50 protein-coding genes (1 of these 50 running past the window's edge) are annotated in these 56,799 nt (G+C 60.7%); 20 read left to right on the top strand and 30 right to left on the bottom strand.

Translation table 11 applies throughout. The features are described 5' to 3' along the window. Positions 1-21, bottom strand: partial view of a CAP domain-containing protein gene (locus HMPREF2875_RS10440; protein WP_070672934.1) — the 5' portion only. 534 nt of this gene lie to the left of the window's left edge; 21 of the gene's 555 nt are visible here — the first part of the coding sequence; the start codon lies at positions 19-21; its stop codon lies beyond the left edge, outside the window. 445 nt (positions 22-466) lie between these two features. Between HMPREF2875_RS10440 and mmuM the strand changes: the two genes are divergently transcribed. Genes mmuM through HMPREF2875_RS10425 form a run of 3 tightly spaced genes read left to right on the top strand, consistent with a single transcriptional unit; the run spans position 467 to position 2,315 of the window. Then, a complete protein-coding gene (mmuM, locus tag HMPREF2875_RS10435) occupies positions 467-1,345 on the top strand; it encodes a homocysteine S-methyltransferase (protein WP_070672931.1) in 879 nt (292 codons plus the stop codon). A 44-nt stretch (positions 1,346-1,389) separates the two neighbouring features. After that, on the top strand, positions 1,390-1,776 hold the full coding sequence (locus HMPREF2875_RS10430; RefSeq protein WP_070672929.1) for a hypothetical protein: 387 nt from the start codon (positions 1,390-1,392) through the stop codon (positions 1,774-1,776). Positions 1,777-1,823: 47 nt separating this feature from the next. Continuing rightward, complete coding sequence (locus HMPREF2875_RS10425; protein WP_070672927.1) at positions 1,824-2,315, top strand: gluconokinase; 492 nt, start codon at positions 1,824-1,826, stop codon at positions 2,313-2,315. A 425-nt stretch (positions 2,316-2,740) separates the two neighbouring features. Here the strand turns inward: HMPREF2875_RS10425 and HMPREF2875_RS10420 are convergent, their stop codons facing one another. The 6 genes from HMPREF2875_RS10420 to HMPREF2875_RS10395 all read right to left on the bottom strand — a co-directional run bounded on the left by HMPREF2875_RS10420 (position 2,741) and on the right by HMPREF2875_RS10395 (position 10,714). Next, positions 2,741-4,135: a GntP family permease gene (locus HMPREF2875_RS10420; RefSeq protein ID WP_070672925.1), complete on the bottom strand. Its 1,395-nt coding sequence runs from the start codon at positions 4,133-4,135 to the stop codon at positions 2,741-2,743. Positions 4,136-4,228: 93 nt separating this feature from the next. Further along, positions 4,229-5,386, bottom strand: a complete 1,158-nt coding sequence (locus tag HMPREF2875_RS10415; protein WP_070672923.1) for an alpha/beta hydrolase — start codon at positions 5,384-5,386, stop codon at positions 4,229-4,231. 246 nt (positions 5,387-5,632) lie between these two features. After that, entirely contained in the window at positions 5,633-7,015 is a 1,383-nt protein-coding gene (locus HMPREF2875_RS10410) for a hypothetical protein (RefSeq protein WP_070672922.1), read from the bottom strand. A 409-nt stretch (positions 7,016-7,424) separates the two neighbouring features. Further along, complete coding sequence (locus HMPREF2875_RS10405) at positions 7,425-8,033, bottom strand: cation efflux transmembrane domain-containing protein (protein ID WP_070672920.1); 609 nt, start codon at positions 8,031-8,033, stop codon at positions 7,425-7,427. Positions 8,034-8,083: 50 nt separating this feature from the next. After that, positions 8,084-9,439: an MFS transporter gene (locus HMPREF2875_RS10400; protein WP_070672919.1), complete on the bottom strand. Its 1,356-nt coding sequence runs from the start codon at positions 9,437-9,439 to the stop codon at positions 8,084-8,086. A gap of 144 nt (positions 9,440-9,583) precedes the next feature. Beyond that, the gene (locus HMPREF2875_RS10395; protein ID WP_070672917.1) at positions 9,584-10,714 is read right to left on the bottom strand and encodes a PucR family transcriptional regulator; all 1,131 of its coding nucleotides are present in this window, start codon (positions 10,712-10,714) and stop codon (positions 9,584-9,586) included. A 99-nt stretch (positions 10,715-10,813) separates the two neighbouring features. Between HMPREF2875_RS10395 and HMPREF2875_RS10390 the strand changes: the two genes are divergently transcribed. Further along, entirely contained in the window at positions 10,814-12,403 is a 1,590-nt protein-coding gene (locus HMPREF2875_RS10390; RefSeq protein ID WP_070672915.1) for an amidohydrolase, read from the top strand. A 10-nt stretch (positions 12,404-12,413) separates the two neighbouring features. Further along, positions 12,414-13,649, top strand: coding sequence for a M20 family metallo-hydrolase (locus tag HMPREF2875_RS10385; RefSeq protein WP_070672913.1), 1,236 nt, complete (start codon positions 12,414-12,416; stop codon positions 13,647-13,649). 25 nt (positions 13,650-13,674) lie between these two features. On the opposite strand, the gene HMPREF2875_RS10380 is transcribed toward HMPREF2875_RS10385, so the two are convergent. Beyond that, complete coding sequence (locus HMPREF2875_RS10380; protein WP_070672911.1) at positions 13,675-14,121, bottom strand: MarR family winged helix-turn-helix transcriptional regulator; 447 nt, start codon at positions 14,119-14,121, stop codon at positions 13,675-13,677. Positions 14,122-14,498: 377 nt separating this feature from the next. Here HMPREF2875_RS10380 and HMPREF2875_RS10375 point away from each other — a divergent pair, with 377 nt between their 5' ends. Beyond that, on the top strand, positions 14,499-15,239 hold the full coding sequence (locus HMPREF2875_RS10375; RefSeq protein WP_070672909.1) for a hypothetical protein: 741 nt from the start codon (positions 14,499-14,501) through the stop codon (positions 15,237-15,239). Positions 15,240-15,851: 612 nt separating this feature from the next. Here HMPREF2875_RS10375 and HMPREF2875_RS10370 read toward each other — a convergent pair. The 3 genes from HMPREF2875_RS10370 to HMPREF2875_RS10360 are packed head-to-tail and all read right to left on the bottom strand — an operon-like array spanning position 15,852 to position 18,060. Further along, the gene (locus HMPREF2875_RS10370) at positions 15,852-16,652 is read right to left on the bottom strand and encodes an enoyl-CoA hydratase-related protein (protein WP_070672907.1); all 801 of its coding nucleotides are present in this window, start codon (positions 16,650-16,652) and stop codon (positions 15,852-15,854) included. 3 nt (positions 16,653-16,655) lie between these two features. Next, positions 16,656-17,756 carry an NAD(P)H-dependent flavin oxidoreductase gene (locus HMPREF2875_RS10365; RefSeq protein WP_371327570.1) on the bottom strand — a complete coding sequence of 367 codons (1,101 nt, stop codon included), beginning with the start codon at positions 17,754-17,756 and terminating at the stop codon, positions 16,656-16,658. Then, a complete protein-coding gene (locus HMPREF2875_RS10360; protein ID WP_070672903.1) occupies positions 17,650-18,060 on the bottom strand; it encodes an acyl-CoA thioesterase in 411 nt (136 codons plus the stop codon). Before HMPREF2875_RS10360 ends, HMPREF2875_RS10365 begins: the two co-directional genes overlap by 107 nt. An 82-nt stretch (positions 18,061-18,142) precedes the next feature. On the opposite strand from HMPREF2875_RS10360, the gene HMPREF2875_RS10355 reads away from it, so the two are divergent. Further along, positions 18,143-19,327, top strand: a complete 1,185-nt coding sequence (locus HMPREF2875_RS10355; RefSeq protein WP_070672901.1) for an acyl-CoA dehydrogenase family protein — start codon at positions 18,143-18,145, stop codon at positions 19,325-19,327. Between the two features lie 235 nt (positions 19,328-19,562). On the opposite strand, the gene HMPREF2875_RS10350 is transcribed toward HMPREF2875_RS10355, so the two are convergent. The 7 genes from HMPREF2875_RS10350 to gabT (HMPREF2875_RS10320) all read right to left on the bottom strand — a co-directional run bounded on the left by HMPREF2875_RS10350 (position 19,563) and on the right by gabT (HMPREF2875_RS10320) (position 29,396). Next, the gene (locus HMPREF2875_RS10350) at positions 19,563-21,077 is read right to left on the bottom strand and encodes a hypothetical protein (protein ID WP_070672899.1); all 1,515 of its coding nucleotides are present in this window, start codon (positions 21,075-21,077) and stop codon (positions 19,563-19,565) included. A 73-nt stretch (positions 21,078-21,150) separates the two neighbouring features. Continuing rightward, a complete protein-coding gene (locus tag HMPREF2875_RS10345) occupies positions 21,151-22,269 on the bottom strand; it encodes an alcohol dehydrogenase catalytic domain-containing protein (RefSeq protein WP_070672898.1) in 1,119 nt (372 codons plus the stop codon). Between the two features lie 117 nt (positions 22,270-22,386). Next, positions 22,387-24,105, bottom strand: a complete 1,719-nt coding sequence (locus tag HMPREF2875_RS10340) for a helix-turn-helix domain-containing protein (RefSeq protein ID WP_070672896.1) — start codon at positions 24,103-24,105, stop codon at positions 22,387-22,389. An 18-nt stretch (positions 24,106-24,123) separates the two neighbouring features. Beyond that, positions 24,124-25,455 (bottom strand): YkvI family membrane protein, encoded by a 1,332-nt coding sequence (locus HMPREF2875_RS10335; protein ID WP_070672894.1) that lies wholly within the window; start codon positions 25,453-25,455, stop codon positions 24,124-24,126. Between the two features lie 99 nt (positions 25,456-25,554). After that, a complete protein-coding gene (locus HMPREF2875_RS10330) occupies positions 25,555-26,535 on the bottom strand; it encodes an alpha/beta hydrolase (protein ID WP_070672893.1) in 981 nt (326 codons plus the stop codon). 14 nt (positions 26,536-26,549) lie between these two features. After that, on the bottom strand, positions 26,550-27,998 hold the full coding sequence (locus HMPREF2875_RS10325) for a flavin-containing monooxygenase (RefSeq protein WP_070672891.1): 1,449 nt from the start codon (positions 27,996-27,998) through the stop codon (positions 26,550-26,552). A gap of 72 nt (positions 27,999-28,070) precedes the next feature. Continuing rightward, positions 28,071-29,396 carry a 4-aminobutyrate--2-oxoglutarate transaminase gene (gene gabT, locus HMPREF2875_RS10320; RefSeq protein WP_070672889.1) on the bottom strand — a complete coding sequence of 442 codons (1,326 nt, stop codon included), beginning with the start codon at positions 29,394-29,396 and terminating at the stop codon, positions 28,071-28,073. Positions 29,397-29,629: 233 nt separating this feature from the next. Here gabT (HMPREF2875_RS10320) and HMPREF2875_RS10315 point away from each other — a divergent pair, with 233 nt between their 5' ends. Further along, positions 29,630-31,042, top strand: coding sequence for a helix-turn-helix domain-containing protein (locus HMPREF2875_RS10315; RefSeq protein ID WP_246817093.1), 1,413 nt, complete (start codon positions 29,630-29,632; stop codon positions 31,040-31,042). A 4-nt stretch (positions 31,043-31,046) separates the two neighbouring features. On the opposite strand, the gene HMPREF2875_RS10310 is transcribed toward HMPREF2875_RS10315, so the two are convergent. Then, positions 31,047-32,492, bottom strand: a complete 1,446-nt coding sequence (locus HMPREF2875_RS10310; protein WP_070672887.1) for a PucR family transcriptional regulator — start codon at positions 32,490-32,492, stop codon at positions 31,047-31,049. Positions 32,493-32,609: 117 nt separating this feature from the next. Between HMPREF2875_RS10310 and gabT (HMPREF2875_RS10305) the strand changes: the two genes are divergently transcribed. Both gabT (HMPREF2875_RS10305) and HMPREF2875_RS10300 read left to right on the top strand, forming a co-directional pair. Beyond that, positions 32,610-33,938, top strand: coding sequence for a 4-aminobutyrate--2-oxoglutarate transaminase (gabT, locus tag HMPREF2875_RS10305; RefSeq protein WP_070672883.1), 1,329 nt, complete (start codon positions 32,610-32,612; stop codon positions 33,936-33,938). 66 nt (positions 33,939-34,004) lie between these two features. Next, positions 34,005-35,234 (top strand): aromatic amino acid transport family protein, encoded by a 1,230-nt coding sequence (locus HMPREF2875_RS10300; protein WP_070672882.1) that lies wholly within the window; start codon positions 34,005-34,007, stop codon positions 35,232-35,234. A gap of 211 nt (positions 35,235-35,445) precedes the next feature. Here the strand turns inward: HMPREF2875_RS10300 and HMPREF2875_RS10295 are convergent, their stop codons facing one another. From HMPREF2875_RS10295 to HMPREF2875_RS10275, 5 genes are all read right to left on the bottom strand, one after another. Next, positions 35,446-36,219, bottom strand: coding sequence for a nuclear transport factor 2 family protein (locus HMPREF2875_RS10295; RefSeq protein ID WP_070672880.1), 774 nt, complete (start codon positions 36,217-36,219; stop codon positions 35,446-35,448). A gap of 10 nt (positions 36,220-36,229) precedes the next feature. After that, complete coding sequence (locus tag HMPREF2875_RS10290; RefSeq protein WP_070672877.1) at positions 36,230-37,606, bottom strand: NAD-dependent succinate-semialdehyde dehydrogenase; 1,377 nt, start codon at positions 37,604-37,606, stop codon at positions 36,230-36,232. Positions 37,607-37,754: 148 nt separating this feature from the next. Beyond that, entirely contained in the window at positions 37,755-38,795 is a 1,041-nt protein-coding gene (locus tag HMPREF2875_RS10285; RefSeq protein ID WP_070672875.1) for a histidinol-phosphate transaminase, read from the bottom strand. A 12-nt stretch (positions 38,796-38,807) separates the two neighbouring features. After that, positions 38,808-40,145 (bottom strand): aromatic amino acid transport family protein, encoded by a 1,338-nt coding sequence (locus HMPREF2875_RS10280; RefSeq protein WP_070672873.1) that lies wholly within the window; start codon positions 40,143-40,145, stop codon positions 38,808-38,810. A gap of 12 nt (positions 40,146-40,157) precedes the next feature. After that, positions 40,158-41,804 (bottom strand): thiamine pyrophosphate-dependent enzyme, encoded by a 1,647-nt coding sequence (locus tag HMPREF2875_RS10275; RefSeq protein ID WP_070672872.1) that lies wholly within the window; start codon positions 41,802-41,804, stop codon positions 40,158-40,160. A gap of 130 nt (positions 41,805-41,934) precedes the next feature. Here HMPREF2875_RS10275 and HMPREF2875_RS10270 point away from each other — a divergent pair, with 130 nt between their 5' ends. Both HMPREF2875_RS10270 and HMPREF2875_RS10265 read left to right on the top strand, forming a co-directional pair. Then, a complete protein-coding gene (locus HMPREF2875_RS10270; RefSeq protein WP_246817092.1) occupies positions 41,935-42,816 on the top strand; it encodes a LysR family transcriptional regulator in 882 nt (293 codons plus the stop codon). 178 nt (positions 42,817-42,994) lie between these two features. Then, on the top strand, positions 42,995-43,927 hold the full coding sequence (locus HMPREF2875_RS10265; RefSeq protein WP_070672956.1) for a type IV toxin-antitoxin system AbiEi family antitoxin domain-containing protein: 933 nt from the start codon (positions 42,995-42,997) through the stop codon (positions 43,925-43,927). A 101-nt stretch (positions 43,928-44,028) separates the two neighbouring features. Here the strand turns inward: HMPREF2875_RS10265 and HMPREF2875_RS14175 are convergent, their stop codons facing one another. Genes HMPREF2875_RS14175 through HMPREF2875_RS10250 form a run of 4 tightly spaced genes read right to left on the bottom strand, consistent with a single transcriptional unit; the run spans position 44,029 to position 47,159 of the window. Next, positions 44,029-44,154, bottom strand: a complete 126-nt coding sequence (locus HMPREF2875_RS14175) for a hypothetical protein (RefSeq protein ID WP_371327569.1) — start codon at positions 44,152-44,154, stop codon at positions 44,029-44,031. A gap of 5 nt (positions 44,155-44,159) precedes the next feature. Further along, entirely contained in the window at positions 44,160-44,750 is a 591-nt protein-coding gene (locus HMPREF2875_RS10260; RefSeq protein WP_371327568.1) for a sulfite exporter TauE/SafE family protein, read from the bottom strand. 24 nt (positions 44,751-44,774) lie between these two features. After that, entirely contained in the window at positions 44,775-45,461 is a 687-nt protein-coding gene (locus tag HMPREF2875_RS10255) for a TIGR03089 family protein (protein ID WP_070672870.1), read from the bottom strand. Positions 45,462-45,506: 45 nt separating this feature from the next. After that, positions 45,507-47,159: an LCP family protein gene (locus tag HMPREF2875_RS10250; RefSeq protein WP_083311911.1), complete on the bottom strand. Its 1,653-nt coding sequence runs from the start codon at positions 47,157-47,159 to the stop codon at positions 45,507-45,509. 53 nt (positions 47,160-47,212) lie between these two features. Here HMPREF2875_RS10250 and HMPREF2875_RS10245 point away from each other — a divergent pair, with 53 nt between their 5' ends. The 3 genes from HMPREF2875_RS10245 (at position 47,213) to HMPREF2875_RS10235 (ending at position 50,029) form a co-directional block, all read left to right on the top strand. Then, complete coding sequence (locus tag HMPREF2875_RS10245; RefSeq protein WP_070672952.1) at positions 47,213-48,124, top strand: glycosyltransferase family 2 protein; 912 nt, start codon at positions 47,213-47,215, stop codon at positions 48,122-48,124. A gap of 54 nt (positions 48,125-48,178) precedes the next feature. Further along, positions 48,179-49,273, top strand: a complete 1,095-nt coding sequence (locus HMPREF2875_RS10240) for a mannose-1-phosphate guanylyltransferase (RefSeq protein ID WP_070672867.1) — start codon at positions 48,179-48,181, stop codon at positions 49,271-49,273. A 507-nt stretch (positions 49,274-49,780) separates the two neighbouring features. Continuing rightward, complete coding sequence (locus tag HMPREF2875_RS10235; RefSeq protein ID WP_005528147.1) at positions 49,781-50,029, top strand: WhiB family transcriptional regulator; 249 nt, start codon at positions 49,781-49,783, stop codon at positions 50,027-50,029. Between the two features lie 84 nt (positions 50,030-50,113). Here HMPREF2875_RS10235 and HMPREF2875_RS10230 read toward each other — a convergent pair whose 3' ends face one another. Continuing rightward, a complete protein-coding gene (locus tag HMPREF2875_RS10230; protein WP_070672865.1) occupies positions 50,114-50,584 on the bottom strand; it encodes a metallopeptidase family protein in 471 nt (156 codons plus the stop codon). Positions 50,585-50,677: 93 nt separating this feature from the next. Between HMPREF2875_RS10230 and HMPREF2875_RS10225 the strand changes: the two genes are divergently transcribed. Continuing rightward, a complete protein-coding gene (locus HMPREF2875_RS10225) occupies positions 50,678-51,121 on the top strand; it encodes a DUF3499 domain-containing protein (RefSeq protein WP_083311910.1) in 444 nt (147 codons plus the stop codon). Positions 51,122-51,209: 88 nt separating this feature from the next. After that, positions 51,210-52,577 (top strand): phosphomannomutase/phosphoglucomutase, encoded by a 1,368-nt coding sequence (locus HMPREF2875_RS10220; RefSeq protein ID WP_070672861.1) that lies wholly within the window; start codon positions 51,210-51,212, stop codon positions 52,575-52,577. A 185-nt stretch (positions 52,578-52,762) separates the two neighbouring features. Here HMPREF2875_RS10220 and HMPREF2875_RS10215 read toward each other — a convergent pair whose 3' ends face one another. Further along, complete coding sequence (locus HMPREF2875_RS10215; RefSeq protein WP_070672859.1) at positions 52,763-54,115, bottom strand: FAD-dependent oxidoreductase; 1,353 nt, start codon at positions 54,113-54,115, stop codon at positions 52,763-52,765. Between the two features lie 231 nt (positions 54,116-54,346). On the opposite strand from HMPREF2875_RS10215, the gene HMPREF2875_RS10210 reads away from it, so the two are divergent. The 3 genes from HMPREF2875_RS10210 to HMPREF2875_RS10200 all read left to right on the top strand — a co-directional run. Next, positions 54,347-56,017: a nitrite/sulfite reductase gene (locus HMPREF2875_RS10210; RefSeq protein WP_070672857.1), complete on the top strand. Its 1,671-nt coding sequence runs from the start codon at positions 54,347-54,349 to the stop codon at positions 56,015-56,017. After that, the gene (locus HMPREF2875_RS10205) at positions 56,014-56,265 is read left to right on the top strand and encodes a hypothetical protein (RefSeq protein WP_070672856.1); all 252 of its coding nucleotides are present in this window, start codon (positions 56,014-56,016) and stop codon (positions 56,263-56,265) included. Before HMPREF2875_RS10210 ends, HMPREF2875_RS10205 begins: the two co-directional genes overlap by 4 nt. Before the next feature lie 22 nt (positions 56,266-56,287). Next, on the top strand, positions 56,288-56,799 hold a 512-nt coding region (locus HMPREF2875_RS10200; RefSeq protein ID WP_070672853.1), incomplete at its 3' end, for a sirohydrochlorin chelatase.

Here is a 56,799-nt window from a genome sequence, read left to right as displayed (position 1 = left end):
TCTAAGCTGAAGGCGGAACATTGTGGTTCCCCTTTCTATGTCGGGCCTTATCGGCGGTGTGAATCCCGCATGGCGTGCGGTTGTTTTCGCCTAAGATTAAAGCTCGTTGCGCCCTGGAAATCCTAACTGACCAGTGGCTTTAAGGATTTCACTTAGGTTTGCGACGCTTCTCGCCCCAGTTCTAAGGTTCTTTTGGCTTTCGGGCTCTTTTTGCCTGAACTTGCATAGTTTGGGCCGAATACTACGTCGATCGGGGGTGACGATTGGGGGTGGTCGCTCAGGGTCACATTCTCACATCCTGGGGTTTTGGTTGATGACGGGTCGACTATGTCCAAAACCTTGGGTGTTTCTATGGAAATTTATGGATTCTTCCTGGGAATGGATAATTTGCACTTATGTGTCGTGGATTGAGAAGAAGGGGCTGAGCTAGACCGCTGGGTAAGGCTGGCTGTTAGGCTCGGGCGGCATGGGACTTTTTGATGCGCCGCTGCTTTTCGACGGTGGCCTCGGAACCCTTCTTGAAGCCCAGGGACACGACATTTCGGGCCCGCTGTGGTCAGCACGAGTGCTGCGTGAAAACCCCGCGCTTATTGAATCTGCTCATGCTGAGTTCCTCGCTGCTGGCGCCCAAGTGGCCACCACGGCTTCTTATCAAGTCACTTTCGATGTTCTAGGCGAGGAGGCGGAGACGCTTCTGCGTCGCAGTGTTGGGGTGGCTCGTGGGGTCGTCGATAAGCGCAGTGCCCAGCCTGGCTTGCTGGTCGCCGCATCCATTGGCCCCTATGGTGCGGGTCCGGAGAGAGGTACTGATTATGACGGGGCCTATGGCCTTACCCGCGGTGAGCTGCAGTGCTGGCATGCTCGCAGGGTAGCGGTGCTCGCGGATACAGACGCGGATTTCCTCCTTGCGGAAACCATCCCCAACGTTGATGAGGTCGCAGCACTACTGGAACTCCTCTCGGATCAACCCAAGCCCTTTGCGCTGAGCATTACCGGTGCCATTGCTGCTGACCCGGCGAAGCTATCGCGCGTTATCGAACTGGCCAATCACGCACCGCGGTTGGGTGCTATAGGTGTGAACTGCGTGAGTCCTTCGCAGGCGCTCGCAGTGGTGAAGACGCTTCGTGCAGGCACTGATAAGCCGCTGCTGGCTTGTCCTAACAGCGGTGAGTCTTGGGATTATGGCGCCCACGAATGGCGGCCGGCTCCTGCCGAGACGATGAGCCTGCCCGAGGCTGCTGTGAAACTACGCGCGGCTGGGGTTAGCCTGCTGGGTGGTTGTTGCCGCGTGGATCCTGCTGGGATTCGGCGAATACGCGAAGCTCTCTCTGTAGACAGCAAATAGCAAACACTGAGACAATCCCTCTGCTGTGGGGATACAGTATTCCTATGAAAAAGTTTCGATTTCTTGCCGCAAGCGCTGTACTGCTCGTTGCGTCTTTCTCCGTGCCCGCCGCCAACGCTGAGCTGACCCAGACTGAGCGGGACCAATTCCGCACTGATCCCGTCGGGGCGATTGCCTGGCAGGCTATCAAGGGTTCCTCGGAATACGTGCGCGCCGATGGCAACACCATGATGGCTGCGTCCTTCTTCTCCATGACGAGGCCGGGGCAGGACATCGGCCTGCCCGCGCTGCAGAACTGCGCTGAGCGCGTCGGTTCTTCCGCACCGGAAGGCGGCGTGCGCTACGTGGCGGCCGCACTGTGTGCAACCTTTGAACCCAACGCCCGTGGCGAAGTACAGCGCGGCGAGTTTGGCTACGCCCCGCTGCGCTAAGCGCGCAGCGTGCATTGGGTAGCGCGTGGGATGCTTAAGGAGGATTGATGCGCAAGCACGTCGTAATCATGGGAGTCTCGAGCTGCGGCAAGTCCACGGTCGGGGAGTTGCTGGCACAGCGCACCGGCCTGCCCTTTCGGGATGGGGACGATATGCACCCAGCGGCGAATATCGAGAAGATGGCCTCGGGGCAGGCGCTTAACGACGCCGACCGGCAACCCTGGCTCGAATCCATCGGACGCTTCCTTGCGGAGCACGAGGAGGGAGCCATTGTCGGTTGCTCCGCGCTTAAGCATTCTTACCGCGAGATCATTCGTGCTGCAGCGCCGGACACAGTTTTTGTGCATTTGCACGGCTCTTATGAGTTACTCAAGGAGCGCATGAGCCAGCGCGTTGGTCACTTCATGCCGGTGTCCCTGCTTGATTCGCAGTTCGAGACGCTGGAGGACTTGCACCCAGAAGAAGCAGGGCTAATGCTGGATGTCAGCGCTGCGCCGGAGGAGCTGGCCGCCGAGGCGGCGCAGTACCTCCAGAGCTAGCTGTAGCTACAAGACTTTCCCGCTTGGTGTTGAGGCATCGCGGAGCCACCCTTCGCGCTCACACAACTCCACCCCGCCCTTCACGCTCACCGTGAGCGTCAGGAGGCTGCCCCACGGGTTGCCCGGTGAGCGCGAAGGTAGGTGTCCGCCAGGGGACCTGCTCTGTTCTGACTTGAGCCGCATTAGTGCCGAAAACAACTACCCAGACGCTCAACCCGCAGACTGCATTGTCAAGGGTGGCTGCGTCTTCAGCACTTGATAGTGAGTTAAGTCGGGCTCGTGCTACGTGCCTGCACCCTTCGCGCTCACCGTGAGCGTTAGGAGGCTGCCCCACGGGTTGCCGGTGAGCGCGAAGGGAGGTCAGTACGGATTGTCGGTGAGCGCGAAGGGAGGTGGTCGCGCTCATTGCAACGAGCTAAAAAGGGCTACAGCAAAGCGGCGGCGCCGTAGAAGATAAGGACAATGCCGAAGCCGATGGAGGAAATCAGCGCTTGGTTTACCGTCCAGGTCCGCAGAGTGGTCGATACGTCCATGCCCATGAGCCGGCCGACGAGCCAAAAGCCCGAGTCATTGACGTGGCTGCCAAAGACGGAGCCGGCCGCGGTGGCAAGCGTGATGAGGACTAGCTGAATTTCGTTGAAACCGCCAGCCTCAACGGCAGGCACCATCAGTGCGGCGGCCGTGGTGAGAGCAACGGTGGCTGAACCTTGCGCCAGGCGCAGGGCTACAGCGATGAGGTAGCAGGCCAGGATGACCGGGATGCCGAGCCCGGACATGGAATCCGCCAGCGCATCACCGATACCGCTGGTGCGCAGCACACCGCCGAACATGCCGCCGGCACCGGTGATGAGGATGACGGAACAAATGGGGCCGAGGGAAGACTCCACAGTCTTTTCAATTGCGCTCTTGCCTTCGCCGCGACGCAGCCCCAGTATGACCATCGCCGCCAGAGTGGTAATCAACAGAGCGATTGGGGTCTGGCCCAAGAAGATGAAGAAGCGTACCCACGTAGCAGAAGGATCGACAACACCAGCTGTGCCCAGTGTGGTCAACCCGGTATTGCCAAAGATAAGCACCATCGGGATAAGCAGAACACTGATAACCGAGGCCGCAGAGGCCGGGCGATCCGGCAGCTCGGCATCGCTAACGAGTGCACCGGTTACGGCTTCTTCAAGACGGAACGGGTACTTCTTTCCCAGGTGGAGTCCGAAGCGGTAGCCGGAGAGATACCACGTGGGCAGCGCAACGAGGAGACCGAAGATGAGGATCAGGCCGATGTCCGCGCTGAAGAACTCACCGGCTGCCACGGGGCCCGGGTGCGGTGGCACGAAGACATGCATGACGGAAAAGGCGCCGGCGGCGGGGATGCCGTAGGCCAGGACTGGGCCGTCTAGGCGCCTGGCGACGGCAAAGATGACCGGCAGCATCACCATGAGCCCTGCATCGAAGAAGATGGGGAAGCCCATGATGAGGGAGGCTACGCCTAGCGCTAGGGGTGCTTTGTTTTCGCCGAAGAGTTTCACGAGGGCGTCGGCAAGCGTTTTGGCGCCGCCGGAAGTCTCCGCCAAGCGCCCGATCATGGCGCCTAAGCCGACCAGCAAAGCCACCGAACCCAAGGTCGAGCCGAAGCCACTTGTCATGGTCGGAACCACGCCGTCCAGCGGGATGCCAGCGGCGAGGGCAGTCAGTGCAGAGACAGTGACAAGGGTGACGAAGGCGTGCACCTTGAAGTGGATGACGAGGATGAGGATGACGGCGATGGCCGCCACCGCAATCCCTAACAGTGGTCCGGTGCCCAGTGTGGGCTCCCAAGTATCCATAACATTCATAACCACTGACTTTACTGCGGCAGTGTGTGGCGATCTAGACGTTTCCTCGGTGTGGAATTTCACGTGAGGGGTGGGGTGAAGGCGTTATTCCACCCCGAGTGCTGGGCCTACCGTGGCCCAAGTGATGGATAGCTCACGGCGGAACAGGCCCCACGTGTGCCGTCCCGCCGGAAGCTCGTAGTAGTCAAGGTCAACGCCAGCGGCGGTGGCACGCCTGGCATAAAAGGCACTGCACCAATAGTCCAAGCGCTCGTTGAGGCCCAACGCGGGTAGGGGTGAGTCTTCAATGTCGACGTCAAAGTCTGCTGGGGCACCGCGAGAGACGATGACAAAGGTCTTCCGTCCCTTTTGTTGATCAAGGTTGAGAACCGGTGAGTGCTGTGCCCACGCCGGATCCCATGGCGCGCCGAAGGAGTGTGCTGGGTCCGTGCCGTAGTACGCCGCGCTGACCCACGCGAATCCCTGCGCGAGTACACCTGTGGTCGAGGGACAACCGGAATAGGAACCAGCTACTGTGAACCGCTGATCAAATGTGGCCAGTTCTAGTGCGGGGCCGCCAGAGTTGCTCAGGCCCGCGATGCCGTCGCGGCCGGTGCCATGAAATTCAGCGTCAATGAGTTGAGGGAGCTCCTTGGTGAGGTAGGTGGCCCACTTGTATCTGCCGTGAGTGTCGTGGGGCTGTGCCCAGTCGGACATCATCGAGCCATAAGCACCGCGTGGGGAAACGACATTCACCTGCTTGTCGCGGAAGAACTCGGAGGCACCGCCGCCATCCCACCACGTTGCCTCCGCACCGCCGCCCGCGCCACCGAGCAGGTAATAGGTCGGGCGAGGTTGCGTATTCTCCACTCCCCCCGGCGGGAGAATGATGTCGTTGGTGATGACGCGGTCCATCGCAGGCGAATAGGCCTTGAGCTCCCACACATTGTCTTGGATGTGCCTCAGCTCGCGCAGCTGTGCTGGTGCTGTGGTCGCTGGCGGGTGAGTGGCTTCCGGTGGCACGACGGGAAGCTTTAGTTGCTGAAGCACGTGGCCCCAAGTGGCGAAGACGTTTTCGCTGAAGAGTACTGGTGCCAAAGGACCCAGCGCGATGGGATCGAATTCAGAGGCGTACTGATCAGGGTTTGCGAGAGCGCTGCTCATCGCCTGTGGCGCCTGCGCCTGTGCCGGGGGCACGTGGGTAGGGGAGAAGATCAGCCCCACCGAGAGAAGGCCCGCGAGTGCGGAACGAGAGAAATGCATTTGTTCACAATAGCCAACTAGGGGTGCGCAGCGTAAATAGCCCGTGTGCTGCCGTCCTTTGGCGCGAAGGTTGTGTGGTGTTAATAAATGAGGAATGGTTCGCTGCAGAGGGGGTAATAGAGGAGTATTAGACAGAAAGAAACCCCGACCTTGTCGGTCGGGGTTTACTCACTCTCTCATTACCGGACTAAGCGCCGGCGGGCTGCACTCTCTCTGCTGCAAGGGGGCGGCGAAGAGGGGGCTGTTTTAGAACAGACCCTCAGCCTTCTTACCGGTGTCCTTCACGGTGATCTCGCGGGAGTCAACGTTCTGGTCGTTGTCGGTGGAGTTGTCGCCCTTCAGACGGGAAACCTGGGTGACCTCGATGTAGTTCTTGATGCGGCCTTCCTTGGTGTTGCCGTCGCCGAAGTCCAGGTTGGCAACGCGAGCGGACTCGCCAGCGTTAATCGGGTTAGCCAGGGTGACCTCGAAGGAGCGGGTGGAGGTCTTCTCGTCGAAGCCCAGGTCACGGATGTGAGCACCGTTGGAGGAACGCGGGGTGATGAGGCGGTCAACGCCCTTCGGGCCCTCAGCGGTCTTCACGTCAACGCGGTACTGAACAGCCGGGTAGTCGCCGTAGTAGCGCTCGGTACCAACGTTCTCCAGGCGGAGAGCAACGGTGCCAGCGAAACCAGCGTGCTTTGCACCGGAGGTGGACAGAACCGGCTTGAGGTCGAGCTTCTGGTCAGCCTTGGTAGCCTCGCCCTTGTCAACCTTGTCCTGCAGCTTCTTGTCGGCTTCTTCTTCCTTCTTGCCTTCAGCCTCGGATACGGCGCGCTCCTCCGGAGCAACCTCGTTGTCCTTCAGAACCTCAGCGTCAGCCTCTGGGGACTTCTCCTCCTCAACAACCTTCGGGTCGTTGACGTCGGTGGTGTTCTGAGCGTTCTTGTTCGGAGCGTAGGAGTCAGCGATGTCGTCGTAGAGCTTGACGCGAACTTCGTTCTTCATCGGCTGCATAGCGGACCAGAAGGTCGGGGTGGACCAGGTGCCGTTCGGCTTGCAGTACTGCTGGGTACCGGTCATGTTCAGAACGCGGAAGCCGTAGGTAGCCTCACCGGTGTGGTTCGGCGGAACGTCGTACGGGCCGATGGACTGGCCAGCTTCCCAAGACAGGGAGTAGGAAGCGGAAGCGCCGAGCTTGGTGGCAATCTGGTGGGAGACACCGAAGGAGCCCTCAGCACCCTTGCCAGAGCCCTTGCCGCCCAAGTTCATGGAGGTGGTCTCGGTGCGGTCACCGTTGACGGACAGGGTGATGGACTGGGACTTGGACAGGTTCTGCTGCAGCGGAATGTCCTTCTTGGTCTGGTTGGTGGTGGAGATGGTGCCAGCCGGCATGAAGTTGTCGGTCACCTTGTAGACCACGGTGCGGTGGTCCTCCCACGGGTTACATACCGGACGCGGGTTGAGGACGTTGGCCTTCATGTGGTCGGAACCGTGAGAAGTGTGAACGATGGGGAGCTTGGCGTTGACAGCCGGGGTCTCCGGGTAGGACTCGGTGTGGGTTGCTGCGGATGCAGCCGGTGCGATGAGGGCGGTGCCTGCAATCGCGAGGCCGGCCACGAGGCCAGCGGTACGACGACGCATGGTCATGATTGTTCTCCTGGATGAAAATGTTTGGGGCAATGTGGTGACGCACTGTGGTTGCGCTGTGCTGCGCTGTATTGCTCAGTGTGTGACGAGAAGCCACTTTAAGGGGGGCTTTCAGGATCCCGCATCCTGAGGATTGTTAATATTTTTGGGCTGCAAAGCAAATATCGATAGGGTGACACGCAGGTGAACAATTGGCTAAGAAAATTGCGTTTACCTTGGTCTTGTCATCTAGACCGTATTCTGGGGAAACGTCTTCTTGACCGTTTGGACATCAACTAAAGTTTAACCCAATCAGGGGGTAAAAAAGGTTCAAAGAGAGCGGCTGGGAAGTTACTTTTCATGCCGCAAGGTGCAAGCAAAATTGCAGTTTTGACACTCTCTGCTTAAAACATGCTGAAGTTAACGTCGTCTAGTCCTCTTCGATTTCTGGATCCTCAGCGCGCGCTTGCTCAAAAACCTCAGCTGCTGCGCGCAGGTTGATAGCGCCAATGAGAATTCCCACCACGATGTCCGGCCAGGGGCTTACCCACACCATCATGAGAAGACCCGCGCCGATAATGAGGATGTTGGCGGCCACGTCATTGCGGGCCGCTAGCCATGCGCCGCGCGTCAGAGCGCCTCCATGGCGTAGCTGAATGAGTAGTACCGCGCACACGAGGTTGATGACCATGGCTGCGATGGCGGTGCCCGACAGGGCAAGCGGCTCGGGCACGGCACCGTTGACAATTTTCCATATCGCCATGCCAAACGACGCCAACGCAGGAATCAGAATCAGCCCTGCAAGGCCGTAGCTCGCTTTTCGACGCCCCTCCGCCGACCACCTCAGTGCCGCGAGCACCAGCGCGTTAATGAGGAAGTCTTCGAGGAAATCAGCTGCGTCAGCAAACAGCGACGCCGAGCCGATGATGCAGGCAATGATGAACTCGCCAAAGAAACCAATGAGGTTTAGTGCTGCAACCCACGCGACGATGCGGCGGGCGCGCTGATCCAAGGTGGACGATGAGAGCTCTTGAGACACAACTCTCGAGCCTACTGGGGCGGGCCTCGTCGCCCCGCATCGGGCTTGTCTTAGGCCTTGATGACGACATCATCGTGGCGACGGTACTTCTCACCAACGAAACCTCCGAATGCAGTGATTAGTGCTACTGCTGCAAGGATGATGACGCCGGGAATCGAGCTCGGGGTTTCGTTAGATGCATTCATGGCTGTGGCCAGGAAGGGGAGAAGTCCCGAGATGGCAGAGGCGATATTCGCGGAGATGGCCACGCCGGAGTAACGAACATTGGCCGGGAAAACCTCGGAAAGAAGGACACCTGATACTGAATACGTAATCGTGACGAGGGAAAGCCCCAGGCATACCGCGAGGGTGAGAAGGATCACGTTGCCGGAATCGATCATTGCCCACAGCGGCCACGCCATGAGGGCTGTGGCGAGGCCGCCGAATCCGATGACTCGGCCAGGGCCAATCTTTTCGCCGAGGCGGCCGAAGATGAGGTTGACGAAGATCTGGCAGACCGCAGCGAGAAGCGTTGCATTGACGACAGTTTGACGCTCAAAATCGAGGGCCGTTGTGGCATATGACAAGACGTAGGTGCTCATGACAAAGAAGCCGCCGATTCCCAGGAAAGCCGCTGCAGAGGCTAGGCACAGCTGGGGGAAATGCTCGGTGAAAAGTTCCTTGAGGGAACCCTTCTGGGCGTCTTCATCGGCTTCTGCTTCTTCCTCAAGAGCCTTGTACACTGGGGATTCTTCAGCTTTGCTACGAATCCACAGTGCAATGCCAAGAAATGGGAAAGCTATGAGGAAGGGAATCCTCCATCCCCAAGCGCTGACGGCATCGTCGTTGAGCATGAGGACGAGGGCGAAAGCGCCGGAGGATATCAGGGTGCCGGCAGGTGAACCGATCTGAACAAAAGCGGCATAACGGCCACGCTTTTCGGCTGGCGCATGTTCGATGGCCATGGTGGTGGCACCGCCCCATTCACCGCCGACGGCGATTCCTTGAAGTAGGCGCAGGGTGACGAGCGCTATGGGCGCCCAGATTCCGATTGAACCGTAGGTTGGAAGAAGGCCGATAACTCCGGTTGCCATACCAATAACTACGATGGAGATGATGAGCGCTGGTCGGCGGCCCATCCTGTCACCAATCTGGCCGAAAATGATCGCGCCGAGTGGCCGGGCAAGAAAGCCAACACCAAATGTGGCAAGGGAGGCAAGGGTTGCCCCGGTTCCTGACATGCCGGAGAAGAAAAGCTCGTTAAATACGAGGGCTGCGGCGGTGCCGAAAAGGAAGAAGTCGTACCACTCCAGTGCGGTTCCAACGAATGCGGAACTGGCGATCCGGAAGACATCTTTGGATTCAACGTGAATTTCCTCGGCACTGGGCGGTGCTGAGGATGCTAGGGGTTGCTGAGTCGTGGTCATGGCGAATGGCTCCTTTTGTGAGTTGGATGACCGTTCGCACTGATATTAGATCTGCGTCACCTCTATGCAATGGGTTGAGGGGAATTTCTGTGCAGGAACCCAGGTTTTGGAAGTAGACAATGTGCTCCTGCATAGTCCTTGTACTTATGGTGCGCCGCGAAAGAGGCAGAGAAGCACCAGCGCCGCGCCTTTGGGTTGGGTGACGTCCAAGCCGGTGGCTGTGGTGACGTGGTGGAGGCGGTTGATGACCGTGTTGCGGTGGCAGTGGAGGGCTTCAGCGGTGTCTTTGATGGAGCCGGTGTCGAGGTAGGTCGTGAGGGTGTCGTAGACCGGAGGGTTGGTACTGCGCAGTGCCGCGATGGCTTCCGTGGCCTGGGCGATGGGACTGGCTTCGAAGCCAGCAATGGCATCGCCGGCCACGGCCCAGAGGAGATCGGATGCGTCGACGAGGCGGGGGAGTATGCCGGCAGCGGCGAAGAGGCGTGGGGCTTGGCGGGCGGCGGCGCGGACGCCGGCCAGGCCCTTTACTGTGGGGAAGCGCACGCCGGGGATTGCCGCAAGCTCGTTTCGGTTTACAGTGGACCCTGCGGGTGTTCCTGCAGGCCAAAAGGCTACGAACATGCCGCGCGTCCCGTGGCCAAAGGCGGTGCCGGAGGCGATGGGGACGTCGAGAAGCGCGCGTAATTCCACGGCGGCGGTGGGGTGTGCGATGACGACGTGGAAGTGGGTATCTGTGTCCACGTCGAGGGCACGGGCAATCTCGGTGACGCCGAGGGGGTCAAGGTCGTCGGCGGCGAGGAGGCGCTCCAAGTGGCGCGCGTGGGCCAGGCGCACGTCGTGCTGGCCGCGGGCTTCCTCCACGCGGTAAGCATCGCGCACCATGAGGTTGTACAACGTCACAACGGAATGCAGGTGGGCCACGTGTTCGATGAGGGTGGATTGATTCGCTCCGGCGGCGGCACGCAGGCGGGTCCAGAGGATGTCGAAGTCGAGCTGGATGGCGTCGATAAGCGAGGCCAACTCCACTCCCTGCCGCGCGCGCCGCCGACCCAGATTCTGCGCATGGGTACGTAATTCTGACTTGTTCATGGTGCCCACCAGCACTTCTGTAATCCGGGCGAACACCTCGAAGGCTGTCAGCCGCAGCTCATCCTCGCTCACAAGCGAATTGCCATAGCGGCCAGTCGCGGTGAAAGCGGCAAGGAATTCCTCCACCAATCGGGGGATATCGCTATGAACCTCCGTGACAATCTCACGCCACCGCTCCTCGTGCATATGCACAACCTTACACCGCTGAGGGTAGGACAACGCCCTACCCTTGCGGCACGCGTCACGGCGCACATTAGTATGTGGTGAACGACACAAGGAGGTCTCATGATTACGCTCATCGATAACGCCCACATTCTTACCCAGGACCCCGCCCACCCAGTGGCGAGTGCAGTGGCTTTTGCTCACGGCCGTATCCTCGCGCTGGATGATGCCGCACGCGCTCTCCCTGCGGATACGACGTGGGATGCCGGCGGGCGAACCTTGACCCCGGGATTTAACGATGCGCACTCGCACACCGTGTGGTTTGGGCAAACGCTGCTCGAGGTGGACCTCTCTCAGGTCGCCACGCCTGACGACGTCTACTCTGCCCTCACCAGTGCCGAGCCCACCCCGGATGGCTGGATCATTGCCTCTGGTTTTAGGCCCTCGGGTCTGGATGCTGCGGTGACTATTGCGGAGCTGGACCGCGCCACACACGGCAAGCCACTGCTCATCAAACACAATTCGGGGCATGCCTACACGGTGAATACTGCATCCTTGCGTGCAGCGGGCATCGACCCGGCCAACCCGCCAGAGGTGGAGGGCGGTGAATTCGTCCGCGATGATGAGGGCCACTGCACCGGACTGGTCGATGAAAACGCCATGCGCGCCATTCAGAACGTCACGCTTCCGGAATCCGGGGAGGAGATTGCGCGCGCCTTGGAGCTGGCCACGCGCCGCTATCTCGAGCGCGGGCTCACCTCAGTGACGGATGCCGGCGTGGCGGGTGGCTGGATCGGCCACAGCCCGCGTGAAATCGCGGCCTACCAGAACGCCACGCTGCATACGCGCATGCAGATCATGGTGACCATGGATGTCCTCCACAAGATTGAGGGCCATGAATCGGATGGGCCCGGATGGGGACTCGATGGTGGTTTACGCACCGGCTTTGGTGATGAATGGCTACAGATTGGCCCTGTCAAGATGTTCAGTGATGGCTCCATCCTCGGCACCACCGCTGCGCTGACGGAAGAGTATGCCTGCTGCCAGCACCACGGCTACTTCCAGGGAGATCCTGAGCAGATGCGCGAGCGCGCCCTCAAGGCTGCGGCTTCTGGCTGGTCCCTGGCGATTCATGCCATCGGGGATGCGGCCGTGGACTTTGCGATTGAGACCCTAGAGATGGCCGTGGAGAAAAATGGCATTCCGGCTATGCCGCACCGCATTGAGCACGGCGGTATTGTGCGCCCAGATCAGATTGAGCGCCTGCGCGGCCAACCCATCGTGGTGGTGCCGCAGCCGCTGTTTATCTCGACATTTGGTGATGCGATGGCAAAGGCGCTGGGACCGAAACGCGCGGCATGGAGCTATCCGGGCAAGCGGCTTCTCGCCGCCGACCTCATCCTCCCCGGCAGCTCCGATCAACCCGTGGCTCCCGGCGTGCCGCTCGACGTTATGAAAGCAGCCATCGAACGCCGCACTGAGACGGGCCAGGACTTTGGCCCTGCCGACCGCCTCACGCCCGCCGAAGCGCTCTATGCCTACACCGCCGGCTCTGCCGCAGCAACTGGTTGGGCGGGCCGAAAAGGCCAGGTTATTCCAGGACAGCTTGCAGATTTCGTGTTGCTGTCCGCGGACCCACTGACTACTGATCTATCCACCATCGACGTGGCCGCCACCATCGTGGGCGGCGAGCTGCGCTACGGAAGCTTCTAAGGAGATATTGATGCGAGAAACCACCAACGAACAATTTCTGGCCGATTTCCAGGCTATGTCCGCCAACGGCGCTACCCCCGGCGGCGGCGTGGAACGCCAGGCCGCCAGCGAGGGCGATAACCTTAACCGTGCCTGGTTCCACGAGGTCCTCGAATCCCTCGGCGCACGTGTTATCTATGACGAGATTGGCAACCAGTACGGACTCTTTGAACTCAACCCCGGCGCTCCGTTCGTCGGCCTAGGGTCGCACTTGGATTCCCAACCTTTGGCCGGCCGCTTCGACGGCGCCTATGGCGTGCTTGCGGCGGCACATGCAGCGGGCCGTGTGGCCCAGTCGGGTGTTGACGCACGCTACAACCTTACGGTCATCAACTGGTTCAATGAGGAAGGCTCACGCTTCGCACCGTCCATGATGGGCAGTTCCGTATTCACGGGAACGCTCGCGCTTGCCGACGCCCACTCAGCCACCGACCTCGCCGGCGTCACTGTCGCCGAAGCGCAGGAGGCCGCGGGCTGGGCCCCGCGCGGGGAAGCCCCCAAGCTCGCGTCCTACGCGGAGATCCATGTCGAGCAAGGCAAAGAGCTCGAAGCCAACGGCAATACCATCGGATTGGTCACCGCCACGTGGGGAGCAAAGAAGTTCCAGGCAGTAGTTTCCGGTGAACAAGGCCATACGGGATCCACGCTCATGGCCGATAGGAAGGACGCCCTTTTCGGTGCCTCTCTCATCATCGCGGAGGTTGAGCGCCTTACTCACGAATTCCCGGAGGGGCAGCTGCAGGCTTCGGTCTCCCAGCTCACGCTGGAACCAAACTCACCGGTAACGATTGCCCGTGAGGTGCGCTTTAACATCGACGTGCGCTCACCCTCCACGGAGGTTCTCGATGCTGCCTTCGAGCGCTTGCAAGAGATCATTTCTGCTGCGGAGCAAGAATCCCGCACCTCAGTGGAGCTGACCCCGACCCACGAGTGGGCTCTGAACCCTTACCCGGCCGTTGGCGTGGCGTTGGCGCGCGAGGTCGTTGAGGAGCGTGGCTACCCCTACCAGGAGATCTATACGGTGGCCGGCCATGACTCGACCAACCTTAAGGAGATGGTGCCAACGGTAATGCTCTTCATCCCCTCCGTTGACGGCATCTCTCACAATGAAAAGGAGTTCACCACTGAGGCCGACTGCCTAGCGGGCCTCGACGTGTTTACTCACGTGGCGCAGCGCCTCGTTACCACCGGTTGCGGGGAAAATTAGACAAGCGGTAGCGAGAGCTGGGCGGCTAGTCGACATCACTCCAGTTCTCATAACCGAAGGCGGTTAGCGCGATCTCAAAGCCGCGCTTCATCGCCTCGAGCTCTTCTTCGCTGACCTCATAGGTGCGCAGACGCGCCGGGCCGGTGAGTGGCACATGGAGCAGGAAGCGACGGCCTTCTTCGGTGATGGCGCACAGACGGCGGCGAAGGTCTGCAGGGTCTTCGACAATAGAAATGAGGTCATCGCGCACCAATCGCTTCACCGCTTGACCAATGGTGGCTGGCTGCCAGCCCAACTCCTTACGCAGCTGCAGAATCGGGATGGGGCCTTTCTTATCGATGAGGCGAAGAAGATTGAGATGGGAACCGGAAATGCCGTGCTCTCGGCGTGCTTCCGCATCAAACCGCGCGCGGGCTCGCTCCAGCCTGCGCCACTCCGCAATAGTCTCCGAAACCTTTTCGTTATCAGCCACGCGACTAAGCGTATGAGTTGGGGACTGGTGGCCGCAACCGGATTTCCATAAGGAATTTCAATAGGCGCTCTATCTCGTTGAGGGTGTTTCCCTGACTCTCCGCTACCTCTCCGGCATAGTGACTACCGCACGATGGGGGGTAGCCCACGAAATCTTTTTAGATTTTTTCGACGCGACATTGTCAGTCAGTGGTGCTAAACAAAAATGCCAGATAGTCACGAATTTTCTACGGTTCCACGCGCGTAGGTTGAGCATTCTTTCTTTTTCGCTCACGGGGGTATAAAGGGAAATTTCTAGAAGCTACAGATGAATGTGACTATCGTTAGTGTCGGTCAAATCTTGGCTCCCTAGTATTCGAATCCCTATAGGAGATACTCATGAAGATTTCGCGCACTCTTGCTGCAGCTGCCCTGTCCGGCGCCCTCGTTCTTGGTGGCACCACCGTCGCTTTCGCCGCAAACGAAGGCGTTGCACTGTCTGACACCTTGGTCTACAACGGTGTGACCTATAACAAGAACTCTGAGGGAAACTATGTCCCTGTTCCTGGTTCAAAGGACGAGGCGGGCGCAGTAGTCGATACCGAGATCTCAAAGGCGGATATGGAGAAGTACGTCGAAAGCGGCAAGGCCAAGGCTCCTGAGTCTGCAGAGAAGGAGTCTGAGAAGACCGACGAGCCGACGGAATCCTCCTCCGAGAAGACCGAGGCGCCGACGGGCACCACCTCCAAGAAGACCACCGAGCCGAAGGCATCCGAGAGCACTTCCGCTACTAAGTCCTCTGAGGCTACTTCGTCTGCAAGCACCACCAAGTCCTCCGATGCTTCTTCGTCTGCAAGCGCCTCCAAGTCCTCTGAGGCTTCTTCGTCTGCAAGCACCACCAAGTCCTCTGACTCCTCCACGACCGCTTCTGCAACCACTACTCCTTCTGAGTCCAAGTCTGCTGAGCCGACCCCGTCTAAGGACAAGAAGAGCTCCGCTCGCGACGCTCTGTCCTCCAAGGACGGCAAGCCGACCCCGCTGGCTATCTTCGGCATCGTTGCCGGCGTTCTGGCCGCTGTTGCTGCTGCCTTCCCGGTAATCGCCAAGACCCTGAACCTGAACATCAAGCTCCCTTTCTAAAATAGGGAGCTCCTAGGTTCCTAGGTTCCTGCGCCCCTGCCTCATTGAACTGAGGCGGGGGCTTTTGCTTTTGTCGATCCGGGGGGGGCACGACGTGAAGGGCGAAGGGTGGGTTGCCTGAAGCAAAACTTCAGCGCCCGGGCCGCACGCTAAAGGGGGCCACGAGCGCTGAAGTCTCTCTATCTCTCTCTGTGTGCGTTCTCTCCAACGCACGAGACTTAGTATGCAACTTTTTTATCCAAAATGCTCGTTCGTTACTGGGAGGGGTAGCGCGTGTGTACCGTGTGTTTCCTGCGTGAGAGCGATTGTGCTGGTTAGCGCTATCGAAGCCGACAAAGAAAGGTGTGGGGAGTTGTCCCCGGGGTTAGGGACGGGGGTAAGGCAGACCTAAGGTCAGGCGAATGAGGAGTCGAAAACGTCGACGAGCCCCCAGGGAATAGGGGGCTCGTCGACGTCTCTATCACGTCCCTCCGTGTATCGGCTTACGCCGCCCTCCGGAGGGAGGAGGGGTTCTCTCTCTCGCATGCGCTCTCTCAAACGCACAAGAATGAGTATGGCGGGCCGTGCTGGCATCGCCATGGAATCAGCCTGGCAATCGACTGTACGTCTTTTCTAGTCGAACTTTGCTGGGCGCTTCTCCAGAAAGGCCATGACACCTTCGTTGTGACCAGCAGAGGCCATCTGGGCGTACTGCGTGGGCTCTTCCCACGTGAGCTGCTCGTCGAGTTGGCTCAGCGCGGTGCGGTTGATGGCCTCCTTGGCCTTGGCCAGGGCATCGCGCGGAGCGATGTGCAGGCGCTCTACTGCCTTGAGTGCGGTCTCCAGTGCCTGGCCTTGAGGGGCGCGCTGAGCGACGATTCCCGCCTCCGCGGCCTCCTCAACCCCTAGCTTGTCCTGCAGCAGGGAAAGCGCGAGTGCACGATGACGGCCTAGTGAGGCGACAGCAGTCAAGCTCACACCGCCGTCGGGGATGAGTCCAATTTTTCCAAAGGGCAGCGTGAAATAAGATTCCTCGCCGGCCACGATGAGATCGCAGGCAAAAGCCAGCGAGGCGCCGGCACCGGCGGCAGCGCCCTCAACGGCAGCAATGACGGGCACCTCAGCCGTCTGAATCGCGGAGATGAGGGCATTGAGCTGCGGCAGCATCGTCGACTCGGCTGGGTTGGAGGCCTCGCCCGATTGCTGTGCTGCAGCCGCGGCCTGGGCCGCCGCCACGATGTCCGCGCCTGCACAGAAGGCAGTCTCATCACCGGTGATGATGAGGGCGCGGATGGAGGGGTCCTGTGAGGCGTCGGAAAGCGCGGCAGACAGTGCCACGCAGTGCTCCTTGGCTAAGGCATTGCGGCGCGAAGAGTTGTTGATCTGGGCAATGAGGACAGAACCTTCACGGCGGGTCAGGATGGCTTCGGTCATGGGTTAGTCCTTAACAAGCGTGGTGAGGGAGGAGATGATGTGCTCGGCATCGGTAGTGATGCGGGAGACGATGTCAGCACACGAGGCGACGTCGTGGATAAGTCCCTGCGAGGTACCACAGGTCCATACACCTGCATCCAGGTCACCGGTTTCGTAGACCGCGCGGCCGCGCTTGCCGGCGACGAGATGGCGGATATCGCCAAACTCTGCCCCCTGGGCCAGGCGCTCGGCTACCTCGTCACTGACGGCGTTCTTAGCCACGCGGGTGGAATTGCGCAGCTCGCGGAGAATGAGTTGGGTATCGAGCTCGGAGCGCTCCACGATGGCCTGCTTGACGTTCTCATGCACCGGCGCTTCGGTGGACGCAACGAAGCGGGTGCCCATGTTGATGCCCTCTGCGCCCAAGGCGAGCGCCGCGGCCAAACCGCGGCCATCAGCAAAGCCACCGGAGGCGATGATGGGGATATCCAGCTGGTCTGCAGCTGCCGGAATGAGGACGAGGCCCGGAATGTCATCTTCGCCGGGGTGGCCGGCGCATTCGAAGCCATCGATGCTGACGATGTCGACGCCGACCTTCTGGGCGCTGAGCGCATGGCGCACCGAGGTGCACTTGTGAATAACGGTGACGCCCGCGTCCTTGAAGGCCGGCATATGGTCCTTCGGATTATTGCCGGCGGTTTCGGCAATCTTTACGCCTTCTTCAATGATGACGTCGCGGTATTCCGCGTAAGGCGGCGGAGTAATCGCCGGCAGCATGGTGAGGTTGACGCCGAAAGGCTTGTCGGTAAGTTCGCGGGCGCGGCGGATCTCCTGACGCAGATCTTCTGGGGTGGGCTGGGTCAGTGCGGTGATGACGCCGAGGCCGCCGGCATTGGATACTGCGGCGGCGAGCTCGGCGCGGCCGACCCACTGCATGCCGCCTTGGACGATGGGGTGTGAGATGCCGAGCATGTCAGTAACACGGGTGGAAATCATGTCTAACTCCTTAGGTGAATGGCTATTCGGAATAATGGGCGCGCATGCGCTTAGTGAGGTCCTCGGGGAGGGGGATAGGGCGGCGCTGTGAGACGTCGATAAGCACCAGCGTCGCCGTGGCAAAGACACAGGACTTCCCTTCCTGGATGAGCTCGTGGGAGACCTGGTAGGACGTATTTCCAATGCGTGAGACCCACACGCGCGCCTCGATGGAATCGGTATAGGTGAGCTCGGCGTCATAGACCACCTCGAGCGAACGGACCACGTGAGCGTAGGTATCCGTGGAGAAAGGCCCGGTGAGATCCTTCGCGGCGCGAACACGAGCTTCCTCGATAAGGGTGACCATCGTGGCGTTGTTGACGTGGGCATTCGCGTCCTGGTCGGACCACCTTAGGGCGAGAGTTACCGGTATGGCGTTGTCGGGGGCGCGCATTCATCCTCCTTGAAAGGTAAAGTGTTGCGTATCACTATACATACGAATTGTGGTTCGTAACGCTAATCGAGAGGAGAGTGCCATGACAACGGATCTGCTAGGCATTGAATCCCTGTTGACCGATGAGGAAAAGGCCACGCGGGATCGGGTGGCTGCGCTGGTCAACGAGCACATCCGACCCCACATTGCCCAGTGGTACGAGGATGCCGTCTTGCCAGAAACCATCTTCCCGGTACTCGCGGAGGCCGGACTGTTTGGCATGCACCTCGAGGGCTACGGCTGCGCCGCGCGCTCTGCGGTGGAGTATGGGCTGGCCATGCAGGAATTAGAGGCCGGCGATTCGGGCCTGCGCACGGTGGTGTCGGTGCAGGGCTCGCTGGCGATGTCTGCGATTCACAAGCATGGCTCCGAAGAACAGAAGCAGGAGTGGCTTCCCAAGATGGCTGCAGGTGACGTCATTGGTTGCTTTGGGCTAACGGAGCCGACCGCGGGTTCGGACCCGGCGGGCATGGCGACGGTGGCGCGCTACCGCTCGGGCGAGTGGGTACTCGATGGCGCCAAGCGCTGGATTGGCCTGGCGAGCGTGGCCACAGTAGCCATCATCTGGGCCAAGGTGGCTGAGGAAGACGCTGCCGCTGCCGGCATGGAGCCCGGCGTGCGCGGCTTCATCGTGCCGACGTCCACACCGGGGTTTACCGCAACTCCGATTACGAACAAACTGTCCATGCGCGCGTCCATTCAGTGCGATATTGAACTGGAAGGGGTTACCTTGCCCGCTGATGCACTGCTGCCCAAGCATCCTGGTCTGAAGGGGCCGTTCATGTGCCTTAACGAAGCCCGCTTCGGCATCAGCTTCGGTGCGTTGGGCGCGGCGCGTGATTCACTCGAAGCCGCCCTGGCCTACGCGAAGGAGCGCACACAATTTGACCGCTCCTTGGCGTCCTTTCAGCTGACGCAGAAGAAGCTCGTTGACATGGCTGTGGAGCTCAACAAGGGCCAGCTGCTCGCGCTGCGGCTTGGCCGTGCCAAGGATGCTGGCACGCTGGAGCCTTATCAGATTTCCGTGGGCAAGCTGGCCAATTGCCGCACGGCCATCGAGATTTGCCGGGAGGCCCGCACCATCCTCGGCGGCAACGGCATCACCACGGACTACTCGCCGCTGCGCCATGCTGCGAACCTGGAATCTGTGCGGACCTACGAGGGCACGGATGAGATCCACACGCTGATTTTGGGCCGCGTGCTGACGGGGGAGCAGGCGTTTAGTTAGTTGGTCGGGTCTGGGCTGTTGAACCATGAAAGGTGGTTCCTGCAGGTTTGGTAAATGGTCCCAACAGTGTGGTCCTTCTACTTTGGTCCTTCATCCCAGATGGGGGACCATTTGTGCGCCAGAAAACAGGGAAAGATGGTCCCTTCACTCTGATGTGGGACCAAAGTAAAGGGACCATCTAAAAACAGCGGAAACGAGGAGTGCTGCGAACCTGCTGTCCGCTAGGGTGCGCTGGCTAGCTCCTCTTGTCCTTCGGCTTCGGGGCGTTGGGATCGATGGGGCGGCCATCGACATCCACATCGTTGAGCTCGGCCAGCTCCGTGAAGTCCGCCTGGGCATCGGCGAAGCCTTCATCCGGATCGATTTCGTCGAAGTTACGAATGGTGCCGTCGCGCTCGTCCTTGAACAAGTCCTTGCCGTAGATAACCAAGACCATGATGATGCCGGCGGCAAAGCCCCAGGCTGCGCCTTGGGTAGCGAGGACACCAGCAGTAACGCCTGCAATGCCGAGATCCTTCTGGTTCTTAGCCTCCATGATGCCCACGCGCACAGATACGAAGCCCTGGATGATGAGAGTCAGCGCCAGGCCCACCGGCAGGATGGGTTCGACGAAAGAAGTAATGGGCAGCAGGAGAAGGCCCACGTTGGTACCCCAACGGAAGGATCCTGCACCACCGAAGATCGAGCGCATAGCGCGCTTGCCCTGCTTGTAGCGCTCTACAATAACCACGTGCATGGCGGCCCACAGCGGACCACACATGGCGACATCGGGGCCAATGATGGACATCAGAATGTTGCGGCCACCAAAGAGAAGATGGGCGCGGGAAGGACTGTAGACCACGGCTTCATCAGTACGCACATGGTCAGCTTCCTTGAGCACAGCGTTGGCCTGCAGGACGTCACCGAAGACGACGATGTAGGCGGCGAGTACCGTGGGGATAGCGGTGAGGAACATGTGCGCTGGGGGCAGGCCCACACCGAAGACGGTGTACTCGGACCACAGCGTGATGAAGTCCGGCTTGGAGAAGCCCCACTCCACGTCCGGCCAGGGAGCCTCACCGGCGAGGGGCGCGACGAAGACCGCGATGAAGATGGCCGGCAGGATGCCGAGGGATGCTAGGAAACGCCAACCGGCGGCCTTCTGCCGCAGGGACTGGAATCCACGGGAGTACATGAGGAAGAAGGCCACGGCCACTGCAATGGTGATGGTGATGGGGAAGGAGTGGAAGCGGCCGTCGTCCTTAAACACCGAGATAATGGCGGCAATACCGGCGCCCAACACGATTCCCGCTCGCAGGCCGGATGGAATAAGGCGAACGACCTTCGAGGCTAATCCTGTTGCGCCCAGTGTTAAGGAGAATATGCCCAGCATGAGCTGGAAACTAATGAGCGCCCAGACGCGCTGCTCGCCCTCCGGGAAGGTCTGTATGTACACGGTTAGCAGTGGAATAGCCGGGGTGATCCAGCCAGGAATGACAGGGTCACCGAGCAGGTGGTGGGTGAGGTAGAGCAGACCATTGAGGATAACCACGGCCAACGCTGCCTCGTAGGGCATGTCAAGGGCCTCAGTCATCAATGGGATAGCACCCAGATCGACCACGCACATGAAAAGACCTTGTGCGAAGTCGGGCCACTCCATGCGGTAGTGAACGAAGGGAAGACGGACATCAAAGGGCCCCATCTTCCAGTGCGGAGAGGCTTTGCCGATGCCCTGTTCTTCGGGTTCGGCGGCTTCGTTAATTGTGGCCATAGTGGCCTCCTTTCAAAGGGCTAGAGCCCCGCGCGCGACGGCGCGGGGCTCTGAAGGAGTGGGGAGGGAGGATTTAGTCGAACTCGATGATCTGGCGTAGGGCCACGCCATCGGAGAGGCGGTCCATTGCGGTGTTGATGTCCTCGAGCTTGATGTGGTCAGAGATGAGGGCCTCAGCGTTGAGCTTGCCTTCGCGCCACAGTTGCTCGTACTTCGGGATATCCTTTGACGGAACGGAGGAGCCCAGGTAGCAGCCGTGCACGCGGCGTGCCTCGGCGGTCATCACCAGCGCGTCGATAGTGATGGTGGAGCCCGGTGCCGGCAGACCCACGGTCACGGTTAAGCCGCCTGGCGCGGTGACCTTGTAGGCAGTCTCTAGTGCCTTCGGGTGGCCGGCGGCCTCAACCACAGCAGTGAACTTCTTACCGGACTCTTCTGCCTCCTGCGGGGTCATGGCAGAGGTAGCGCCGATCTCGATGGCCTTCTCGCACTTATCCTTCTGCATGTCGATGCCGACGATCTCCTTCACACCGAGCGCAGCAGCAGTGATGATGGCGGCCATGCCCACACCACCGAGGCCGACGACCGCAATGCTGTCCTCCGGCTGCGGATCGATCTCGTTGAGGATGGCGCCGCCGCCGGTGAGGATGGCGCAGCCAAGGATGGCGGCGATGTCCGCTGGGACGTCGGAGCCGACGGGCACAACAGACAGTTCGGAGACAACTGCGTGCGTAGCGAAGCCAGAGACACCGAGGTGGTGCTGGATGGTCTCGCCGTTGCGGGTGAGGTGGCGGGTTCCGCGAATCAGGGTGCCTTCGTTGTTGGTCTTGGAGCCAACCTCACACGGCATCTTGCCGTCGGTCTTACAACCAGCGCACTCGCCACAGCGAGGCAGGAAGGTCATGACGACGTGGTCACCTACCTTGACGTTGGTGACACCAGGGCCGACTTCCTCGACAATGCCAGCGGACTCGTGCCCCAGCAGCATCGGAAGCGGGCGTGGGCGGTTGTTGTTGACCACGGAAAGGTCAGAGTGGCACAGGCCGGCTGCGGTGATCTTCACCAGAATCTCGCCCTCGCCGGGGCCGGTGAGCTCAAGTTCGCTCACAGTGATGGGCTTCGAATCGGCGTAGGGGCGCTCGTCGCCAGAGCGCTCCAAGACGGCGCCGCGAATGGTGAGAGTGTCAGACATGGTTACCTCCAAACGTGGGATGAGCTAATGTCTCGAAATCTACGTCACTAGCTCGGCGTGGAAGGCACAATGACATGTGGGAAACTACACCGTAGTGCGAAGTTGATGTGGATTGATCTATCCACGTAGGGAATGGGCACGCAGTGCAAGGAACACGTCGAGACCGCGCTGGCCGACGGCCCAGTCCTCACCCATCAGCGACACAATCCGGTCCAAGCGCTGGCGCACGGTATTGGGGTGAATGAACATGATGCGCGCAGTCTGCGGGATGCTGTGGCCGGACAACAGGTACTGGTGAGCAGTGCTGGCGAGCTCGGTGGAATTCTCTTCGTCGTAGCGAAGGAGTGGGGCAATGGTGTGCGTCGAGAGCAGCTCGAGGGCATGCGGGTCTGCTCCCAAGATGAGTCCCACTGTGCCCAGGGTCGATTCAGTGACGAGCTGTCCGCGCAGGCTGAGCGCGATGGCAGAGTCAAGGTAGGCCATAGCCGAATCGTGGGCGCTGCGTGCAGAATCCACCCCGCTAAAACCAATGGCCGATACAGCCAGGTCAGGATAGGTTTCAAGTAAAGAAGCAAGAGCCTTATCGATGGCCCTTTCAGGCTGATACAGCACGCACACGTGTTGGTCATGATGAGTGATGGCGGCATGACCGGGTAGGAGGTGCTCTAGCTGCGGGCGGGTGGGCAGGCCCTTCTCGGAGTTTAAACCGAGGAAATAGAGCTGAGTTGATGCCGTGAGGCTGATGCCCGTGAGGTGGCGTAGGCGGGCTATTTCCTCGCGTCCAGCGTTGCCCAGCGCTACGGCGTAGACGAGGTCGTCGACTTTGCGCGCGGTGGCGTCGACAAGCGCTTCGGCGAACAATGCGATGGAGGTAAACGCGGCGGAGGCATGGCTGATGACGCGGAGTTCGGTATCACTTAGCTCTTTGTCCACACCGATTGTGCCCAGTTCACGGCCATTAAACTCCACGGGGAACGTGCTGGCCGGGGGAGTTTCCGGGGCGTCTTCTGTGGTCCACAGCGTTACTGGCGCGTCAAGGCTCTTAGCCAGCACGCGTTCGAGTTCCTCGAAGCTGGCGTTGTTCATGAGCACATGGAGCAGATGTGTGTTTACCTCATTGAGCCACTGCAGCTCTTCGATGTGTCGGCTCAGCGCTATCTGCGAGCGGGTTAGCTCCGCAACGGATTCGCCCTGGCTCTCAATGACTTGGGCATTTTCCAGCGCCACGGAGGTGATAGAGCCGAGCACCTCCAGTGCTGCGATTTCCTCGTGCGTGTAGTGGCGTGGGTGCCGGTCGCCCACGAGGAGCGCTCCGATGGTTTTCCCACCTATGCGAATCGGGGCCCCGAGGATGCCCCGAATGCCTTCGGCTTCCACTGCGCGATCCACGTAATCCACATGCGTGACATCAGGATCGGCCGAATGATCATAGGTCCATGCTGGGCGGTTGGTAGCGGCCACAATGCCGAGAATTCCCGAACCCATCGGCATGTTGATGGTGCGGAATTCCTCGGTCACGACACCGCTGGTCGCCAGCACCTTGGTGAAGCCGGTGTCCTCATCATTGAGGCTAAGGTAGCCCACGTCCGTACCGATAGTGCTGCGCGCATGCCGCACAATAGCCTGGAGGATATCTGTCGAATCGCGACCAGCGTTGAGCATGTGGGAGACGTCGAGAAGCTTCGTCGACATCACCCGCCACGTGTGATTGGCGCGCATAGTCTCTTCCACAGCCCGCAGCGCGCTAAGCTCCTCGGCCGCCAGTTGCTCGCGCAGCTCGTCGGGGACACGGGTGCCGCTGGCAAGGTGGGAGAGGACGGGGCCGAGGAGAGACATGCCTACAGCTTATTAGGGTTAGACCTTCTTCTTGGTACGCGGACCGGGCTTGTTCGCACGCGGGATGGGCTTACCCGTAATGAGTGCGTGCAGCTTTCCGTCACCGATCTGCATTTCTTCGGGAAGGTCCCCGGAATCGACCTCGGTCATGATTTCCCTAATGAAGTCAGACTCGGGGATGGAGGAATTGCGGGCGATGGCGGTGAGCTCCTGCATCTCTTCGTCGGAGAGGTGGTTGTCATTCTCAAAGCGCTTCTTGAGCAGCTCGCGTGCACGGCGGCGTAGGTCTGCTTCAGACTGCAGATCCTCGCGGTTCTTCAGCCACGCAAAGCCGATGATGAACATGATGGCGATGCCCATGTAGCCCAGAATCGGGTAGACCCAGCCGATGAGGTTGGAGAAGCCAATGAAGGAAAGGACGAAGCCGATGAGCACGGAGATGACGTAGACCTTGTAGAAGTGCTGTGGCTTGCCACGGGTCAGGCGCTTAGCAAAGGCGTAGAACATGCCGATGGCGGTGTTATAAATCATGCCGTAGATAGCAACGGACATGGCAAAGCCAAGCCATGGATGGATCTGCTCAATCATGGCCAAAGTCGGCATTTCGGCCTCAGTGATCGGGCCCACGGAAACGTAGAGGCCGCCGACTAGGACTGCCAGCAGGAACAGGAAGCACAGGCCGCCGAGAATGCCACCGTAGCCCACTTCCTTGGCATCGAGGAAGTTGCCGCCGATGACGATCATCATGGAGACCACCACGATGACGTTCAGGCCCAAGTTGTTGATAGCGGAGACCCACCAATTCGGAAGCGTGGTGGGAATGTTCTGCGCCTGCTCGTTGAGATGCGACCAATCAGGGTTGGACGTCAACACGGTGTAGACGGTGCCGATGGTCAGCAGGACGATGATGAACGGGGTGATAGCGCCGATGGCGATAGTCACCTTGTCCACGTCAAGCCGACCAGTCAGCAACGTGAGGACCAGCATGAGGATCGCGCCGATCCATACCGGCCAGCCCCACTGTTGATTGAGGTTGGTGCCGGCGCCGGCAAACATGGCAAAGCCGATGCAGAAGAGACAGGTCAGCGTGGCGACATCGAGGATCTTCGACACGATGGGGGTGGACACCGCATTGAACACGGAGGTGTGCTCCTTGGCGCGGTGATAAGAACCTAATTGAAGAATGGTGATGCCGGAAATAGTCATGGCGAGGGCTGTGACGATGGCGCCGACAACACCCATGTTGCCGAAGGCAACGAAGTACTGGAGGGCCTCGCGTCCCGAGGCAAAGGACGCACCTGCGAGCACGCCGATAAAGGCCATCGCGATGCCGAATGAGCGCTTGAGCATGATAAACCTAACTGTTAAAGGATTGAAACTTTTGCTTATGCGAACGGGGCAGGCTGCCTTTAAAAAATGGGAGCCTGCCCCGTGGGTCAGTGGTGGCTGCTAGCTCGTCACCGCCTTGATGAACTCAGCGATTCCAGCGAGCTCTTCTTCGCCGCGGTCAATGATGGCGGCGGAAGTAAACAAGCCGTGGTGGTATCCCACGAGGTGCTTGTGCGTGACATCCACACCAGCCTTGGCCAGCTTGCCGGCATACTCGATGCCCTCATCCGCCAGCGGATCGTTGTCCACCGTGATGACGAGTGACGGGGGCAGGCCCTCCGGTAGCTCTTCCAGCAACAGTGGGGAGAGATCCGTGGCGGTGCGCTGGGATTCCTCCGTGACGAAGGTATCGATGAACCAGCGCATGGTGTCCGACGCCAGCGGGAAGCCTTCCTCCAAGCGCTTGTAGGAAGCACCGTTCTCGGTGCGCTCACGGGAGCAATCCGTGATCGGGTAGAGGAGGATTTGGGCGCTGAGCTTGGCGACGTCATCAAGCACCGCGAACTCATTCGCCAACGTGGCAGCCAGCTGGCCGCCGGCCGAGTCGCCGGCGACCGCGATGGAGGTCACGGTCAGTCCGTGCTCAGCCTCCGGGTTGGACAGCCAGCGGTAGGCGGCGCGGCAATCGTCGATAGCCGCCGGGTAGGTGTGCTCCGGGGCGAGGCGATAATCCACCGCGACGACCGGGAGACCGGTCAGCACCGCGATACGGCGTACCGAGGAGTGGTGGGTCTCCAGGTTTCCCATAAGCCAGCCGCCGCCGTGCATGTAGAGCACTGCAGGGGTGTCCTGGCCGCGCTCCTCCTCCGGGCGGGGATCGTAGAGGCGAACCTGGAACTCGTCGACCTGGAAATCCGTGGTTGCGGGTACCTTCTCCTCATGGAGCGGGTTGGTGTGGGCTGAGGCTACGTAGTTCTCACGCACCTGCGGGATGGGGAAATTGTGGAAGGACTTCGCTCCACCATCGCGGAAAGGTTTCAGCGCCTTCCACGCATCCTCAGCGACGGGACGCCCGGAATATTCGTCGTGCAGCGTGTGCATTGTGAAACTACCTCCTAGACCAGCTCGTAGTCGTTGAGCTCGAGCTCGTCGGTGAGCTCGTAGTACTCAGCAACGTTGCCGGACCAGTTGTTGATAACGCGGCCTTCCTCGTTCTTGTACCAGGAGGAGCAGTCAGCGGAGAACGCAGATGCCTCAAGTTCCTTCTGGATACGGGTGTTGAACTCGTCGATGACGTTCTTCTTCACGTCGAGGGCTGCCTCCGGGTTCTCGCGCAGGTACGCAACGGCCTGGGAGATGTAGCGGTCCTGTGCTTCGAGCATGGCCACCACGGAGTGGTGGTTGAGGTTGGTGTTCGGGCCGTAGAGCATGAAGAAGTTCGGGAAACCATCCACGGACATGCCCAGGTAGGCCTCCGGGGAGTTGCCCCAGCGCTCGCGCAGATCGACGCCATCGCGGCCAGCAATCGGCAGGTCACCCTGGAACTCCTGGGAGTGGAAGCCGGTGGCGTAGATGACCACGTCGAAATCATGCTCCGCACCGTCGTCGGTACGGATGCCGGTCTCGGTGAACTTTTCGATGCCAGCGGTGATGAGCTCTACGTTGTCACGGTTGAAGGTGGGGTAGAAGTCATCGGAGCGCAGGATGCGCTTGCAGCCGAAGGCGAAGGTTGGGGTGAGCTTCTCCACCAGCTCCGGGTCATCGACCTGGGAACGCAGGTGCTCCATGGCCTGCTCGACACCCTCGGCAGCGGAATCGGTGCCCTTGCGGGTGCGGTCGAAACCTTCTTCGCGGACATCGTGGATCTCCTGGCGGATGGCGCGGTAGGAATCCGGGTTCTCCTGGAACTCCTTGGTCTCTTCCTCGGTGAAGATGACCTGGTTGCGCGGCAGGATGTAGTTGGCGGAGCGCTGAAACACGGAGAGCTTCTCCGCAACCTTTGCTACCTCCGGAACCAGCTGGACAGCGGAAGCCGCGTTACCGATGACGGCAACCTTCTTGCCGTTCAGGTCGACGTCGTGGTTCCACTCAGCGGAGTGGAACTGTACGCCCTGGAATGCCTCGCGGTTCGGGAAGTTCGGAACCTTGGGCTTGGAGAGCTGGCCCCACGCACCGACGAAAACGCGGCCGTAGTAGGTTTCACCGTTGGCTTCGATCTCCCAAGCCTTGAGGTCTTCCTTCCACGCAGCGTTGGTGATGCGGTGGTTGAACTTGATGTGATCGTAGAGGTTGAACTCCTCGGCAAGTGCCTTGAGGTAGCCCTGCATCTCGTCCTGACCGGCGAACATGCGGGAAACACCGAGGTTGAGGAAGTAGGAGTAGCAGTAGATGAGAGCCTGGGTATCGCAGGCAGCGCCCGGGTAGGTGTTGTCGCGCCAGACGCCGCCGACCTCGTCGGCTGCCTCGAGGATGAGGAAGTCCTTCTGCTCGTCGCGGACCAGCTGGGCGCCCATGCCCAGTCCGCCGTAGCCGGTGCCGAGGATGATGCAATCGTAGATCTTCATGGTGTGTGACTCCTTAAGTCGTTGTAGTGGGGGAGGCCGTTGCCTCCAACGGCATGGATTGTGTGGTGGGGTTTAGTTTGCGCGGATGGCTTCAGCCAGGACGTGGAGGCCGTCGCGCAGGGTGGACTCGTTGATGACCAACGGCGGGAGCAGGCGGATGACGTTGCCGTCGAGGCCACAGGTGAGGATGAGCACGCCCTGCTCGCGGCAGGTCTTGGCTACCTTTGCGGTGAGGTCAGCATTGGGCTGGTTGTTGTCATCAACGAGCTCGATGGCGATCATGGCGCCGCGGCCACGAATCTCAGCGACGGTGTTGAGCTCCAACAGCGGCTCGAGTTCCTCGCGGATGATGGCCTCAATCTCGCGGGCACGTCCCTTGAGATCGTGCTCCTCCATCACCTCGAAAGCAGCGAGGGAGGCAGCACAGGCCACCGGGTTACCAGCGTAGGTACCGCCCAGGGAGCCCGGGTCTGGGGCGTCCATGATTTCGGCGCGGCCAGTGACAGCGGAGAGCGGCATGCCGCCGCCCACGCCCTTGGCGGTGGTGATGAGGTCCGGGATGATGCCCTCGTCCTCGCAGGCAAACCAGGAGCCGGTGCGGCAGATACCTGCCTGGATTTCATCGGCGATGAAGACAACGCCGTTGTCGGTGCACCATTCCTGCAGTGCAGGAAGGAAGCCCTTGGCCGGCTCGACGAAGCCGCCTTCGCCCTGGATGGGCTCGATGATGACGGCGGCCAGCTCCTCAGTGCCGACGTACTGCTCGATGTAGCGCAGGGTGCGCTCGGCTGCTTGTTTGCCGTCGAGGCCGTCACGCAGCGGGTAGGACATCGGTGCGCGGTAGATATCGGCAGCCAGGGTGCCAAAGCCCTGCTTGTACGGCTTGTTCTTGGCGGTCATGGTCATAGTGAGGTTGGTGCGGCCGTGGAAGGCACCGTCGAAGACCACGACGCGGTTCTTGCCGGTGTAGCGGCGGGAAATCTTCACGGCGTTCTCAACTGCCTCGGCACCAGTGGAGAAGAGAACGGTCTTCTTCTCGTGAGTACCCGGGGTCAGCTCGTTGAGTTTCTTGGCCACCTGAACAAAGCCCTCGTAGGGAGCGTTGAGGAAGCAGGTGTGGGTGAGGTGGCTAGCAGCTTCGGCGACTGCCTTCGCTACGCGCTCGTTGGAGGCGCCCACGCTGGTGACGGCGATGCCGGAGGCAAAGTCGATGAGGGTGTTGCCGTCGACGTCGACAAGCACGCCACCGTCGCCATCGGTGACGAAGGCCGGGTAGCCGGGGATAACGCCTGCGGCGACTTCGGCCTGGCGTGCGGATTCCAGCTCCTGGCTGCGCGGGCCAGGGATGGCGGTGGAGACATTCCGCTCTTGGGGGAGGCGGTGCTTGAGATCCTGCATGCTGTCTACTCCTTTGTGAGGTAAAGATCTGGATTTTTATGATGCAGGTCATTGTTATGGCTACACTGAGGTTGGCGCCATAGACAATCTGGCGAAAGATGGGTGAAGATTTGTCCACTTTGGATACAGGGGTAACTGCCGGGCTGGAAGAGGGAAGCGTTTCCCTCACTTGGTTGGCTAATCAACCCGATCTGGGGATCGATATTCTGCACGATTGCGGGAGTGCTTTTTCCGTGATTCACCCCTGTGAGCTGCGCGATCCTCGCGAATTTGTGGGCGATGGGGCCGTCATCCTGCTCACCGGAATGGCTTTTGAAGGACAGCCTGAGGAGCTAGCAGAGTACATCCGTAGGGTGGCAGCAGGTGGGGTGACGGGGGTGGGCTTCGGCGTTGGCCTCGCCTTTGCCGAGGTTCCGCCCGGCATGGTTGAGGCCGCCCGGGAATGCAACATTTCGCTCTTCACGGTGGCGCGGCGCGTACCTTTCGTCTCGGTGCTGGCGCGTTTGCACGACGAGTTGCAGCGCCAGCGTGAGGAGGGGCTAGAGCGTTTCATTGCCCAGCAAGGCGCGCTGAACGACGCCGCTGTGGCCGGCCTCGATGCCCTCGTGGACAAGACCAGTCGCCTCCTGGGCGCACATTCCTGTCTCGTTGATAAAGATGGGCGCGTGTTTGCGCAGTCCACTTGTCCTGGGCTGCCTCCCGTGGATTGGACGCCGGTGATTGCCGATACCCGCGCCCAGAACTTTTACGCCGCGTGCCGCGTAGGCGGGTGGAACGTCTTGGCCCAACGCTTGGCCGACCACGGAGCGCGCTCCTTCGGACTCTTGGCAGTGGCGCGTGACGGCTTCGGTGTCAACGAGCGCGCGCTGCTCAAACAGGCCGCAGGCCTAGCGGAACTCACCGTGAAGCGCCCGCAGGAGCTGCGGCGCACCCAAAACGAACTCAACTCCATGGCTTTGGCCATCCAGCTGGGGTTGGACCAACCGGAAGACCCTATGCGCCGTATCTTCCACCTCGTGGGTGATGCGCAGGGCCGGGTGCGGCCGGTCCTGGTGAAGTCTGAGGGGGAGCGCGCCCACCGGCGTTTCATCCAGGCCCTGGACGCCCGTCTCCAAGACCACGGGCGGTTGCTCTTTGAATACGAGCTGGATAAGTCCTCCGGCCTCCTGCTCTTTAGGGGAAGCCGAACGATGAAGAACCTGCAGGATTTGCTGCGCGATATTCGCGGAAGCAAGCGCATTGTCGTGGGCCAGCCCATGCCGTGGACTGAGCTGGGGGTGGGGATTGTCCGCGAGCTGGAGTCCTTCGCCTTCGGGCTGCAGCCGGGCATGCTTGCGGGCCCGGAATCGCGCACTTTGAGCTGGACTAGGGATCCCCGCGTCAAGGGGGCGGTGCACAACCGCGCGAAGGAGACCTGGGGCAAGGTGCGTGCCTTTGATGCCGAGCACGGCACCGACTTGGCGGAAACCCTGGAGGTCTACCTGCGCGCCGGTGGGCAGGTAAGCCGCACCGCTGAGGAGTTGCACTCGCACCGCCATACCGTGCGCAAGCGCATCGCGGATTTGGAGGAATTATTAGAGGTTGACCTCAAGGACCCCCTAGTGGCGGCGGAGCTACTTATCCTTGGCGTGAGCGCTCCGGACTGAGTTCTTAAGAATCAAGGCTGAGCAAGAGCAGCTCCGCGCGGGTGACGGGATTGCTCAGATCGACGCCGCAGAGTTGCTCTATCTTGTCCAAGCGGGCGCGCACGGTGTGGCGGTGAACGCCGAGCTCCGCGGCGGCGGTGGCTAAGTTGGCGTTGCCCACGAGGAAGGAGCGCAGCGTGGCGCACAGTTCGGCGTTGTGCTGCGCATCGTGCTCGGCAAGAAGGCTGACCGTCGCTGCGCGCCGGGCAGCGAGGGCCTCGGGGACTCCGGGTTCTGCCAGCCAGGTGGGGGCAGCTGAATCGAAGGCCTCCACAGCACCGAGGGGCAGGCTGCGCGCGTGGCTCTGGAGTGAGGACAACAGCGTCGGTGTCAACGCCTGCCATTGAATGTGCTGCAGGATGGACGTTCGGAGGTAGCGGGTGTGTTTCCCGCTTAAGCTCGGATGCGCGGTGCCTGGCGGAAGCGCGATAAGTGCGGAATCGTGTTCTGGGCGGATGAGACTGAGAGGCTCGGCTTTTCCGATTTCGCTCAAAGCCCGCGCGAGGCGGGAGGGGGACGGTGCGGTGAGGAACAGGATATCCACGAGGTCATGGCTATCGACCATGTGGAAGGCCGCCTGCAGGGCGGGGGAGTCAACCCCGGCCAGTTGGGCGTCAAGTGCCAACGCCCCGAGGATCGTGTGCGCAGTGGTGTCGGGGTGATCCAAGAGCAGGCTGGCTAGGCCGGCGAGGTGCCGGATGAGCGCGCGGGAGTAGGAATCGAATTTCTCTGCACGCGTTACCGCGATGGCCCAGCGCCGTCCCGCCGAGCCGAAGATGCTGGTGATGGTGGCGCCTGTGCTTGTCGACGTCCCCGTTCCCCGCCCCGTCTGCTCCGCGGCCCCCACCGCGGCGTCGGCTGCGCTGAGCTGGCCGCGATCGCTGCGGCTGACCACCGCCCCGGAGGAACTGGCTACGGCTACCGCAGCGCCGAGTTCTTTACTGGCTTGCACGACGAGTGCCCCGATGCTCACGGCCGCGGCTTGATTGAGGCGCTCTTGTTGACGGTGGAGTGCAAACTGCGCGTTGTTGTCTAGGCGGGCCTGTTCTTGAGCCACGGCCGTGGTGATGGACACGAAACGGGTGGCGCGTGGGACCTCAAAGAGGGCGAGATTGTGGTGGGAGCAGGCGTGAATAAGTTCCGTGGGGACCTTGTCAAAGGCCAGCCCGGTACCGAAGCCGATGCCCTGCACGCCGGCCGCGGCAAGGGCTGCACCGTAGCGCTCGAACCCTTTCGTGTCATCCTGAAAGGCAAGTCCCAAAGTAAGCATGAGCGCGCCGGGGGAGGTGAATTCAGTAGGGTCCGCGAGTTCGGAGGCGTGGATCGTGTTGAACGTGGCGCTAGCGGTGACGATGCTTCGCAGGTTTAAAGAGCGCTGGTTGAGCAGCCAGCGGAAGGAAATCTCACGCATGATGGACAGACTACACAGTTGAATGGAGAAAATTTATACACTTTGTCCATATCGAGCAGAGGGTGGTGGAGGCCACACTAAAGGGCACACTATTCATCCGAGCACAAAAGGAAGACAATGCAGGAACTTCAGTACCACATTGAGCAGTCCCGCCACTTGGGCCAGCAGGTCCCGGGCCCGAAGAGCGCCGCCCTGGATGAGCGCCGCAAGAACGCCCTCCCCGCGGGCATGGCGCCGTCGCTTCCGGGCTACGTGGTGGATGCCGATGGCGGCATTCTTGCCGACGCCGACGGCAACCGCTTCATCGACCTCGCCTCCGGTATTGCCGTGACTTCCGCTGGTGCATCCAACCCAGCCGTCGTTGCTGCTGTCCAGGAGGCGGTAGCGCACTTCACCCACACCTCCTTCACCATCTCCCCGTACGAGTCTTATGTGGCCGTGGCAGAAAAGCTCAACGAGGTCACCCCGGGCGATCATCCGAAGAAGACCGCGCTGTTCAACTCCGGCGCGGAGGCCGTGGAGAACGCAGTAAAGATTGCCCGTAACTACACCGGCAAACGCGGCGTTGTGGTCATGGACCGCGCCTTCCACGGCCGCACGAACCTGACCATGGCGATGACCGCTAAGCAGTCGCCCTACAAGAACGGCTTTGGTCCCTTTGCTCCGGAAATCTACCGCGCGCCGATGTCCTACCCGCTGCGCGATGGCTTGAGCGGTGCCGAGGCTGCCAACAAGACCATCACCATGATCGAGCAGGAGGTTGGCGCGACCAACCTGGCCTGTGTTGTTGCTGAGCCGATTCAGGGCGAGGGCGGCTTTGTCGTCCCAGCTGAGGGCTACCTTGCAGCAATCCAGAAGTGGTGCAACGACAATGATGTCGTCTTCATCGTCGACGAGATCCAGGCGGGCATGATGCGCACCGGTACCTGGTTTGCCTCCGACCATGAAGGCATCGTTCCAGATATGGTGACTATCGCTAAGGGTATTGCCTCCGGCATGCCGCTGTCCGCAGTGACCGGTCGCGCGGAAATCATGGATGCCCCGCAGCCAGGTGGCCTGGGAGGTACCTACACCGGTAACCCGGTGGCCTGTGCTGCTGCACTGGCAACCTTCAAGGAATTCGAGGAGAAGGACTTCGGTGCGCGCGCCCAGAACCTCGAGAAGATTGCCCGCGAGGAGCTGGAACCCATCCTGGGCGATGAGCGCGTGGCCGAGTTCCGCGGCCGCGGCGCCATGCTGGCCCTCGAATTTGTCACCGCAGAGGGCGAGCCGGATTCCGAGCTGGTGCACAAGATTGCCGATGCCGCCAAGGCAGAGGGTGTTCTTCTGCTGACCTGCGGTCTCGACCACAACGTCATCCGCTTCCTGCCTTCCCTGGCCATCCCGGAGGATCTGTGGCGCGAGGCGCTGCAGGTGGTGGTGAAGCAGTTCAACGAGTTCAAGTAGTTCGTTCTTTGGCTCACCCGGATTCTTCCGGGTGGGCTCATGTTTTATTAGTCATCGGAGAAGTCTTTGTCCAACAAAATTTCTGTTCCGCAGCGGGATGAGTCTACGGCGGAGTTCAAGCCAGCACTATCGTTTGCACAGGGCATTGCCCTGATTTTCGGCACCAATATCGGTGCTGGTGTCCTCTCCATTCCTTATGCCGCTCGCAACGGTGGTTTCCTCGCCCTTATTATTGCCCTGCTTGTGGCGGGTACGCTCACCACCATTTCCATGCTGTACGTAGCTGAGACCGCAATGCGTACCAAAGCCACGCTGCAAGTCTCTGGATTGGCTGAGCACTACCTCGGCCAATGGGGCAGGTGGTTGGTCTTTGTCGCCATCATCGTCAACGGTATTGGTGCACTCATCGCCTATGCCGCCGGTTCCGGTGACCTGATCAACAACATCTTCGGCTTGCCGCCGCTTCTGGGAACCTTGATCTTCTTTGGATTTGGGTCCTGGGTGATGTATCGCGGGCTGCACACCACAGGCAAGACTGAGGGTGCTATTACCGCCGGCATGGCCATCATTATCGCCGTGCTCTGCGGATGGACAATCCTGGGCCCGGGAATCAAAATTGAGAATCTCCTGGTTCTTCACCCCTTCTTCATCGTCCCGATTCTGAACCTAGCGGTGTTCTCCTTCTTGGCACAGTATGTGGTTCCGGAGCTCGTACAGGGTATGGATCCGGCCAAGCCCCAGGAGACCGCACGGGCGATTGTGGTGGGTATGTGCATCACGGGCTTTACTCTGGCGTTAGTTCCCTTTGCTGCCCTCGGTCTCCTTGGCATGGAGGTCACCGAAGTGGTGACCATTGCCTGGGGTGAGGCTCTCGGACCAGTTGCCTATTACTTGGCCAACATCTTTGCTCTGGCAGCCATGCTGACTTCCTTCCTGGCGATTGGTTTTACCACCATGCGCAACGTCTTGGACATCTTCCACTGGGAAGGCCTGAAGGGACAGCGCATTGTGGCAGTGGCACTGACGGTTGTTCCGCCACTCGTGATTTCCATAGCTGGTCTCGGTGGCTTCGTTGCGGCGTTGTCCTATGCTGGTGGTTTCGCGGGCGCCATCATGTCCGTCATTCCGGTGATGCTGTTGCACGCCTCCCGAAAGAAGGGAGACCGCGACCCAGGCTGGAACGTGGGCGGACTCGCACACCCTGTAATCCAAGGAACCATCATCGTGGTCTACGTCTTGGCCTTCATCTATTCGATCATTTCCATTCTCGGATTGGTGCCGGCAGGCTGGGCTTAGTACTAGCCTGTGGACGTGGCACTCGCCTACATGCCAAAGTTCTTGCCAGATCTTGAGGCGGGAGCAGTGGTTTTGGCAGATCGGGCAGTTGCGGCTTAGACCTAGTTCTAGATCGTGCCGAAAACACGAAAAGGCTGGGCCGCTCCTTGATACGGGAGCGGCTCAGCCTTTTTGGCGTGCGTGCTAGTCGATGACCTAGAGGTGCAATGGCTTAGAAGATTCCGTGCTTATGTAAAGCCTCGCCATCGGACGGAACTTCAGCAATCGCATCCCACAGCTCGGCAATCTTGCCGTCCTCGACGCGCCACAACTCGCAGTAGGAGTGGCGGGCGCCGGCGATGCTGCCCTCGGAGTGAGTCAGCACGAACTGGCCCTGAGCGATGGTGCGGTGAATGCGCTCATACTCAAGCCCCTCGCCGTCCTCTCGTAGTTTGGTGAGGAAGTCGACGCAGTTCTGGGCGCCATCGGCAATGTCGGGAGAGTGCTGGGCAAACTGATCATCGCGCGTGTACTCGATGAAACCGGAGTAATCGCCGCTGATGAGTGAACGTTCAAAGAACTCGGTGACGAGCTGCCGGTTCTGTTCAGTAAGGTTTTCATCGCCCGGATCGGTGGGGCCATCAAGCTGTGTGCGGCCGCTTGCGTTTGGTTCTGCCTTAGGGACGAGGTTGTCCCAGTGCTCGACAATCTTGTCGCCCTCGACGCGGTAGATATCGAAACCAACGAAAGGTTCTTCTTCGATGCCGTCGAACTGTCCGTGCAATGCGACTAAGTTGTGAGCCTCATCCGCGATGACACGGGCGTTGGTGTACTTCAAACCATCGCCGAGGTCGTCCACGAACTTCTTCAGACCTTCTGCATCGTTGGCGATGAGCGGTGAGTGCTCAACAAAGTTGTCGGCGAAGTGCTTGTCTAGGACGGAGGTATCGTGCCCGTCGAAAAGCGCGGTGTGGACATCGAGAACAAAGTGTCCCAGTGAACTCATGATGTCTCCCTTAGTTTGCTACGAAGTAGGTGCACTTGTTGACGAACTCATCCATGCCGTACGGGCCCAGCTCGCGGCCATAACCGGAGTTCTTCACGCCACCGAATGGCACCTCCGCGCCCTCAGCGGCGTAGGTGTTGACGTTGGACATGCCCACCTCAAGCTTCTGGCCAATCTTCTTCGCGCGCTCGACGTCTTGGGAGAAGACGCAGCCGCCAAGGCCGTATTGCGTGTCATTGGCCAGCTTGAGTGCTTCTTCGTCGCTGCTGACCTTGAACACGGTGGCCACGGGGCCGAAGAGTTCTTCGTAGTAGACGTCGGAGCCAACGGGGACGTCGGTAAGCACGGCGGGGCTCAGGTACGAGGACTTCTCATCGACCAGCTCACCGCCGACGTGCAGGGTAGCGCCGGCAGCAACGGCGTCATCGAGCTGCTCCTTGAGCTTCTCGGCGGCACCGCGCGAGGATAGTGGTGTGTAGACGGTCTCGGATGCGTCCTCCGGCTTGCCGGGCTTCATGGCCTTGGCCAATTCGACGAGCTCGGCAACGAACTCATCGTAGATATCCTCCATGACGATGAGGCGCTTGTTGGAGTTGCAGGCCTGTCCGGTGTTGTAGAGGCGGGTCTCCCACGCATCCTTGGCTGCCTGCTTGACGTCATCGGTGTCAAGGATGATGTACGGGTCGGAGCCACCGAGCTCGAGGACTGCCTTCTTGAGGTTCTTGGCAGCGATGGCACCGACGGCAGCGCCGGCACGCTCGGAACCGGTGAGAGATACGCCGCGCAGCTCCTTGTGCTCGATGATCTTTTCAACCTGCTCGTGGGTAACGAAGACGTTGGTGTACACACCTTTGGGCACGCCGGCATCATCCATGATTTTCTGGATGGCCAGCGCGGAACGCGGGCAGATTTCTGCATGCTTCAGGATGATGGTGTTGCCCAGCATCAGGTTGGGTGCTGCAAAGCGGGCAACCTGGTAGTAGGGGAAGTTCCACGGCATGATGCCCAACAGAACTCCGAAGGGGCGGCGCTGGATGTAGGCTGTGCCATCCATCTCGACGGGGATTTCCTCGTCGGCGGCGAACTTCGGACCGTTACCGGCGTAGTAGGAGAAAATAGCGCCGCAGAACTCGGCCTCCTCCACACCTTCAGAGACTGGTTTGCCCATTTCGGTAGCGATGATGTCAGCTAATTCGTCCTTGCGCTCTTCGAAGAGCTCACCAACGCGGGTGACAATCTTGGCGCGCTCCTCAATGGGAGTCTCGCGCCAACTGAGGAAGGCCTCGTGAGCGGTGTCGACGGCTGCGAGTGCTTCCTGTTCGGTGATGTGGTCGAAGGTCTCCAGTACCTCGCCGGTAGCGGGGTTTTCTACACGAATTCCAGGCATGATGTTGTCCTCCTGTGGTCGTTAGTCTGACGGGGTGATCCCCTTTATAGCGCTGCCATGTGATGCGCGCCAATAAATTTTTACTCTATGGCTTTTATCTCACTGTGAGGTAGGGTCGCGCTGGGAAAAGATGGTGAGCGCGAACTAGTTAGGCCGTCCACGGCTTAATGCCGGCCCGCTGCCATGCCTCCAAGAACTGCGTTGTCTCTTCCTCGTTGGTGATCGATACGCGAACACCTTCGTCGAGGTAGCGGCGGATGACCACTCCTTCGTCGAGAATCTTTTGCTCAACTTCGGCAGCATCACCGCGTGGGAGCCACACAAAGTTGCCATAGGATTGCTCAGCCCCCAGCTCGTGTGCGACGCGGTCACGCTGGGCTTTGGTGATGGCGACGGCGTCGAGAAGCTCGTCGTGGTGCTTGAGTACCTCCACCGCGGCCATCTCCGCCATGGCGGTGACCGTCAGGGGAAGGGAGAGCAACCGCAGGGCGTTGATGATTTCCCTACCGGCTACCGCATAACCCACGCGCATTCCGGCGAGGCCCCAGGCCTTGGAGAACGTACGCACGCCCAGCAGGTTGGGGTAGCGGGTGTACTCCTCGACGGAGTCCGGGGTATCGGGGGCATCGTTGTACTCCCAGTAGGCTTCGTCGAGCAGGACGACGACATCCTCGGGCACACGATCCATGAAGGCGCGGAATTCACCGCGGGTAAAGACCGTGCCCGTGGGGTTGTTGGGGTTGCACAGGATGATGAGTTTGGTTTTGTCGTTGACGGCGGCGAGGGCGGCATCGAGATCCACGCGGTAGTCCGCCGTCAGCGGGGTGAGCACCGGGGTAGCACCAGCCATGCGGACGTAGAGGGGATAAGCTTCAAAGCTGCGCCAAGGCACGATGACCTCATCGCCCGTCTGGCAGCAGGCCAAGATAGTGGCCTGCAAAATCGGGGTGGAACCAGCGGAGACAAAGATGTTGTCCGCAGGCACGTCGAGGTAGTTGCACAGAGCGTTGGTGAGCTCCGGAGAGCCCGGCTGTTGGTAACGGTTGGTGGTGCGGGCGGCGTCGGCAGCCGCGGCGATGATGTTCTCCGAAGGAGGGAAGGCAACCTCGTTCGAGGACAGCTTGAGGGCATCAGGGAAGTCCTTGCCCACCTTGTACTCAGGGAAGCTGGAGAGATCGCTGCGAAGCATGCGGATTCCTTTCTAAAGCAGGTCCCAGATGGTGACGGCCATGATGAGCACGCCCATACCGAAGACGAAGTAGTTCCAGGGGTCGTTACGGAATTTCTTGTAGACGTCCAGTTTCTTGAACATGTACACCGGCACGATGTAGACAATGAACGCCACGAACACGCCGGAGACCACGGAAATCATGGAAATGATGGACGGGTTGAAGACCGCCACGAGCGTGGTGCCCACGAAAGCGATGAGGTAGATGATGTTGAGAAGGCTGCGGTGCGAAACCTTCTCGGCCAGCTGTGGCGCGGCGGTCTTGAGCAGGTACTCCGTGCCCTCTTCGGTGCCGAGCATGTGGCCGAAGTAGGAGGACACGATGGCGCAAATGACGACGATGGGCGCCATATACGCCATGAACGGCGTGCCGGTGACGTTGGCGAAGTAGGAGAGCACCGGGATGTTTTGCTCCAGTGCCTCATTCATGCCGTCCGCGCCCAAGGCAAGGACGCAGGACCACACGAAGAACATGGTGAACACCACGAGGAGGATGGCGGTGTAGAGCTCCGTGCGGGAGACGCGCTTTTCGGTCTTCTCGCCGTACTGCGGCTGCATATCGATGGCGAACTGCGACAGCGCCGCCATGTGGGAGAAGGAGAAGACCAGCACCGGCAAGATGAGGAAGATGCCTTTCAGCATCTGGCCCCAGCCATCGGCACCGTCGTCGAAGTGGATAAAGCTCTGGAGATCCCAGCGCGGGATGAGGTATATGGAGGTTACCGCCAGAGCGATGATGAGAGGGTAGACCAGTACCTGCGCCAGCCAGATCATGGGCTTGCGGCCGATGGCAAATCCACCGGTCATGATGCCGACGCAGATCGTGGCGAGCAGCCAGCGATTCAGCGACGGGCCGCCGAGCTGGTTCACAATGAAGCTGTCCACGGCGTTGGTGATGGAGACACCATAAATGAGCACGGTGGAAAAGACCGTAATCCAATACAACAAGGCGAAGATGACTCCAGAGCCTTTACCTAGGTACTGGGTGACCAGCTCGAGGATGTCCTTGCCGTGATCCTCCTTCGGTGCGCCGGCCACGATGCGCGCGTAAGTGCGGTGGGAGAAGTACACCAACGGGAGGATAAAGACGGTGGCGAAGACCAGCGGCCAGAAGCCGAAGCCACCGGCGTTGAGCGGAAGGAAGAGGATACCAGCACCCACGGCGGTGCCGAAGAGAGTAATGATCCACGAGGCAGTGGAAGCGGCGGGGCGCTGCTTGGCCACGACATCATCACCGACGAGGTGCTCACCTTCTTTCAGTTCGCTGGCGGGCTCGGACGATGTTGTCGGGGGATTGTGTGTGGTGCTCATGGTGAGCCTCCTCTATTCGATGGGTAGGGAGTGGTCTTGGTCTGTGATGACGTTGATGAGTGCGGGGATACCTTCTTCCTGGATGGCGGCTAGGGCACGGGCGACAGCCTCTGGTGCTTGGGAATCATCAGTCACGAGCTCGCCGTGAGCACCGAAGCCGCGGGCGACCGCCGCGAAATCTGGGTTCACAAGCTGCGTGCCGGAGACGCGATCGGGGAAGTGCTTCTTCTGGTGATCGCGAATGGTTCCGAATTCGCCGTTGGACATGACGATGATGAGGAAGGGGGCACCGTACTGAAGTGCGGTGGCGAGCTCTTGGCCGTTCATGAGGTATTCGCCATCGCCAGCAATGGTCACGACGGTGCGTTCAGGGAACTGCAGTTTTGTAGCCACCGCCGCTGGAACGGAGTAGCCCATGGAGCCATTGCGCACGCTGAACTGCGAGGGATAGACCGTCGAGCGCAAAAACTGCTGCGCCCAGATGCAATGGTTGCCGGCGCCGAAGGTGTAGAGGGAGTCCTTGGGCAGCTGCTCATGGAGCGCTGCGAGAATGGCCTCCATGTGGGCGGTGCCGTCCTTGCCGGGGCGGTAGTCTGCTGGCTCGGGGAGGGTGGCGAATTCGAGATGGTTGGCGTGGGCGGTGTCGAACCACTTACCGCGCTTATCCTCGCCTTCGATGCTCAGGCGGTCCACAGCGTTAGCGAAGGCAACGGGGCTCGCCACGATGTGCTCTTCGAGCGCCACTGAGTGACCGCGCAGACTGGTGTCAGGGTTGATGGCGATGTTGCGTGCCTGCGGGGACTGGCGCAGGGTGTAGCCGTCGGTAGGAACATCACCAAGAACGGCACCGACTTCGATAACGAGGGAGGCATCCTCGAGTAGCTGCGCCGCACGCGGATCGCGGCCATAGCCCAACCAGCCAGCATTGGCGGGGGAGTCGAAAGGCACGCGATCAGCGGCGCGGAAGTCCTGGATGATGGGTATGCGGTGCTCTTCGGCAAAGCGAGTAATCTTCTCCGCGGCCTCCGGGGTCCAGCGCGGGCCGCCGGCAAAAAATAACGGGCGCTCTGCTTGGCTGAGTTCGTGGGAGAGGAGGTTGAGGTGATCGTCGGAAAGCGCGCCCTCCGACACCGGAATGGGCGGGTGGATGGTGCCGGTGAACTCGCGGTGCAGGATATCTTCGGGCAGGCCTACGATGACTGGGCCGGGGCGGCCCTGCTGGGCCTGGAAAAAGGCCTCGGCCACGACGCGGGAGGCGCGCGACGGGTCATCGAGGACGAAGACCTGCTTGGCCTGGGTGCCGAACCAGGCCTTGGGGTCAAATTCCTGGAAGGACTCGCGGTCGCGGTCGGCGTGGGGGATAAGGCCCACGAAGAGGACGAGCGGGGTGGCATCCTGCCAGGCGGTGTGGATGCCCACGAAGGCGTTGGCCGCGCCGGGGCCGCGGGTCACCATGGCAACGCCAGGCTGGCCCGTAGCCTTGCCGTGTGCCTCCGCCATGTAGGAGGCGCCGCCTTCCTGGCGGGTAACGATGGCCTCGACGGGGCTGTCATAAAGCCCATCGAGGACGGGCAGGAAGCTTTCGCCGGGAACGAGGAATGCGCGGCTCACGCCGTGCGCGGCGAGGGATTCGGCAATGGCGGCGCCGACGTGTGACATGGAGGACCTCCCTGAAGTTGTTGTGGTGGTGGTCTCATTATTCTTTGGTGATGTCATGTTGTCTAATGCCTGGAAAGTTGGAAACCTATGCCTTGAAGGCATGAAGCGTGCTAAAAGTAGGGGAATGGACATGGTGAAAGCCACATACTTTCTCGCGCTCGCGGACGCCGGCACGGTGACCGCAGCCGCGGCACGCCTTGGAATAACCCAGCCGGCGCTGAGTCGACAACTGCGGCGCTTTGAAAAGGAACTGGACTTGGAGCTGTTCGTGCGGGCTGGGTCCTCACTAGCACTGAGCGATGCAGCACACGCCCTCATCCCGACCTGCCGCCGTCTCCTCGCTGAATCCGCGCGTGCTGGGCGGTCGGTGGAGGCCCTGCGATCTGGGCATGTCGCCGCACTGCGGGTAGCGGCGACGCCAACAACAATCTCCACCCTGCTCGCACCGTTCATTGAGGCAGCCGGTTCCTCTATTCCCTTGCTCACCACGTTTCCGGTGTCGCACTACGATGTGTTCGCCGCATTGGAGGGCACCGCCGACCTTGTCATTGCTCCCATTCCGCCGGGGCCTGACGTGACCTCACTGCCACTGGGGTCTGTTCCCGTTCGGGCTTGGGTCCCGCCAAGCCATCCTCTGGCATTGGAGTGCGCGGGTTCGACCAGCGTGGAGGTGGCCCGCTTGCTGCACGAGCGCCTCGCTTTGCCGTCGCGCAGCAGTGTTTCTCGTGGAGTACTTGATTCCTTTATTGGAAGGGCAGGCTTGAGCCTCGGCTCTCACGTCGAGTGCGATGACACCGCAACCTTGAGTGCCTTAGCCCGCTCAGGCCAGGCCGTGGCCCTGATGACAGAGCTGCAGCCGGCGCGGCTGGTGGGCTTCGAAGTGATCGATGGTGAAAAGACTCTGGGCGGTGTGCCGCTGGTGGCGGCCTGGTCCCCGGGGCACTACGCGGGGGAGGAGATTGCGCAGATTGCCCGGCGGTTTCGCAGTTTTATTGAGGGCTCTCTTCGCTAGAGCTATTTTCTTGGCGCTGGGCGGTGCACTCCTAGTGGGCGGTGGATATAACTGCCCTTGTTGCCAAAGATCTGGCTGGATCTTGAGGCAGAGGCGGTAACTTTGGCAGGAAAGGCAGTTGCTCTGCGCTCAGCGGTGCGCCGTGTTAGCTTGGGGCCGAGCTATCCGGGGGGATGACATGAAACACGGCATTGTGCGCGGCTTATCTAAAGGTGCGCTTGCAACTCGGGTGCGCCGAGGAGAGATTACGCGTCTCGCCAAGGGGCTCTACGTCTGGGGCAGGCCCGAGGCATTAGAACTATTGAAGCTGTTACAGGAGCACCGGCCATTCCTTAAGGCGACAGGTACAACGGCTGCTCAGGTACTCCTTGGCGAGACTGTCACCTTTCCATTGAAGCTCGCCAGTGTGGAGAGAATGCCGACATCAACCTTCTATGTGCACTCGCGGGTGAGTGTCGAAAGCTTTGTTACCTTGTCTGGCATCCGGGTCCTTAATCCTCTTGTCGCAATGAAGAAAGTTAGTCCTGAACTGGGAATTCGCGTTTTTGAGTCCATCTATTCCTCAAAGGCCGGGCGGGCGCGCCTGGATAATCACCGCGAAGCACTCAAGGTCACCCCTGTTGCAAGTCAACGGATGCTGGAGCAGGCCGCTTTGTTCACGGACTCTAGTGCGGAGGTCAAGGTGGCCAAGGGACTGAAAAGGCGTGGGCTCAAGGTTGAGTGCAACGTTGTTATCGGCCACTACACCTGGGACATTGTGCTCCCAGAGCTCAAAGTTGCGGTAGAAATCAACGGGATGAAATTTCATTCCCAGCAAGAGGCATGGCTGCGGGACCACTGGAAAAACAACGAAGGTGCACTGATTGGGTGGCTAACGTTGCGCTACACAGGTCATTGCGTGGCGCACCACCTGGACTATGTCATCGACCAGATAGCCAATGCCAGGAATCCGGACTTTGAGAAGCGCTACTTCAAGTTCATCGGCTTCTGGCACGAGGGAGTGTTGCCGCCCAAACCAAAACCATGGGAGTACAGCGAGCACTTGGGGTATCTTCCGCCGGACTTGCCTGAACCCCCTGACTTCCCAGAGCCACCTAACTGCCCTAGTTGACGAAGTTATTGCCGGATCTTGAACCGGAGGCGGTATTTTTGGCAGATCGGGCAGTGTGGAGCGTGATCCTGGCAGTTGAGCCCGACAGCAGGTCGCGGGTGCTAGGCAGCAACCAGACCTTCGACAATGAGCGCCACAGCCGCGCTGATGGCCACCACGAGCACGATGCGGTTGAGCACCTTGGCGTTAATGAAGCGGTTGAGGTAGCCGGCGGCGATGAGGCCCACGATGGCTACCGGCAGGTAGGCCGCGGCGGCAGTGAGCTGCAGCCGGTAATTTGCCCGCTTAAGCCCAAGATGGCTAGTGAGATGGTGCATCCGATGATGAACGTGCCCGACAGGGTGCCGCGCACGCGGGCGGGGTCATAGCCTTTAAGCACTAGTGCCATGGGCGGGCCACCGATGGAAGTCGAAGTGCCCAGGAATCCGGAAGCAACGCCGGCCACCGCAAGGTTGGTCGTGGTGCGCTTGGGTGACCAGCCGAGGCTGGACAACGTCATGGCGAAGATGACGGCACAGCCGATGAACAGGGAGAGCCCGCGGTGGGAAAGAGAGGCAATGGCCCATGCGCCGGCGAGTGAACCAGGGATGCGCGCGATGGAGGAAATAGCCACGATGTCCCAGGACACCGCGGAGCGTGCTTTGAGCATGGTGGTCGTGGAGATGACGAAAGCTAGCAGGAGGATGAGCGTGGGAACCAGCTCTGGCTTAATCAGCGCCAAGATAGGGGTGGCGGTGGTGCCCAGCCCAAATCCGATGGTGCCCTGGCAGATTGTGCCCACGAGGATGAGCACACCGATGAAGACGTAGAGCCAGCTGAACATTGCTCCACTATCTCACGGCGCCGCCTAGGCGCGGACGGTGACCTTCTCGTTGTCCGCGATCTCTTCCAAACGGTCCGCCGAGCACAGGCCCGCCACAATGACGGCGGAGCCGCCCGCAGCCAGTGGTTCGAGTACCGCGCGCTCGAAGGAGGCGGTGTCTGTCCAACCTTGGGAGAGCACGCGCTCAGCGCCTAAGTCGGTGGGGAAAAGCTCCGGTAATGGCGTAGTGGTGCCGTAGAAGTGATCGCCGTAGAAGCGAACCGTTGGGCCGAAGTCAATGGTGCCGACGGGTAGCTCACCACCGCTTTCCACGACGCCGCGCCCGAAGGGGTCCTGGGTTACGAGTACGGTATCGGCGCCGGAGATTCCGGAGCCTTCGCTAAAGGCCTCGGGGGAGGTGAACACCACGGCAATCTCGTCGGCGGGCGGCTGCATGGCAGCCGCCCCATCGGTGACGTCGAAGGGGACTCCGGCAGCGAGTGCGCCGAGGGCGATGACGGCTGCCTGCCAGGAGACCGGAAGGTCGATGAGAATGCGGGAGTCCGAGTCTGGCTCAAGGTCGAGCTCTTCCAGCAGCATGTTGGCAATCTTGGAGGTCCAGTTCTCCAGCGTTTGCGCCGAGAAGTCCATGCGCGTGCCGTCGGCCTCGTTATAGACGCTCAGGCGCGGTGCGGAGGCATCGGCGGACAGGAGATGCTGAAGGAGTTCCATGTCCGCCCATCGTAGGTGGCGGGCACGAAGCCCGCCACGGGCTCTTTAGTTCACGCAGCGTGGACCGTCGCCGCCGGCGTCAATTTCCGGCGCCACCTCAGCCGTACCGAAGTCATCGCCTGGGGTACCTACCTGCTGGTCCTCGGCCACCTGGTTCGATTCCGCTTCGGCTTCTTGCTCCATGGCGGAGTCATCCTTTGGGCCGGCGTAATCATCGGTAGCCACGACGATGAAGGTATCCGGTTCGAGTTCCTCGTTCGCGGTGACCGGCAAGCCGCCCAGCTGCTCAGCCAGAGCGAGGGCGCGCTCGTCATTGGCATCCGCAGCCACGACCTGGGAATCGGCGTAGATACCGGACTGCGCGTTGGCGGTGCGCTCGACGGTATAGCCCACATTCTTAAGCCAGGTGCCAATACCACCAGCCATGCCGTCTACCGTGCCAGCGTTGAGCACATGGAGGTTAAGCCCCTCAGCCACGGGTTTCTCACCGTCGTTGGCGCCCTCGTCAGCGGCAGCCTCCTCGGATTTCTTGTCGTCGTCCGAAGCTTCCTGGGACTTGGCCAGGTCATCCATGAAGCGGTGCACCTCAGCTGCGTCGATGGTAACGACAGACTCGCCGTAATCGCCGGTGCCGGAAATGGAGGTCACCGGGATGGTCGTAAAGGTCACGTTGCCACCGGCCAAGCCGGCGAGCTGGGTTACGAAGCCCATGATGTCCCAGTCGTTGTCAATGACGACGGACCGCTCGACGGCATCGGCAATCTTATTGAGCTTGGCGGGCGAGGTCAGAGTGTCAGAATCCAGGACCTTTGAGGTCAGGGAGGCCATGTAGGCCTGCTGGCGCACGATACGGTCGAGGTCGCCGCGCGGGAGCTCGTAGCGCTGGCGTACGAAGGACAGGCCTTCAGCTCCCTGCAGGGTTTGGCGGCCCTTCGGGAATTTCGCACCGGACATCGGGTCGTCTACATCGTCGTTGAGGCAGACGTCGACGCCCCCGACGGCGTCGGTAAGCAGCACGAAGCCCAACAGACCCACCTCGGCGTAGTGATCAACGCTGACGTCAGTAAGGGTACGCACCATGGAAATCAGGCCGGTGCGGCCAGCCTCAGTGCTGGCCTGCTCCATTTCTTTTTCCGTATGCGGTGCCTTCTTGCCCAGGGCCTCTGCTTCGGCATTCTCCTGCTGCAGCTCTTCCATCTTGGCGGACTTGTGCAGCGCAAAGACGGCGTTGATTTTGGTGTTGCCAAACTCGCTATCGTGCACATACGTGTCACGCGGGATGGATACGGCCGTGGCACGGGAACCGTCGTTCGGAATGCGGATGACCATGATGGTGTCCGTATTCTCTTCGCCCTCATCCACGCCGGCATGCAGGTCCGCCAGTTCCTGCTCAGATAGGGGATTACCCTTGGCGTCGGTGCGGGAATCCTTGCCCACGAGCAGGATATCTACGGCACCATCAATGCCCTTGTCCTTGAATCCACCGTCGTTGCCCAAGGCCAAGTTGGACGCCGAGGAGATGTCATTGCCCAGCTTGCCCACGGTGAAGTAGCCCACGCCGGAGAGCACGAGGACCACGGCGGAAAGGAAAGCCACGAGGGCCTTTACCGGCGTGGAGCCGTGCTGGGTAGCGGGCGCGGACTGCGACGGCGCGGCCTGGATATGGCGGGCGGCGCGCGGGGAGTTCGGGGAAGTCACGGCAATAGTTTAAGGGAGTAGGTGCCGAAAACGTGAAGCAGTGTCGCGTGCGCGTGCGCGCGTCGCCGTTGGGTACGCTCGATGCCATCGTGAAAGAATTACGCAAACCCCTGGCAGTGGTCACGGTGACGTTCTCCCCGGGCCGCTACCTTAGTGACTTTTTATCCTCGCTGTGCTTGGCGACGTCCCACCCAACCCTCACCATCCTTGCCGACAATGGCTCCACGGATGGCGTGCCCGAAGCCGCCGCGCGGGATCATGAGAACGTGGAATTCCTCGATACCGGCGGCAACAGTGGCTATGGCGCTGGCATGAACGCAGGCGCGCGTTTCGCGCGTACGAGGGGAGTGGATGAGGAGTTCTTCCTCATTGCTAACCCGGATGTGACGTTTAGTGAGGGTTCTTTAGACGAGCTCATCGCCTGTGCACGCCGCCATCCTCAGGCTGCGGCGGTGGGCCCGCGCATCGTGGAGCCGGATGGCACGAACTATCCCTCGGCTCGCGCGGTGCCGACGCTGAGCACTGGAATTGGTCACGCGCTTTTCGGAACGGTGTGGCCAGCTAACCCTTGGTCGAAGGCCTACCGCAATGATGCGGACATGAGTAGCGAGCGCCCGGCCGGATGGCTTTCCGGCTCCTGTCTCCTCGTGCGGTGGGAAGCCTTTGACGCCATTGGCGGCTTTGATGAGCGCTATTTCATGTATATGGAAGACGTGGACTTGGGTGATCGTTTTACGCGGGCAGGCTGGAGCAATATCTTCTGCCCGTCGGCCGTTATTACGCACGCCAAAGGCCATTCGACGAAAGCGCACCGCGGCGCGATGCTGCGAGCTCATCATGATTCCGCCTACCGATTCCAGGCGGATCGGCACCCGCATTGGTTTGAGGCACCGCTGCGCGCGGCACTGTGGCTGGGACTTCGGGTACGTGGGCTGGCTTTGAGCGCGTGCCGCGACGGGTCCTAGGCCTTGTGGCCTATACACTAACGGTGACTTATCTGTGAGAGTTTAAGGATCGATATGACTGAATCAGCACCCCAGTGGGGATTGACGGCCGATGCCGTCATTCTGGTGGGAGGCCGCGGCACCCGCTTGCGCCCGCTGACGATTGGTACGCCGAAGCCCATGCTGCCGACGGCCAACTACCCCTTCCTTCAGCACCTTCTGGCCCGTATCAAGGAGGCCGGAATCGAGCACGTCGTGCTCTCCACCTCCTTCAAGGCCGAGGTCTTTGAAGAGTACTTCGGCGATGGCTCCGATTTGGGTCTGGAGATTGAGTACGTGGTGGAGGAGACTGCGCTGGGCACCGGTGGTGGTATCCGCAACGTCTACGACAAGCTGCGCCACGACACCGTCATGGTCTTCAACGGCGACGTGCTCTCCGGCATGGACTTGAACGGCATCCTCGATACACACCACTCGAAGCAGGCCGACGTCACGATGCATTTGCTGAACGTGGCGGACCCGCGCGCGTTTGGTTGCGTTCCTACAGACTCCAATGGGCGAGTAACAGCCTTCTTGGAGAAGACCGAGGATCCGCCGACGAACCAGATTAACGCCGGCTGCTACGTGTTCAAGCGGGAGGTTATTGGGACCATCCCGGCTGACCGCGTGGTCTCCGTTGAGCGTGAGACTTTCCCGCAGCTCCTGGAGTCCGGCCACCTGGTCGTGGGCCACGTGGACAACTCTTACTGGCGCGATATGGGCCGCCCAGATGATTTCGTGCGTGGTTCTTCTGATCTAGTGCGCGGCATTGCGCACTCGCCGCTGCTGACCGGTCGCACCGGTGAGTCTGTGGTGGATGAGTCCGCCGGCATTGCGGGTGGCGTGCTGTTGCTCTCTGGCACGGCTGTGGGGCGTGGCTCGGTCATCGGCGCGGGTTCGCGCCTTGATGGCACCGTGGTCTTCGATGGGGTGACCATTGAGCCGGGCGCCATCATTAGCAATTCCATCATCGCTTCGGGTGCGCACATCGGTGCCAATGCGCACATCGATAACTGCGTCATCGGTGAAGGCGCGTCGATTGGTGCGCGCTGCGAGCTGCAGGGCGGCATGCGCGTCTTCCCAGGTGTGACTCTTCCGGACGCGGGAGTCCGCTTCAGCTCAGACGCCTAAACGCAAAGCCGTAGCTAGCGCTTAGACGCAACTAAAGGACGATCGTAAGCCTCGGCGCTGGGAAAACACCTTCCCAGCGCCTCTTTTTATGCCGTGACAGATGGTTTTAGTGGTGCGATTGAGATCCACGAGATCTGCGCGGGTGGGTGGCGACACGCCGAAGAAACCTTGGAATTGTTCACAGGGTAGGGGGTAGCCACTACATGTAGTACCCCCGATGTTCACCCCCAAGGCTGGCACGTTGTGACTGGTGTGAAAGTTGAGGATCGTGTGCAGCGTTTTTGCTGGGATCGCGGAAAAATGACTCCCGACAGGTTGACGATATTTAGTGATCCGGTGTGAAATGACATCAGTGTAATCAACGGCACGGCGGGCACGGCACCGAGAACAACTTTCGGTGTACGGTCGGTGCCACCGACTAAGAGAGAAACGACCTCGGAGAAAGGAAGCGGCGTGGACAATACAACGAATAACAGCGCTATTCTCCGTGGCGGTGCTGCTGCAGAGATGTCGCTCGATGAACTCTTTGGTGCCGTCGAGCAGGAGTGGCAAGACCAAGCGCTGTGCGCCCAGACGGACCCGGAGGCCTTCTTCCCGGAAAAGGGAGGTTCAACGCGTGAGGCTAAGCGCATCTGTCAGGCCTGCGCTGTGCGTGATGAATGTCTTGAGTATGCGCTTGAGCACGATGAGCGCTTCGGAATTTGGGGCGGACTGTCAGACCGTGAGCGCCGCCGATTAAAACGTGAAATCGGCTAGCGCAGCGGATCTGGTAGTGCAGCATCTTTTTCTCCCTCGTCATACCTTTGCTTCCCGCACGGCATGGCGGGGGAGAGTTGTGTTTTACCAGCTAAAGCGCGGGTCGATATCTTCTGGATCTACATTAAGGTAATTGGCCACAAGGGCGGTGAGTACGGTGGACAGTAGCTCTTCGCGCTCTCGGGCTGAGCGCACGCGTTCCTCTACTGGCATGCGGAAGATGACCAGGCGAGCACGGGTCGGTTGCCCCGCTGAATCGACTCCGGCAGGCACGATGCGCCCCAAGGGAACCGGTCCGTCGGCGATGATCTCATCCGGCATGACCGTCATGTCCACGGATAGTCGCATGCGGGGCACAGTGTCGACGGCCAAGTCTAGGCCAGCGAGCTGTTCGGCGAATGCGTTTTGGATTGGTGCATAAGCTTCGAGCACGGCCATGTCGAAGCGTTCAGCGCTACTGCGGTAGCGGGGCGTTGCATGGGGCAGTAGCGGCCCGCGAGCGCCGCGGCCATGACGGTGGCGGGCCGGGCGAATGTGGGGGCGGGGCGTGCTCATGCGGCTTAGTTTAAGACGCGGTGGTGATGCTTGGGCAGGGGGCACGCCGTGTAGGACTATCGAAATCTCAAGTTTGGGTTTAGACTTGGGGCCGTGAATAGCTCCCGCCGTTGCTCCCGCCCCGGCTGCGGCCGTCCCGCCGTGGCGACGTTGACCTATGCCTACGCCCAGCAAACCGCCGTTGTGGGCCCACTGTCTGAAGATACTGATCCCCATGCGTGGGACCTGTGCGAGAAGCACAGCGAGCGCATCACCGCGCCCCAAGGGTGGGAAATGGTGCGCGTGGACCGCATCGAGTTTGATGAGGATGATGACCTCACCGCTCTGGCTGAGGCCGTGCGCGAGGCTGGCCGCGTAACCACCGGGCTTGTCGACGATTCCACGACCGGCTCCGGAGCTGATCCCATTGACTACTCCGCCACCTTCGACGGCGCGGACCCGCGCAACTCCAATCACCCAGTCTTCCGCACCCGGCGAGTACACGACGCCCGCCAACGCCGCCGCGCGCACCTGACGGTGGTACCAGACGCCGACTAGCGCTCGGTGACGCTAGCCTCGTGGGTTTCCTTATAAACCGTGTTTCCCAGCGCAGAGGCGCAAGAGGACATGAGTATGCTGTAGGGCTATGCGAACTCGTGAACAGCTCAATGCAGTGATCAAGGCTTATGACGTCCGTGGCGTTGTGGGCGAGGACATCGACGAAACCTTCGTGCGGGATACCGGCGCAGCTTATGCGGCTATCCTGCGCGGCGAAGGCGAGAAAACCCTGGCGGTGGGCCATGACATGCGCCCGTCCTCCCCGCAGCTGGCAGCAGCCTTCGCCGAAGGCGCTGCAGCACAAGGCGTCAACGTCATTATGTTGGGCCTGACCTCTACTGATGAGCTCTACTTTGCCGCCGGCGACCTTAACTGCGCAGGCGCCATGTTTACCGCCTCCCACAACCCGGCGAAGTACAACGGCATCAAACTCTGCCGGGCCGGGGCTGTGCCGGTAGGCCAAGAGACCGGACTGGAGCAGATCAAGGACATGCTGATCGACGGCACCCCTGCCTTCGACGGGGAGCCAGGTACCGTCACCGAGCGTGAGGTGCTGGGAGACTATGCCGCCTTCCTGCGCGGCTTGGTGCCGCTGGAGGGCTCCCGCCCACTCGTCGTGGCTGTCGACGCTGCCAACGGCATGGGCGGACACACCGTCCCGGCGGTCTTTGAGGGCCTGCCTTTCGACGTCCGCGATCTCTACTTTGAGCTCGACGGCACCTTCCCGAACCACGAGGCGAACCCGCTCGATCCAAAGAACCTGGTGGATCTGCAGAAGTTCACCGTTGAACAGAAGGCGGATATCGGCCTTGCCTTCGATGGCGATGCCGACCGTTGCTTCGTGGTGGATGAGAAGGGCCAGCCGGTCTCGCCGTCCGCCATCTGCGCCCTGGTGGCGGAGCGCTACTTGGACAAGTTCCCGGGCTCCACGGTGATCCATAACCTGATTACCTCGAAGACCGTTCCGGAGCTCATCGCGGAGAAGGGCGGCAAGGCTGTTCGTACCCGCGTAGGCCACTCCTTCATCAAGGCTCAGATGGCCAAGGAGAAGGCGGTCTTTGGCGGTGAGCACTCCGCGCACTACTACTTCCAGGAATTCTGGAATGCGGACTCCGGCATGCTTGCTGCTATGCACGTGCTCGCTGCGCTGGGCGAGCAGGACAAGCCGCTGAGCGAGCTGATGGCGCAATACTCACGCTACGAGGCCTCGGGCGAAATCAACTCCACCGTGGAGGACCAGAAGGCCACGACGCAGCGCGTACTCGATGAGCTTGCAGACAAGATTGAGTCCGTTGACGAGCTCGATGGCGTCACCGTGCAGCTCAAGGACACCGATGCGTGGTTCAACGTTCGCGCCTCCAACACCGAGCCGCTACTGCGCCTCAACGTTGAGGCCAAGACCGCTGACGAGGTGCGGGCCATCGTCGACGAGGTCCTCGCCATCATCCGCGCCTAGCGTGAAGGCATGTGCCTTCACGCGCAGTCCTTGAGACAAGAACTGCCCTAACTGACGATCTTCTCCGCGTTAATTGTGGCGGAGGCGAGAGTTTCGTCAGATAGGGCAGTTTTAGTTCAGGAGGCCTTGCCGTTGGCGGCGAGGATCTGCCGTCGGGGCTGTGGGCCCAGCCTTGAGACAGCAGCCTAGTCGCGCGAGTGGGTGACCATCTCTTCCCACTCGACAAACTTCTTGCGCTCGCGGCCCTCGGCCTCGCCCAAGGCGCGCTCGGCGGCGTCAAGCTTCTTCCAGCCCTCCCAGGTCAGGTGCTCCAGGCCCTTGGACTTGAAGAGCTCGACGATGTCCTCCTCGCGGGAGTGGGAGAGGTTGCCCGCTTCGGCGTCGTCAAGCAACATGCCGATGGTCTCCGTGGCGTCGGACTTGGTGTTGCCGATAAGCCCCACCGGACCACGCTTGATCCAACCGGTGGTGTAGAGGCCCGGCACGATGGCGCCGTCGAGATCGACGACGTGGCCGCCGTCGTTGTTGATGACGTTCTTCTGCGTGTTGAAAGGCACGCCTTCGATGGCATCGGAGCGGTAGCCCACGGCCAGGTAGACGGCCTGCGCCGGCCACTCGGTGAACTTACCGGTGCCGGAGACAGAGCCATCGCCATTGAGGGCGGTGCGTTCGGTCTTCACGGCAGTCACCTTGCCATCTTCACCGATGAACTCGACTGGCTGCTCGAAGAGGTGAATCTGCAGGGTGTGCGGGGCATCCTTAGGTTCGCGGATGGCGTAGCCCTCCAGGGTCTGGCACACCAAGTCGCAGGACTTGGCCTCTTCGCGAGCCTTGAGGGAGGCTTCGTCGTAGTCGATGTCCTCTGGGTCCACGACCACGTTGATGGTCGGGGAGTGGTCGAGCTCCTTGAGCTCCAGTGGGGTGAACTTGGCCTGCGCCGGACCGCGGCGGCCGAAGACGCGCACGGTGGTGGCCTGGTTCTTAGCCAGGGACTCGTAGACGTTATCGGGGATCTCGGTGGCTTCCTTAAGCTCGTCGCCAGTCTTGGCCAGGATGCGGGCCACGTCCAGGCCCACGTTGCCCACGCCAATCACGGCGACGTCGGTGGCGGAAAGATCCCAGGAACGCTCGAAGCGCGGGTTGCCGTCGTAGAAGCCGACGAACTCGCCTGCGCCATGCACGCCCTCGAGGTCGGAGCCAGGGATGGTCATTCCCAAGTCGCCGACGGCGCCGGTAGCGAAGACGATAGCGTCGTAGTACTCCTCGAGCTCGGCGACGGTGACATCGCGGCCCACGGTGATGTTGGACAGCAGGCGGATCTGTTCGGAATCAAGCACGCGGTGCAGGGAGTTGACAATGCCCTTAATGCGCGGGTGGTCCGGCGCCACGCCGTAGCGGATGAGGCCAAACGGTGCGGGCATCTGCTCGATGAGATCGATCTGAACGTTGCCGCCGGTTTTCTTCACCAGGATGTCGGATGCGTAAATGCCGGCTGGGCCGGCGCCGATGACGGCTACTTTCAGGGGCTGCTGAGTCATGGATGACCTTTCGGAGTGTTGTACTAACTATCGAAAGCTTAGTTCTTTAACAAGTGTGGGCTTTATTGAACCGGCTTGTCTGCTGTAGGGCAACTATGCCTAATTACATTCGGAGATCATTGTGGCATAGACGCAGCGTGCTTTGCATATTGCTCAGAAAATAAAAAAGACTGCTTTGTCTGTTTCTCCTAGACCGGTAGGTTTTCACTAACCGACGAAAGGCAGCAGACTATGACCACCGCCACACAGCGGCCCGCGCGCACGAAGAAGCCGGAAGGCCAGTGGAAGATTGACGGATCCTCCCCGCTCAACGCAGACGAGGAGATTAAGCAGGCGGATGACGCCCTCGCGGTACGCCAGCGCGTCATTGATCTCTACTCCAAGCAGGGATTTTCCTCCATCCCACCCGAGGACCTTGCTCCACGCTTTAAATGGTTGGGCCTGTACACCCAGCGCAATCAGAACTTAGGCGGCGAGATGACCTCCAAGCTCTCTAACGCCGAGCTGCAGGACGAATACTTCATGATGCGCGTGCGCTTTGATGGCGGCTGCGCCGACCCTGCCAAGTTGCGCGCGGTGGGTGAGATTTCGCGCGACTATGCGCGCTCTACCGCGGACTTTACGGACCGTCAAAACATCCAGTTACATTGGATTCAGATTGAAGATGTTCCCGCCATCTGGGAGAAACTGCGCTCCGTGGGATTGGATACCCTCCTGGGCTGCGGTGATGTGCCCCGCGTCATCCTTGGCTCACCGGTAGCGGGAGTGGCTGCCGACGAGATTATTGACGCGACTCCGGCCATCGAGGAAATTAAGAATGAATACCTCCTGCGCGATGAATTCCACAACCTTCCACGAAAGTTTAAATCCGCCATCTCCGGAAACGCCCGCCAGGACGTGACCCATGAGATTCAGGATGTTGCCTTCGTAGGCACAACTCATCCCGAGTACGGTCCTGGCTTCGACTGCTTTGTGGGCGGTGGCCTTTCCACCAACCCGATGCTGTCCCAATCCCTCGGTGCGTGGATTCCGCTCGAGCGGGTGCCGGAGGTCTGGGCCGGTGTGGCTCGCATCTTCCGAGACTACGGTTTCCGCCGCAACCGCAACCGCGCGCGCTTGAAGTTCCTCGTGGCGCAGTGGGGCGTTGAGAAGTTCCGTCAAGTACTCGAAGAGGAGTACTTGGACGAGCCGCTTCTCGACGGCCTCCCGCTCCCCGTCGCCCCGGGTAACCGGGACCACGTCGGGGTGCACCGCCAGCAGGACGGCAAGTTCTACGTCGGCGTAAAGCCCACCGTTGGCCACGCGACAGGCGAACAGCTCATTGCCATCGCTGATGTAGCGGAGAGATTTGGCATTACCCGCATCCGCACGACCCCGATGAAGGAGCTGCTCTTCCTCGACGTGGAGGAAGAGGACATTCCGGAGCTCTCTCGTGCGCTTGATGAGACGGGACTGTACTCCCAACCCTCCGAGTTCCGACGCGGCGTCATCTCCTGCACCGGCCTGGAGTTCTGCAAGCTCGCGCACGTGACCACGAAGGCCCGCGCTATCGAGCTCGTCGACATCTTGGAAGACACCTTGGGTGACCTCGATGTTCCCCTTTCCATCGCTCTCAACGGTTGCCCGAACGCATGTGCTCGCTCGCAGGTGGCTGACATCGGGCTTAAGGGTCAGATTGTCACTGATGCGGACGGCAACCGCGTGGAAGGTTTCCAAGTGCACCTGGGCGGTGCGCTGGGTCTCTCTCCGGACTGGGGCCGCAAGCTGCGCGGTCACAAGGTCGTGGCCGACGAGCTGCCGGAGTACGTCATCCGCTTGGTCAACAAGTACAAAGAGCAGCCCGACGACGGCGAAGAGTTCCGCCACTGGGTACTGCGCGCTGACGAGGAGGACCTGCAGTGAATTTCCGCCGCGAGCCCAACCCCAACCGCAACCACCCGGCGTACTGCCCCTACTGCGCCGGCACCGACCTTTTCCCGGATGAGGAAGACGACTTTGCCTGGAAGTGCGAAGAGTGCCTGCGCATCTTCTCGCTGCGCTTTTATGGTCAAGACGATGCCCCGGTAGCTCCCGCCCCGGCGGTATCCGCCAACGAAGCACTCAAGCGTTCCCTAGCTCGACGCGGTCACTCCACTGCGCCGAAGGCCTAACGTTTAACTGAGGAGAGCCATCATGACCGCACTCATTACGTTGTCACACGGCTCGCGCCACCCGGCAGCCGCACCACACGTGGAGGCCCTGACCCGTGCCGCAGGTTTACTCGCCGGCGTTCCGGCTATGGCCGCGCACCTCGAATTCAACGAACCGACCTTAGAGGCAGCAACACAAGAGTTGGCTCAACGCGGAGTGCGCGATGCTGTTGTCGTCCCACTGCTCTTTACCGAGGGCTATCACCAGCGCGTGGATGTGCCCGCCGCGATTGTCAGCGCTTCTGCATCGTCTGGTCTGGTCCTGCGTCGAGCTTGCGGCCTCGGCACTGGAGAGGACATGGCTCAGCTTCTCGCCGCGCAAGTTCCTGCCGGTAGCGATAAAGTAGTGGTTTATTCTGTTGGTTCTTCCGATGAGCAGGCTAATGACGCTGTCGCGAATCTTGCCCGTCGCGTGGGTGAGCTCACCGGATGCGACGCAGAAGTTGCCTATGCCACGCGAGACGCGCGAGACGCTCACGCGCGAGACGCTCACGC

Origin of the sequence: Corynebacterium sp. HMSC078H07 (genome assembly GCF_001812805.1) — a bacterium.
Taxonomy (GTDB): domain Bacteria; phylum Actinomycetota; class Actinomycetes; order Mycobacteriales; family Mycobacteriaceae; genus Corynebacterium.
The sequence above is the reverse complement of the archived record's forward strand: the minus strand, read 5'-3'. Positions and strand labels throughout refer to the sequence as shown.

Excerpts from the sequence above, each read along its gene's own strand:
- HMPREF2875_RS10375 (WP_070672909.1), top strand. The coding sequence starts at position 14,499 with ATGAAGATTTCGCGCACTCTTGCTGCAGCTGCCCTGTCCGGCGCCCTC.
- HMPREF2875_RS10260 (WP_371327568.1), bottom strand. The coding sequence starts at position 44,750 with ATGTTCAGCTGGCTCTACGTCTTCATCGGTGTGCTCATCCTCGTGGGC.
- HMPREF2875_RS10235 (WP_005528147.1), top strand. The coding sequence starts at position 49,781 with ATGTCGCTCGATGAACTCTTTGGTGCCGTCGAGCAGGAGTGGCAAGAC.
- HMPREF2875_RS10210 (WP_070672857.1), top strand. The coding sequence starts at position 54,347 with ATGACCACCGCCACACAGCGGCCCGCGCGCACGAAGAAGCCGGAAGGC.
- HMPREF2875_RS10290 (WP_070672877.1), bottom strand. The coding sequence starts at position 37,606 with ATGCCTGGAATTCGTGTAGAAAACCCCGCTACCGGCGAGGTACTGGAG.
- HMPREF2875_RS10215 (WP_070672859.1), bottom strand. The coding sequence starts at position 54,115 with ATGACTCAGCAGCCCCTGAAAGTAGCCGTCATCGGCGCCGGCCCAGCC.
- HMPREF2875_RS10345 (WP_070672898.1), bottom strand. The coding sequence starts at position 22,269 with ATGTCTGACACTCTCACCATTCGCGGCGCCGTCTTGGAGCGCTCTGGC.
- HMPREF2875_RS10340 (WP_070672896.1), bottom strand. The coding sequence starts at position 24,105 with ATGTCTCTCCTCGGCCCCGTCCTCTCCCACCTTGCCAGCGGCACCCGT.
- mmuM (WP_070672931.1), top strand. The coding sequence starts at position 467 with ATGGGACTTTTTGATGCGCCGCTGCTTTTCGACGGTGGCCTCGGAACC.
- gabT (WP_070672889.1), bottom strand. The coding sequence starts at position 29,396 with ATGCAGGATCTCAAGCACCGCCTCCCCCAAGAGCGGAATGTCTCCACC.
- HMPREF2875_RS10220 (WP_070672861.1), top strand. The coding sequence starts at position 51,210 with ATGCGAACTCGTGAACAGCTCAATGCAGTGATCAAGGCTTATGACGTC.
- HMPREF2875_RS10325 (WP_070672891.1), bottom strand. The coding sequence starts at position 27,998 with ATGAAGATCTACGATTGCATCATCCTCGGCACCGGCTACGGCGGACTG.
- HMPREF2875_RS10265 (WP_070672956.1), top strand. The coding sequence starts at position 42,995 with ATGAAACACGGCATTGTGCGCGGCTTATCTAAAGGTGCGCTTGCAACT.
- HMPREF2875_RS10295 (WP_070672880.1), bottom strand. The coding sequence starts at position 36,219 with ATGAGTTCACTGGGACACTTTGTTCTCGATGTCCACACCGCGCTTTTC.
- HMPREF2875_RS10415 (WP_070672923.1), bottom strand. The coding sequence starts at position 5,386 with ATGCATTTCTCTCGTTCCGCACTCGCGGGCCTTCTCTCGGTGGGGCTG.
- HMPREF2875_RS10430 (WP_070672929.1), top strand. The coding sequence starts at position 1,390 with ATGAAAAAGTTTCGATTTCTTGCCGCAAGCGCTGTACTGCTCGTTGCG.
- HMPREF2875_RS10230 (WP_070672865.1), bottom strand. The coding sequence starts at position 50,584 with ATGAGCACGCCCCGCCCCCACATTCGCCCGGCCCGCCACCGTCATGGC.
- HMPREF2875_RS10335 (WP_070672894.1), bottom strand. The coding sequence starts at position 25,455 with ATGCTCAAGCGCTCATTCGGCATCGCGATGGCCTTTATCGGCGTGCTC.
- HMPREF2875_RS10240 (WP_070672867.1), top strand. The coding sequence starts at position 48,179 with ATGACTGAATCAGCACCCCAGTGGGGATTGACGGCCGATGCCGTCATT.
- HMPREF2875_RS10390 (WP_070672915.1), top strand. The coding sequence starts at position 10,814 with ATGATTACGCTCATCGATAACGCCCACATTCTTACCCAGGACCCCGCC.
- HMPREF2875_RS10255 (WP_070672870.1), bottom strand. The coding sequence starts at position 45,461 with ATGGAACTCCTTCAGCATCTCCTGTCCGCCGATGCCTCCGCACCGCGC.
- HMPREF2875_RS10400 (WP_070672919.1), bottom strand. The coding sequence starts at position 9,439 with ATGACCACGACTCAGCAACCCCTAGCATCCTCAGCACCGCCCAGTGCC.
- HMPREF2875_RS10420 (WP_070672925.1), bottom strand. The coding sequence starts at position 4,135 with ATGGATACTTGGGAGCCCACACTGGGCACCGGACCACTGTTAGGGATT.
- HMPREF2875_RS10310 (WP_070672887.1), bottom strand. The coding sequence starts at position 32,492 with ATGCGTGAGATTTCCTTCCGCTGGCTGCTCAACCAGCGCTCTTTAAAC.
- gabT (WP_070672883.1), top strand. The coding sequence starts at position 32,610 with ATGCAGGAACTTCAGTACCACATTGAGCAGTCCCGCCACTTGGGCCAG.
- HMPREF2875_RS10360 (WP_070672903.1), bottom strand. The coding sequence starts at position 18,060 with ATGCGCGCCCCCGACAACGCCATACCGGTAACTCTCGCCCTAAGGTGG.
- HMPREF2875_RS10330 (WP_070672893.1), bottom strand. The coding sequence starts at position 26,535 with ATGCACACGCTGCACGACGAATATTCCGGGCGTCCCGTCGCTGAGGAT.
- HMPREF2875_RS10285 (WP_070672875.1), bottom strand. The coding sequence starts at position 38,795 with ATGCTTCGCAGCGATCTCTCCAGCTTCCCTGAGTACAAGGTGGGCAAG.
- HMPREF2875_RS10410 (WP_070672922.1), bottom strand. The coding sequence starts at position 7,015 with ATGACCATGCGTCGTCGTACCGCTGGCCTCGTGGCCGGCCTCGCGATT.
- HMPREF2875_RS10350 (WP_070672899.1), bottom strand. The coding sequence starts at position 21,077 with ATGGCCACAATTAACGAAGCCGCCGAACCCGAAGAACAGGGCATCGGC.
- HMPREF2875_RS10275 (WP_070672872.1), bottom strand. The coding sequence starts at position 41,804 with ATGTCACACGTCGGCGCCGCCATTGCCGAATCCCTCGCCGCGCACGGC.
- HMPREF2875_RS10280 (WP_070672873.1), bottom strand. The coding sequence starts at position 40,145 with ATGAGCACCACACACAATCCCCCGACAACATCGTCCGAGCCCGCCAGC.
- HMPREF2875_RS10370 (WP_070672907.1), bottom strand. The coding sequence starts at position 16,652 with ATGACCGAAGCCATCCTGACCCGCCGTGAAGGTTCTGTCCTCATTGCC.
- HMPREF2875_RS10385 (WP_070672913.1), top strand. The coding sequence starts at position 12,414 with ATGCGAGAAACCACCAACGAACAATTTCTGGCCGATTTCCAGGCTATG.
- HMPREF2875_RS10425 (WP_070672927.1), top strand. The coding sequence starts at position 1,824 with ATGCGCAAGCACGTCGTAATCATGGGAGTCTCGAGCTGCGGCAAGTCC.
- HMPREF2875_RS10355 (WP_070672901.1), top strand. The coding sequence starts at position 18,143 with ATGACAACGGATCTGCTAGGCATTGAATCCCTGTTGACCGATGAGGAA.
- HMPREF2875_RS10270 (WP_246817092.1), top strand. The coding sequence starts at position 41,935 with ATGGTGAAAGCCACATACTTTCTCGCGCTCGCGGACGCCGGCACGGTG.
- HMPREF2875_RS10395 (WP_070672917.1), bottom strand. The coding sequence starts at position 10,714 with ATGCACGAGGAGCGGTGGCGTGAGATTGTCACGGAGGTTCATAGCGAT.